This window comes from Burkholderia arboris (assembly GCF_902499125.1).
Taxonomy (GTDB): domain Bacteria; phylum Pseudomonadota; class Gammaproteobacteria; order Burkholderiales; family Burkholderiaceae; genus Burkholderia; species Burkholderia arboris.
Genome location: NZ_CABVPX010000028.1, coordinates 1 through 56,729, shown reverse-complemented (window position 1 = coordinate 56,729; position 56,729 = coordinate 1). Strand labels below are relative to the sequence as shown.

The window sequence follows — 56,729 nt, the reverse complement described above, 5'->3', positions numbered from 1 at the left end:
GCAGCGTTCGCCTGCCGCTTGCGCTGACCGAACAGCGTGCGCTGGGCGCTTGCGAAGGCGCGGTACTGGACGCGGCGTTCACGCTGCGGCAGCGGCTGCGCATCGAGCCGGGCGCGAAGGCGAGCATCGTCTATTGGACCATCGTCGCGGATTCGCGCGCGCAGCTGCTCGACCTGGTCGACAAGCATCGCGACGGCGAATCGTTCGCGCGGGCGGCGATGCTCGCGTGGACCCAGGCGCAGGTGCAGCTGCGGCATAGCGCGGTGAGCCTCGACGAGGCCGCGTTGTTCCAGCAACTGGCCGGATACATGCTCTACAGCGATGCGTCGATGCGGCCGGGGTCCGCCGCGCTGATACGCCATGCGGCGGCGGTGTCCGCGGCGGGCGGCGTGGGCGCGGCGCCGCTATGGACCCATGGCGTATCGGGCGATCTGCCGATCCTGCTGGTGCGGATCGACGACATCGAGCACATCGCGATGGTGCGGCAGCTGATCCGCGCGCACGAGTACTGGCGGATGAAGCGGCTCGAGGTCGATCTGGTCATCATCAACGAGCGCGCGGCGTCGTACGTGCAGGATTTGCAGGCGGCGCTCGAGGGGCTGGTGCGGACCCGGCAGCAGCCGGACGAAGCCGGGCGCGGCAGTATTTTCGTGCTGCGCGAGGATCTGATGGCGGCAGCGGCGCGCGCGCTGTTTCCGGCGGTCGCGCGCGCCGTGCTCGCCGCGCGCAACGGCCGGCTGGTGGACCAGTTGCGGCGCCTCGCGGGTTCACCGCTGCCCACGCGACCGGATCCCGCGCGCGCGCCGCTGCCGCCGCCCACGATTGCGCCGCCGAAGGGCGCGCAGGCCGGCGCCGGTCTCGAGTACTTCAACGGAATCGGCGGTTTCGCGCGTGGCGGCCGCGAATACGTCGTGATCCTGCAGCCCGGTCAATGCACGCCGATGCCGTGGGTCAACGTCGTCGCGAATCCCTCGTGCGGCTTCCTGACGTCGGCGGAGGGGGGCGGCTATACCTGGGTGACGAACAGCCGCGAGCATCCGCTGACGCCGTGGTCGAACGACCCGGTCACCGATCCGCCGAGCGAAGTGTTCTACATCCGCGACGACGAGACTGGCGTGCGCTGGGGGCCGCAAGCGGCCTCGATCGGCGACGACGCGCCGGGCGCGACCGCTTTCGTGGCGAGTCATGGCCAGGGCTACAGCCGGTTTGCGCATTCCGCCGCCGACGTCGCCGTCGAGTTGCTGCAGTTCGTGCCCCTGGCCGATCCTGTCAAGATTTCCCGCCTGACCTTGCGCAACCTGTCCGACCGGACTCGCCGGCTGTCCGTCGCAACCTATGCGGAGTGGGCGCTGGGTGCGTCGCGCACCGTCGCGGCGCCGCACACCGCGAGCGAGATCGATCAGCCGACCGGCGCGCTGTTTGCCCGAAACGACTGGAGTCAGGTGTATCGCGGCAGGGTGGCGTTCGCCGATTTATGCGGCCTGCAAACCTCGTGGAGCGCGGACCGGCGCGAGTTCATCGGCCGCAATGGCGTCCTGAGCGATCCCGCCGGTTTTCCGGGCAGGGCCGGCGCGTCGCCGTTGTCGGGCCGCGTCGGCGCCGGGCTCGACCCGTGTGCCGCGTTGCAGACCACGGTCGATCTCGAACCCGGCGGCAGCGTCGAAATCGTCTTGCTGCTCGGCGAAGGTGCCGATGCGGCAACGGCACGACAGTTGATCGCGCATTACCGTCAGGCGGATCTCGACACGATATTCGCCGCCGTGACGGCGTTCTGGGACGAGACGCTCGGCGCCGTTCAGGTCGAAACGCCTGATCGCGCGATGGACCTGATGCTGAACCGCTGGCTGTTGTACCAGACGCTGTCGTGCCGGATCTGGGCGCGTGCAGGCTTCTATCAGGCGAGCGGCGCGTACGGTTTTCGCGACCAGCTGCAGGACGGTATGGCGCTCGCGGCCGTCCGCCCGGCCCTGACGCGCGAGCATTTGCTGCGGGCGGCGGCGCGCCAGTTTCCGGAGGGCGACATGCAGCACTGGTGGCTGCCGGAAAGCGGCAGCGGCGTACGCACGCGAATCTCTGACGATCGCGTCTGGCTCGCCCATGCGGTCGCGCACTACGTCGACGTCAGCGGCGACCGCGCGATTCTCGATGTATCGATCCCGTTCATCGACGGACGACCGCTGGCCGCCGACGAGCAGGACGCGTTCTTCATCCCGCGCATCTCAGAGACGAGCGCGTCGCTGTTCGAGCATTGCGTGCGCGGGCTGGAGTCCTGTCTGGCGCATTTCGGCGAGCATGATCTGCCTCTGATCGGCACGGGCGACTGGAACGACGGCATGAACAGGGTCGGCGAGGCCGGACGGGGCGAAAGTGTCTGGCTCGGGTGGTTCCTGCATGCGACGCTCACGGCGTTCGTCCCGCTCGCCACGGCGCGCGGTTCGAGCCAACTGGCTGTGCGTTGGTCGACGCGCGCCGGCGCGTTGCGCGATGCGCTCGCCGATGCGGGATGGGACGGTGAGTGGTATCGGCGCGGCTACTTCGACGACGGTACGCCGCTCGGCTCGGCCGGCAACGCCGAATGCTCGATCGACGCGATCGCGCAGTCGTGGAGCGTGCTGTCGCGCGCGGCGGACCCGATGCGCGCCGCTCGGGCAATGGACGCGCTGGAAGCGCAGTTGATCCGCCGCGACGATGGCCTGGCCCTGCTGTTCGCTCCACCGTTCGATCATTCGCAGGTCGATCCCGGTTATATCAAGGGCTATCCGCCGGGCATTCGGGAGAACGGCGGCCAGTACACGCATGCGGCCACGTGGTCGGTGCTCGCGTTCGCGCAAATGGGCGACGGCGATCGCGCCGCGAATCTGTTCGCGCTGCTCAATCCGGTCAATCGCAGCCGCACGCGCAGCGGCGCGAATCGTTATCGGGTCGAGCCGTACGTGGTCGCGGCCGACGTCTATTCCGTCGCGCCGCATATCGGCCGGGGCGGATGGACCTGGTACACCGGCTCGGCGGGCTGGCTGTATCGTGCGGGCGTCGAAGGGCTGCTCGGCCTGCGCAGGCATGGCGACATGCTGTCGATTCAGCCGTGCATCCCGCGATCCTGGCCGGGTTTCAGGGCCACGCTGCGTCACGGCGCGTCGCACTACGACATCGTCGTCGAAAATCCGGGCGGCGCCAGCGGCGGCGTCGCCCGCCTCGTGGTCGATGGCGTGCGGCTCGCCGCCGGCGAAGCGGCGGTGCGGCTCGTGGACGACGGTCGGCGCCACAGCGTGGTCGTGACGCTGGGGGCAGCGCAAGCGGTGCTTCTGTGACGCGGCAGATCGGCATCCGCGCCGGTACGTTAGCGGACGGACTGTGCGCGATCGACCGGCCATCATGAACCGACGTCCCGAATTTCATCGAGATGTCAGCGCATGGGCCTCCGTACGCCGTGCCGGATCGGACGGCGCCGCGGCACCCCAAAGGAGATGATCATGAGAAAGCTAGATTCCGTGGCAGTCGAGATGGCGATAGTCACCATGACGATTGTCGTGCTGGCAGGTTGCGGTGGGATGTCTCACCGTGGAACGGACACCGTGATCGGGGCGGGTGTCGGCGGCGTCGCCGGCGCGGTACTGACGGGCGGCAGTGCCTTGGGCACGGTGGGCGGCGCGGCCGTCGGCGGGGTGGTCGGCAATCAGGTCGGGAAATAGATCGGGCGTGTTCGGAAGACCCGGTACATGGGCAATTGGGACAGCATGGACATCGACTGGCTGAGAAACGTGTTCGGCAGGCATCCGTGTCATGTCGATGGCGGGACGCAGCCCAGGCAGTACCTACTTTTGCGACAGCAGCCGGTCGCTTTCCTTCTTGACTACCATGTAGCATTCGCACACGCGCCGCTCGAGGGCGCTGCGATCGACGACTTCAATCAATCCGCGCGAATAACGGATGATGCCTTCTTCCTGAAGCCGTTTTGCGGTTTCCGTCACGCTGGCTCTGCGCACGCCGAGCATGTCGGCAATCAGTTCCTGCGTCATCCGCACGTTGCGCGAATCCAGCCGGTCGAGGCTCAGCAGCAGCCAACGGCAGAATTGCTGCGCGATCGAGTGATGGCGATTGCACACGGCCGTCTGCGCCATCTGGGTGATGAGCGCCTGCGTGTAGCGCAGAAACACGCGCTGCAATGCGCCGCCGCGCGCGAATTCCTCTTTCACGATCTGTCCGCTCAGGCGGAACGCTTCGCCCGCGCTCTGGACGATGGCCCGGTTCGGCATCGTTTCACCGCCCATGAACAGCGCGACGCCAAGCAGCCCGTCGCGTCCGACCACGGCAATTTCCGCGGACGAACCGTTTTCCATCACGTACAGCATCGAAATGATCGCAGTCGTCGGCAGGTAGACGTGGCTCAAGTGATCGCCCGGTTCATACACCACATGCCCGAGCGGCAGCGCGACCCACGACAGATGGGGCTCGATGCGCTTGCGCTCGTCCATGGGCAATTCGCCGAGAAGATTGTTCGCTACTACGGGCGAGTCGGCCGCGTCGTCCCGCTCTGCGGGCACGACGCCTGCTCCCGATCGGATTCGGTCGATGCGCGCAAGAAGCTTTGCATGCTGTGCGGCCTGTGTTTCCCGGTTTTTCTCGGGCAGCAAGCTCGACAGCGACGTACGCAACGTGTCGTGACCCAGTGCATCGAGGATCTTGATCTTGGTCAGGATGCCGAGATCGCTTTTGCCGGTGCGCCATGCCGAGATTTGCGCGCGCGTAAGCCCCAGGCTGTCGGCCAGTTGCGCATCGCTGCCGAACTGCCCCTCGCGCTTCAGTTCGTCGAACAGCTTGCTCCAATCAAATCGCATCGATCTATAGTGAAGTTTGGTGTCAAATTGATTTGACACCACGCCTGGTCGATGAAAGAATACGATGAGCGTTGGTACGTCAAATCCTAGAGACACTTATAGCATAGGCGCCTTCCGTCGTGAAACAGCGTCCGTGCTTCGGGCATTCACGCCGCGCTCGTGCGTTTCACGAGATCCGCATGAGTGATCGCCCGTCTTACATCCGTCTTCCTCCTTCGTTGTCCGACAGTGTTCTCGCCGTTGTGCCACCTTCCGTGGGCGATGACGAATTTGCCGCTCACCAGATCGAATTCATCCAGCGCGTTTTCAGTTATAGCGCTTATCTGCGCGAGCATGCGCGTGAGACGCCCGTCTCCGATTCCTTCCTCATTGCATTCGTTAGCCTGCTCGAGGCGATCGATGCAAATGCCCCCGAGGATGCTCGCCGATGCGCGCGGCAACTGCAGCAAATTCTCCGGATGCTCGTTGATGAGCCCGACGGCAGCCCACCTGAACCGGCTGCACCGCCCGCAATCTGTTGACCGGCTATTCCACGCCGCGCGGCCGCGTGCTGCGCTCGGCGGCAAATCCCGGGCACGGTAGCGGACAGAAGAATTGTTCGCACGATACTAGACTGCTCAAGCACTCAGACGGATCGATCGGCATACCGATTGATGATGATTAAGCCATCCATCGAAGGGTGGCTAAGCGATTGCTGGGGGAGCGGCGACATGAATATCGAAGCACTGGCTGCCCGACTGGCGCAGACGTTCGGTCCGCAGAGTCTGGCCGGACTGGCGCTCGCCGAATTGAAGCGCTGTCGGGCGAATGGCGAGCGTGCGGCCCTCATTCTGGAAAAGGGCACATTTGCCGTTGTGCACGACAGACTCAATCCCGACGATTTGCCCACTACCGTCAGGAAGCCAGCATTCGATTGCAGGGATCGCGTGGATGGCGGTAGCGGCAGACGCCTGCGATACCTCGCGCATTCGAACGGTTACGTCATCGTGTGCTGGACCGAGGGCACGCCTTTCGTTGTAAACGAACGGCACTGGCTTGTGATGAGGGTCTGCTCGCATCGCCATCGGATGTCGCCGGCGTGATCCCCGACCAGGCCGTGCTGCCGCTCGTCGCCACGAAAAGCCGCATCCTCGCCGGCGCGAGCCTCGCGACGTTCGACGCGGAAATCGTGGCGGGGCTTTCGATCGAGACCGTCCGCCTGTGGGCGTCGCTTCCCCGCATGCAGATCGCCGTCCGGAATGACTCCGGGGTTCCCTATCGCATGATCGCCGTCGAATCGATGCGCCAGTGGCACTGCTTGATCCAGTGGTTCCAGGATAACCGGTTCGCGGATGAACTTTCCGGCCGTTGCTTTTCCCGAAACAAATTCGACGCCATCTTCCGCAAGTTAGTGTGACCGGCGCGTCTAGCGGGCTGGGCATCCGTACGATGCCGCCTTCAATCGAACTTGAAAAGGCAATCTTTCTCGATCACTTTACCGCCCTTCATCAAGATGCTTCGCGGAAAATCGTGGAGGGCTTGAGGGCGATTGCGTAATCTGACGCCTGACCTTAAAGGGAGCGGGAAAGATAATTACTCGACCCTAGGCACTTCAGGCGCCGGGTTGCTGGGCGAGTTATTGGTTAAAGCGTGGGGAATGGCCGATCCGATTGGCCGGTGAGTGCTGTGGGTTGGGGGGGATGGATGGCTCGCGCGACACGTTTCGAACCTGCATCGAACAGTTGCCTGAAGGCATCGCCGCGCGCATCGAAACGGTCACCATCGACATGACTACGGCCTATGAGCTGGGGATCAAGGCACAGTGCCCGCAAGCAGAAATCATCATTGATCTGTATCGCGTCGCGGCAAAGTTCTACCGCAAGCCGGCCTGGGCGAAAAAGGCTTGGGAGGCAATGATTCGAACAGGCTCGGGAAAGCGGGATGGCCGCCCTGCAAAAGTTCGCCGGACGTTTGCAGGGCTACTGGCATGGAATCGTGACCCGAACGGAACAGCGCGGATCAAGGCCATTGCCGAATTCTTGATCCGCCTGTGCCAGTAGGCCCGATGCCGGAACGTCGGCGACGTAGCCTGCGGGACGCGCGCACGACAACGCGGAGCGCGAATGTCATGCTCCGCCTGTGTCGGGAGCAACGCCGTATCATGATCACAGTGCGTGCTCAATTCGGCGGATAGGCCATACCCCAGCGCTTTCTCGAATCGGCGATCCGTTGCTTCGCGGTCCGCAATCGTTCTTGCTCGGTCGGGCACGTATGCGTCGGCACTTCGGGCGCGGCGGGCATACCGTCGTCCGTTGCATTGTCCTGCTCGTATTTACGGCGTTGCTGCCCGACAGCGTCGTCTTTCTGCTTGCGGTCGTTCATCTGCCTGCTCCCGTGAATTCGCCTTGCGCGGGCGTATCGGCATCGACGACGCACGCGTGTCGAATACAGGATGACCGGGCCGGACGAAGAAGTCGGTACGATGCCGCGCAGTGTCGGCCAGCGCCGTTGCTGACGGATTCCTAGAGCCGCTTCAGGTCAGGAAGCAGGCGATCGAATTCGCGTTTGACCACGCTGTAGCATTCGCACACACGCTTTTCGAGCCCGGGTCGGTCCAGCACCTCGATATGGCCGTAGTTGTAGCGGATGAGGCCAGCGTCCTGCAGTTTCAATGCCGCTTCCGTCACGCCCGACCTGCGCACGCCCAGCATGTTGGCGATCAGCTCCTGCGTCATGCGCAACTGGTTCGATGGCAGACGGTCGAGGCTGAGCAGCAGCCAGCGACACAGCTGCTGATCGATCGAGTGATGACGGTTGCATACCGCGGTCTGCGCCATCTGCGTGATGAGCGCCTGCGTATAGCGCAACAACAGACGCTGCATCGAGTTGCCGCGCCGGAATTCTTCTTTCAGGACGCTCGCGTCGAGCCGGTAGGCCTGCCCAGCGCTTTGCACGACGGCGCGACTCGGCGTCGTTTCACCACCCATGAACAGCGACACGCCGATCATGCCCTCATGCCCGACGATCGCGATTTCCGCAGACGAGCCATCCTCCATCACGTACAGCAGCGACACGATCGTCGTGGTCGGAAAATAGACGTGATGAAGCTGGCCGCCCGATTCGTACAGCACTTTCCCGAGCGGCATGTCGACGATCGTCAGGTTCGGGATGATGCGTGCAAGCTCGTTCTCCGGCAGTGCGGCAAGCAGGTGATTTTCAGTGATGGGGGGGATGTCTGGCATGCGTGGTTCCTAGGCTCGCATCTGGCGCGATGGCGTTGTCTGGTCGCTTCGAGCGCAGCGGGGAGTGAGCGGGATTCACTATCGTATCTCGTCGTTCGCAGCTTGACGGTACGGTAGCTGAAAATAAGCCCGATTTCCTGACGAGCCAGGGACGGCCGTGATCGGCAAGGCTCAGGGAGCTGTTCGCCGCGCGATGTCGACTACAAGGAAGTCAGGTCAACGCCGGCTTTGGCGCCGGGCGCGGTGCAAGCGGCGCTTCCGTGAGACGGTCGGCCGGCATCCAGTCCGGTACGTTAGCGGACGGACTTCGCGCGATTTACCCCCCATCGTGATTCGACGTCTCGAATTTCATCGGGACGTCAGCCCAGGGGGTTCCGCGCGCCGTGCGGGATCGGACAGCGTAGCGGCGACCCGAGGAGATGATCATGAGAAAGCTACATTCCGTGCCGGTCGGGACGGCGATAGTCACCATAACGATGATCGTACTGGCGGGTTGCGGCGACATGTCCCACCGCGGAACGGATACCGTGATCGGGGCGGGTGTCGGCGGCGTCGCCGGTGCGGTCCTGACGGGCGGCAGTGCGTTGGGCACCGTTGGCGGTGCCGCCGTCGGAGGGGTTGTCGGCAATCAGGTCGGGAAATAGGAGGCTCGTCGAAGGGCAGGGAATCGGCACGCGCACGCGTCGTCACGGCGAAGCGTGCGCGGATACCAGTGTGGCGCGGAGTGCGAACGGAATGTCGGCATTTCTTCTGAACGGCGAACTGAGGCTGTCCTGGTTGCAGCTTGCGTGGGTCGTGTTCGTGCTCACGCATGTCACCATCATCAGCGTGACCGTGTACCTGCACCGCTGCCAGGCGCACCGGGCGCTGGATCTGCACCCGTGCATCAGTCACTTCTTCCGGTTCTGGCTGTGGTTGACGACCGGCATGCTGACCTCGCAATGGGTCGCGGTGCATCGCAAGCATCACGCGCGGAGCGAGACCCCGGACGATCCGCATAGCCCGCGAACCCGCGGCCTCGCGACCGTGCTGCTGCGCGGCGCGGAACTGTACCGTGCGGAAGTGCGGAACGAGGAAACGGCGCGCAGATACGGATCGGGGACGCCGGACGACTGGCTCGAACGCCACGTCTATGCCCGCTATCCGAATCTCGGCGTCGGGCTGCTGGTCGTGATCGACGTCGGGCTGTTCGGGTTGCCCGGCGTGGCGGCGTGGGCGATCCAGATGATATGGATTCCGTTCTGGGCCGGTGGCGTGATCAATGGCTTAGGCCATTTCAGCGGCTATCGGAATTTCGCGACACCCGATGCGAGTACCAACCTTTTCCCGCTGGGCATCCTGATCGGCGGCGAAGAGCTGCACAACAATCATCACGCGTACGTGACGTCCGCCAGGCTGTCGAATCGCTGGTTCGAGTTCGATATCGGCTGGGCGTACATCCGCCTGCTGGCGGCATTGCGGCTGGCGACCGTTCGGCGAGTCGCAACGCAGCCGCGCCTGCTCCCGGTCAAGGCAGTCGCCGACGACGCGACGCTGCAAGCGGTCATCCGCAACCTGCATGCGGTGATGGCCGCCTTTGCGCGCACGCTCGAGTCCGCCTGCCGGCGGGAACTGCGCCGCGTCGAGGACATGAGTCGAGACGACAAACGCGCGTTCGCGCTCGGCATGAAACGCTGGCTGCGCCAGGCCTGGGGCCATCGGAACAAGCCCGACCTGCGCGTGCTGACGAGCCCCAATGCCAACCGGCGAATACGCGTGTATGCGGATATGTACGACGCGTTGCTCGAGCTATGGACGTGGCCACACGCGTCGCACGAGCAATTGCTGGCTCAGTTACAGGATTGGTGCCGCTGCGCGGAGCAGAGCGGCATCGACGCGATCGCCGAATTCTCGATACACCTGCGCCGGTATGCGTGATCCCGGCCCGCCCGCGACCTGCGGTGCGGGACCGGTGTGCCACGGCGCGTGGCGCATCCGTCGCTCATCTCGCCCGATTGTCGGGGCGCAAATAACGCCACTTGCTCGCATTGGAGTTGATGCCGGCATCCTGACGGATGCGCTTTTCGGCGCGTTCGACGTCGGCACGCGCGAGATCGTCCCGCTGTTTTTGCCGGGTTGCGTCATCGCGCCGGTCGATCGAGGTGCTTGAGTAATATTTCATGGATCGCTCCTGAGTGAGATGTGCTCGCGTCGCGAGACGCCGCATCGAGTCCGATGCGGCGGATGGATCAGATCGCCGTAGGGGCGATTCTGCCGTCGACGATGTCCTTGCCGAATTGCATCGCCAGATCGAGGGCGAGCGCCGCCGTTTGCGGAGCGCCATGCTCGAAAATGGTCGAGTAACGCGGCGCCGTTGCCGAGGTCGACGGAATCGTGTCGATGCGTACGATTGAACCGAAGCGTTTCGGACCGGGGGCGTGGGGATCGCCGAACGGCGGGAAAAGCATTTGTGAATAGACGCGGAGTTCACGGCCGCGATATTCGAGAGTGGGAATGGTCATGATGTGCTCCTGACAGAGCAACCGTTGGCGCCGAAGGATTCGAGGGCGCCGATGCCTTGACAACGAACCGGCAGGTCTCTGTAGTGTGCGCGTTCGAAACCGGTTGCGCAATACAAAATATCGGATACCGAATCATATTGTCGATTCAGGTTGATCATCGGGCGTCAGCGAGGTGCCGCAAAACCTGCGTCCAAATAGTCGATACCGTACAGACCCGCGCGTGTCGTTCGGTTCAACATGAAGTCAATACCGAGGAGGCCGCCATGTGCATCCCACTTTCACCCGAGGTCGTCGAGACCCTCAAATCGCTTGATCGGATTCCCGATTCACAAGCCGATATTCCACGCGTCATAGCCGATGAACTGTTGACTCACGGGCTTGCATACGAGTCGCGCACCGGCGGTTCGATCAACATGACCGCCGCAGGCCGGCTGTGGCTGAATCGGTGCGCCGATTAGCGCGCACGCGTCGACCGGGTTTGTCCTGTACAACGATCCATGGACCCATGAGGCAACGATGAAAATCCCATCTACACGATGGTTTACGCTGGACCAATATGCGCCTGTGCGCGACGGATGGTATGAGGTTCGACTGGTGAGCGGAGACACGGCGTTTGCGAAGTTCGGCGACGGCGAATGGACGGAAAAGCCGATGCTCACCTTTATGCGCTGGCGAGGCTTGTGTTCCGATCCGGCCAAGTCGAGCGACCAGGAGACGCTTGCAGTGGATGCGACCTCGGCGAAAGGTGTCCGGGACGCGTTCTTTCCCGGCGTGGGAGACGCGCAGCACAAGCCGCTTGCCGACGTGCACAGCGACCACCCTCGACGCATTGCGGTATCGTGAAGGTCGGTCGGGAGGCGGGTAGTGCCGGATGTTGCCTGCACGCGCCGTCAACATCCGGTGAATTCGCGTCACGTTGCCCGATCGCGCGGTGCGACAGAACCGAACCGTTCGCGTGAGCATCCTACGACCGCTTCCTGAGTTGCTCTTTCGCGTCACCGAATGACGCTTGCGTCTTTCCGACGACCTGTTCGACCTTGCCCTGCATCCTGGTCGATCGATTCCCCATGATTCTGCCGACCATTTCCTTCAGTTTGCCCTTCGCTTCCGCGATGCGGCCTCTCATCTGGTCCCTGTTCATCATCTTGTTCCTTGACATGGATCGCTTGTTTCACCGGTGCGAAATCCTGAACCATCGAAGCGTCGTACCGGGTGCTTTGGCGCGCGACAATCAGGATGCCGGAATACAGGTTGAGCGCATTCGTGATGGAAGTCGGTACGATGCCGTACGTGAACCGGCACCGCCACGCGAGCAGGTGTATGCGGGCGGCTCCCGGGTCGATCGCTACGAAGGGTGGTTGTCTGTTTTTACATGCTTGGTACGCTTTCGTACCGCATTCACGTTCGCCAGTGTGTAGCGTCGGGGATATCCACGCACAGCCTGAGGCGAATCATACAGCGACGAACACTTACATGAGGTACGCCGGGATCGCGTCTTGCTATCCGCGTCGTGGTGCAGGGATGCACGACGACCGGCACATCCGACGCGAGCGGCCGCCAGATCGACGAATGCCACATCACCGCCGCCGGCGTCGGCTCGCTCCTTGCGCGCTCTTGCACGACCGCCAAGAGCCCGCGTGTCACGTGGCTCAAGTCGCTGTAACGAGCATCGGAGGCAGCGCGGATTCGTATCCATCTGTCGTTGTCAATCTTGCGGAGGGCATATGCACATCCTCACGAGCGCGGGCCCACTGGTTTCGCTGATCGCCGGCATTCTGATTCTCGTCGTGCCACGGCTGTTGAATTACATCGTTGCGATCTACCTGATCGTCATCGGGTTGCTCGGTTTGTTCGGAGGGCATCTCCACTGAACCGGGCCCCGCCACCCGAAAAAGCAGGTGACGAACCTCGCAGGCGGTACCCACGATCGTCGGCTCGTCGGTGTCGACAGGTCGATCGGTCGCGCGGTGCCGTGCGTCCGGTACGTTGCCGGACAGACTCCACGCCCGCGTCCGCCTACCTTGATATCGAAAGAGCCGATGCACGTCCCGAACCGGGTGCATCGCGCACGAGCCCTGCATGAAGAAGCGGGACGACTTCCGTCCGGGGAACTCCGGCATCCGAGATGCGGCGCCGCGAATTTCGACGCGACCGGCGACGAACGGCGCGTGTGCGCGTCGACGTGGAATCGCACGGGAGCGTATCGACGGAAACATCGTTTCGATTGCATTCGGCGAGGCCATCGATGCGGACGCATCGCGGCATGACCGGCCGGATTGATTGAGGAGAGACGACATGTCGCTGGGACTGCTTCTACTGATCGTTGTCGTGCTGCCGATGGTCGGGGTGATCCCGACCTGGCGCTACAGCAACGGCTGGGGTTATGGTCCAAGCGGATTGCTGGGCCTGGTATTGGTCGTGTTACTCATCCTGATGCTGCCGGGCAGGCTGTGACGCGGGACATCATCGACGCTGCAAGTTCATGGAAGGACTGTCGCCCGGCACCTTGAGTGTCGGGTGTGGCATCGCTCCAAACCGTTGGACCCGCCCACGCACCGCGTCACTATGCCCGTCCTGGGTCTCGCGCATAACGACGCATCAGCGGCGCGGCTGAAATGCCGTGCAGCACGATCGACATGGCGATGATGGCCAGTACCCACGGAACCAGCGGCAACAGTTGCGCACGCGGCCCTTGCTCGATGGCCAGCGTCAGGTAATACAGGGAACCCACGCCGCGAATGCCGAACCAGCTGATCAGCCGGCGCTGGTGGTGCGATGCCCGGGAGCCGATCAGCGCGAGCTGGATGGCGGCCGGCCGGATGACGAACAGCAGTGTCGCGACAACGGCCGCGACAGTCCAGGTGAGCATGTCGAGCCAATACCGTGAGACGAGCGCGCCGATCAGCAGGATCAGGACGGCTTCGACGATGTGTTCAAGCTCGATCGTGAATCCCATGACCGATTCCGCGACGAAGGCATGGGCTTTGTCGGGATCGGTGGCGGTGGCTTCGACATCCTCGCTGTTCACGACGCCGACCGTCTCCTTCGACGTCTTCTGGCCGCTCGTTCGATGTTCGACGCGCCGCATCGCGACGCCCGCCGCGAACACGGCCAGGAACCCGTAGCCATGAATGGCGAGCGCCACACCGTACGACAGCATGATCAGGCCGAGCGCGAAGAACCCTTCGAGGCCGAGCGCCTGGCCGTGACGGCTGCGCAGGAATGCGACGAGCCGGGCCGTGACGAAGCCGAGCAGCCAGCCTGCGCCCGCACCGGACGTGATGCCCCATGCAATATTGCCAACCATGCTCCAGTGAAGCGCCGACGTCGTGCCGGAACCGCACAAAAGCAGGCCGAGTACCGCGCACGGGTAGGCCGTGCCGTCGTTGATTCCGCCTTCGCCGGACAACGAAAAACGCACCTGCTCGACGTCACCCGCGTCGCGCACGCCGACGTCATGAGCGAGCACGGGGTCGGTCGGCGCGATCATCGCACCCAGCAGTACCGCGACGCCGAGACTCAAATGCAGCACCAACACGCCGAGAGCGGCAATCGACGCGACGGTGAAGATCATCGCGACGACGCCGAGCCGCAGCGGCAGCATCCAGCGGGGATCGGCGGGCGGGACACGCAGCCTCAGGCCGATCGCGAACAACGAGATCAGCAAGCCGATTTCGGCAGCAATGCGCAAGTTCGTGACGTCGTCCGGCAATGTCAGCGACAGGAAGCCGGTGCCGGCCGGTCCGACCAGAAAGCCGATCCCGAGATACACCATGGCCGCACTCAGCGGCAGGCGCTTGAGCGACGATCCGATGAGTCCCATGAAAATCAGCAGGGCTCCGAAGATGAGGCATCCGATCGTTTCGGTCACTTTGCATACCTCGCATGGATCACATTGCGCTCGCCGCGTGTCGGCCGCAGGTCGCCATGCGGCGTCGTGGAGGTGGTGCGCGGCACGCACGGGACGGCTCGCGCCGGACGGGGCGCCGATGCCCCCGCGCCCGTCGCACCGTATCGCGCCGGGTGCCTGCATTGCGGCCGTCGCTGCAGGGAAGTGGCCCGCGCGCGCGCGATGTACGGTAGCGGGCAGAGCGGCGCGGTGCTTCGTCATAGACTGTTCGCCGTTCCTCACGACAATCGGAGCATGGCCATGGCCCACCCAGCAATCGAGGGAGACCTGCGTTCACTCGAACGACTCATTGCACGCGTCGCGCCTGGTGAGCCTGCGCCATGGGCACTCTGGCGAATTAGGCTGGAATCGATTCTGGAACACGGCAGTCTGACGCCATCTGAACGCATGCATTTCGTCAGCATCATCGCCCTTATTCTCATGCTCGAGCGCCGAGCTGGCAAGCCGGCCACCGCTTGAGCATGGCGGGTGGCGGAATGGGCGGCGCTTCGAGCGTTCGGTTGGTTGTGGAAGGTCCCGGCGCCCGCCGTCCGCCACGCGCATGCCGGCAGTCACGGCCCGTGCGCGAACGAGAATGCGACAGTGCCTCATACAGGAGAGCGGAGCGGATCACGTGGCGCATCATGACCGATGTCCAATCGATGGTCGACGCGGTATTCGAAGCCGGTATGTGCCATGCCAGCGGCGGCCCGAACGGTTGATACGCGTACGGGCCGTCCACGGATCAGGCGAGCAGTTTCAGTGCGTGGTCGCAGACGTTCTCGACCGTGAAGCCGAAATCTCGCATCAGCTCGGCGCCCGGCGCCGACGCGCCGAAACCCGCGATGCCGAGTACGTCGCCACGATCGCCGACATAGCGGTGCCAGCCTTGTGACACACCCGCTTCGATCGCCAGCCGCGCGCCGACCGACTTCGGCAGCACGGCGTCCTGATACGGCTGGGGCTGAGCGTCGAACAATCTCCAACAGGGCAGCGACACCACCCGAACCGCGACGCCGCGCGCGAGCAATTCGACTTGTGCCGCCAGCGCGAGCGTGACTTCCGAGCCCGTCGCGATCAGGATCAGCGTGGGGTGGCCATCGGGGGCATCGGCCAAGATGTAGCCGCCACGCCGCAAGCCCTCGGCCGGCGCGAACCGGAGGCGATCGATGGTCGGCACGTCCTGGCGGGTCAGTACCAGCGCAGTCGGTCGCTCCCGCGCTTCGAGCGCCACACGCCACGCAACGGCAGTTTCATTGGCATCGGCCGGTCGAATCACCAGCAGGCCCGGGACCGCACGCAGTCCGGCAAGCTGCTCCATCGGCTGATGTGTCGCACCGTCCTCGCCGACGGCGAGACTGTCGTGCGTGAACACGTAGATCACCTGCAGACGCATCAATGCGGCGAGCCGGATCGGCGGACGCATGTAGTCGGAAAAGATCAGAAAGGTCGCGCCGAATGGCCGGATGCCACCGTGGGCCGCCAAGCCGTTCAGGATCGCGCCCATCGCATGCTCGCGCACGCCGAAATGCAGATTGCGGCCGCTACGGCTCCAGCCGCCGCCGTCGGAGCCTTGCCGGTCGAGCGCGTTCACGCCAGCGGCCTCGAAATCGCCGAGCCCGGTTAGCGCGGTGAAGGTGGAGGGGTTCAGGTCGGCGGAGCCGCCGACCAGCGACGGGACGCGGGAGGCGAGGGCGTTCAGCACCTTGCCGGATGCGACCCGTGTCGCAATGCCTTTCGGATCGGCCGGAAAGACCGGGATATCGCGGTCCCAACCGTCGGGCAGCGTGCCGTGCACAGTGTTCAGCAGCATCTGAGCCAGCTCGGGGAACGCGCGCGTATAGGCCTCGAACCGCGCGTTCCACTGCTCTTCCCGTACTCGCCCCTCCGCCAGCGCCCGGCGAAAATGCGCGAGCGCCGGTGGGGGAATATGAAACGCGGGATCGGGCGGCCAGCCGAGGTTGTGCTTGGTCAGGCGCACCTCGGCATCGCCGAGTGGCGATCCGTGAGCCTGGTACGTGTCTTGCCGGTTGGGCGAGCCGTAGCCGAGATGCGTGCGCACGAGGATCAACGACGGACGCCGCTGCTCGGCGCGTGCGTTGACCAGCGCCGCATCGATGGCGGCCAGGTCGTTGCCGTCTTCGACCATTTCGGTATGCCAGCCGTAGGCGTCGAACCGTTGTGCGCGATCTTCGGTGAAGGTGATCGCGGTGCCGGCGGACAGCGTGACGCGATTGTCGTCGTACAGGCAGATCAGCTTGCCGAGCCGGAGATGGCCGGCAAGCGATGCGGCTTCCGCCGCGACGCCTTCCATCAGGTCGCCGTCGCTGACGAGTGCGTAGGTGTGGTGATCCACGATCTCGAAGCCGGGACGGTTGTAGCACGCGGCGAGCTGCGTTTCCGCCATCGCCATGCCGACGGCGTTGGCGAAACCCTGGCCGAGCGGGCCGGTCGTCGTCTCGACACCCGGCGTGAGGCCGCGCTCCGGATGGCCGGGCGTGAGGCTGCCCGATTGCCGGAAGCGGCCGATCTGATCGAGCGGCAGGTCGTAGCCGGTGAGGTGGAGCAGGCTGTACAACAGCATCGATCCATGTCCGGCCGACAGGATGAAGCGATCGCGATCGAACCATGCCGGATTGGCCGGGTGATGCTTGAGATGGCGCATCCATAGCGCATAGGCCATCGGCGCGGCGCCGAGCGGCAGGCCTGGATGGCCGCTCGCCGCTTTCTGCACGGCATCGATCGACAGGAAGCGCAGCGTATTGATGCAGAGCGCATCGAGTGCCGCCCCTTGGATTGACGGGAAATCGGTTGAGGTCATGCAACTGCTCCTTGGCGTTCGGTCACGCAACATCCCGCACGGGATGGTGGTTGCGTTGACGGCCCGTCGTCCGCGTTATCGGTCTCGGGGCCAGTAGCCGTGCTTGCCGTAGAATTCGTGCAACTCGATTTCGTAGCTTCGATGCACGAGCTGCGAGTCGTCGTAGGGAGGGCTGCGGCGGATCGCGTCGCGCGTGAGCGTGGCCGACACCGTTTCCGTAGGCCATTCCACCTGGTCAAGCCAGTGCGTCGCGATCAGGACTTCCTTGCCGGTCGACCACCAGCTCGACGTGTCGATCGCCAGATAGCGGATCACCCAGGCTTCATCGTCGTAAATGAAGTCGGACACGTGACCGATATGTCCGTCCGTGGCTTCGAGCCGATATCCGTCGACCTCGCCGGTGCTGCGCAAATGCGTATCCGCCGGCGCGCTGGCCGGCGCGCCGTGCGAGAACAGCGGGTCGCCGGCATCGAGATCCTGCGACGGTCCGGCCGGATCGAAAGCCGGGTAAGCTCCCATCCCCCAAAGGTTCGGGCCGCCCCAGTAAGTCGGGTAGTTGTAGTAACGCAGGTACTCGATCTCGTGCTGGCGCGATACCGGCTTGTGCGTGTCCAGATTCGGGCTGTCTCTCACTTGCTGTTGCGTGAGGCTGACGTAGAGCGTGCGGGTTTCGGGATCGGCATGCGTGACGGAATACGGCGAGACCAGCACCTGCCTGTCGTGCAGCCAATCGCCGGTCTCGACGACGAGGTAGCGGATGCACCAGTTGTCGTCGTCGAAGTAGGCCTGGTGGATATGCCCGATATCGCCGTCCTTCGCTCGAACCGTGTCTCCGTGCAACCTTCGGATGCTTCGCAACATGATGTCCTCGTCAGAGCGATGCCCGGCACTTCGGTGATCCGGCTGACCTGCCTGCCGTGCAGTGGTATCCAGCCGTTCGCCCGCCGATGCGGAGCGATGCCTGCCGAGCGCGTCCCCTCGGGTGGCCGGCATGATTGAGACGCTACACGCGACGAATGCCCGATGCGGTACGAAACCGTACAAAGCGCGCACGGGCGCGAACCGCCCCTCCCGGCATGTCGCAACACCTCCTCGCCAGCTTCGTCATCAGGATCACGAAGCAGTGAGGATCGCCGCGCCGACGTGCCGACGGGCGTACCCGGCGACAGGATTCGGTGCGTGCGTCAACGCAGCCGCAGCGGGATGAACAGCGAGACGCCGGGCGCCGGTGCCGGCGCGTAAACCAACGGCGGCGCGGCATAGGCATCATCCTCGCCGCCGTAGTAGCCGTCGCCGCCATACCGGTGATGGTCGTAGTGGCGGCCGCCTTGATGCTTCATGTGTTCGTGATTGCCCTGATCTCCGCCGTGATTCATTCTTTCCGCATGCAATTGCGGTGCGACGACAAGGCAGCCGATCGCAACGATCATGCCGGCAAGTCGCATGCCCGATCTCGGCGCCATCGTGGTTCGACGTGCGTGTCCGATAGAAACGTCCATCATGTTCTCCCGTGTACGATCCGCAATCTGCCGGTCAGCGGCTGTCATCGACAGTCGGTATCGGCGGAAGGTCCGGAACTATTGCTTCTTGATCAGGTGGCGACCGTTGCCACGGAAAATCGCATCCGCGTTCTGCTTTTGCGTATCGGACATCTTGTCGTAAAGCGGCTGAAACGCCGTGGTCAGCTTTTTGACGCCATCTGCGTGCACGTTGGCGACTTCGCCATAGGAATGAAGATCGTCCATCGCGCTCATGTCGTTCGCGTGATCGCTACGTGCCTTCCTGAGCGATTCCATCGCGTTCGCGTTGTCGCGCATCACCTGCGCCACCGGCTGCCACAGCGATTCCTGGCCAGGCGTGATGCCAAGCCGCTGGTGCAGGCTGCTGATGCGCCCGTCGATCGACCTTTGCGCCGCTACGGTCATGATGTGGGGCGGTGCTTGATCCGGTGCGGAGCCGCCGGCATTCGAGAGTGAGGGGAAGACGGCCGCGCCGAGGGCGACTGTCGCCGCCACGGAGAACGCGCCGGCAATCTGTCGGGGGAGGGCGAGAAGAACGAGTGTCGTGGCGGATCCTGGTGAAAAATTGGGGAGAAGTCGACGTACCGCAACGCATCCGGTCGGCGGCGAATTTCGGCCCGGTAGCCCAGCTATACGCGGGATGCGCGGGCTCAGTCTGTCCGATGCCGGACGGTTTGCCGGTGTACGTGGCCGTTTCGCGATGTCCGGCGGATCACGCTAGCACCGGGCGGAATATTCCAATCGGGCCTATGCTGGCATCGTGACCGGGGGCGTTTCACGCTGGTGGGCCAGATGAATCCGGCCCGATCCGACCATCAACTCCACGGAGGCGGTTATGCGCAGCAGGTATCGAGAGCAGCATACGAACGGTGGCAAGAGCGAGCGCAATGTCGACGAGGCGGTGGAGGGAACGTTCCCCGCCAGCGATCCGCCGTCGATCGGTGGTGTCACGAGGATGATCTCCCGCCCGGCCCATCGAAAGCATCACCGGAAGTCGTTGCACATCAAGCACCGCTAGCGCAGGGGCAGCGCCCCGCGAGACTACGAAGGATCGAGTCGTCGCCGGTATTCGGCGAAATCGATAAGCGTGGCGGAATCGGTCGGAGCGCCGGCGAGCCAACATTCCCGAGGTGCCCGGGTACGGAACCGTACCGACTTCCAATGCCGGTGCGCGCAGCGTTTCCTCGTACGTCGAGTGCCGCTTTCGATGTCGAGGCCGTGCACGAGACGGATATTCCCGGAACTTGTCCAAGGAGGACATCATGAGGATGCTCCACACCCCCGACCGATCCGGGGATGACGGCAACGGGGGCAAGCTCGTCGAACGCGATGCTGGCGATGAACCCGGTCATATGGTGACGACCGCCGATGTCCTGAGGGGCAGCAAGATCATCGCGTCGGACGGTGAGGATATCGGCAACGTGTTCGACATCGTGCTCGATTTGCACCACGGCAAAATTGCCTACGCGGTAGCGTCCAGCGGCGGCATGGGCGAGATGCTTTGTGCCATTCCGTGGAGTGCGATGAAATACGATGTCGGTGACAAATGTTTCCACCTGGACGTGACCGCCGCGCATGTCAAAAGTACCCCTGGCTTCGACGACGAGCATTGGCCGGTGATGACGCAATCGCAGTGGGGATTGTCGCTTCACCAGTACTACAACCGGGCGCCGTACTGGGTCGCCGGATGAGGCGAGGTTGGCGGCAAGGTGTCGATCGGCCGCTTCCGGGCCTTCTCGGACATCGAGGGCAGTTGCGGGAAAGGCCGGCACGATGCGGCTCAGTGGCGGCTAGAGTCGCTTCAGATCGGGAAGCAGGCGGTCGAATTCGCGTTTGACCACCGCATAGCATTCGCACACGCGCTTTTCGAGCCCGGGTCGGTCCAGCACTTGGATATGGCCGTAGTTGTAGCGGATGAGGCCCGCGTCCTGCAGCTTCAAAGCAGCCTCCGTCACGCCCGACCGCCGCACGCCCAGCATGTTGGCGATCAGTTCCTGCGTCATGCGCAACTGGTTCGAAGGCAGGCGGTCGAGGCTGAGCAGCAGCCAGCGGCACAGCTGCTGATCGATGGAATGATGGCGGTTGCACACCGCAGTCTGCGCCATCTGCGTGATGAGCGCCTGGGTATAGCGCAACAACAGGCGTTGCATCGCATTGCCACGCCTGAATTCTTCTTTCAGGACGCTCGCGTCGAGCCGGTAGGCCTGCCCAGCGCTTTGCACGACGGCGCGACTCGGCGTCGTTTCGCCGCCCATGAACAGCGACACACCGATCATTCCCTCATGCCCGACGATCGCGATTTCCGCAGACGAGCCGTCCTCCATCACGTACAGCAGCGACACGATCGACGTGGTCGGAAAATAGACGTGATGAAGCTGGCCGCCCGATTCGTACAGCACTTTTCCCAACGGCATGTCGATGAGCGTCAGGTTCGGGATGATGTGTGCAAGCTCGTTTTCCGGCAGCGCGGCAAGCAGGTGATTTTCGGTGATGGGCGGGTTGTCCTGCATGCGTGGCTCCTGCGCTCGCGCTCGGGCGACGATGAAGAATCCAGCCATTAGGGGGCGCAGTGGGAATCGGCGGGAGAGGCCAATCCTCACACTTTACCGATCCGACGACCGGACGGGATGGCGGCAGCAATATGTCCCTTTTCTCGATGAGTTCGGGAGACCGTTCGAGCGCGAATCCTGCATCAAAAATTATAGTGCCGGCACATGTCTCATCAAGGTGGGCGCAATCACGCGCACTCGATACGGAACCGATATTTCACGGCGCGGTTGACGGGAAATCGATCGCAGTCGGCAGGCTGCGTGGCGTCGGTCGCGGAAGAGTGGGCCGTGACGATTCGCGTGCGGCCGGTACGTTGCAGGACAGGCGCCACGCGCGGGCGCGGTTGCGTGCGGATCAGGCGAGTCGGGTTCAGATCCGCCGCCGCGTCCTCAGGACGCGGCGTCTGCCGGCTCGCGCTGAGCACTACAGTGTCTTCAGCTTCGAGATCTTCGTTCCTTCAAGCGTCACCCCCGCCATCAACCCGCTGTTCGTCAGCACGAATGCTTCGATCGGCGCGGTCGCGGTGCTGGTGTCGACATCGCCGTTCGCACCAACTTTCAGGACTGCCACCGATGCGTCGCCGCCTGCCGACCAGCCTTCGCTGCTACGGAACCGGTTAAGCGCGTCCTCGGTCATGAACAGGAAAATGATGGCTTTCGATTGTGCGCCGATCTGCAGCCCGATCGAGCCGGTCGTGGTGCTGTAGTACCCGACGGTGCTGCCGGCCACGCGCAGCGAGCCTTCACCGTACTGACCGCCGATCCAGAAGCCGGCCGTGATGACCGACGGGAACACCAGCACGCCACGCGCCTTGCCGACAAGTTCATGCGAGCCGTTGGCGCTGGAGTAAAGACGTGCGAGGGTCGAGTCGACACCCGCATCGATGGTGTGGCGTTTGTCGGTCTGGTGGCCGCTGGCGTCGGATGTTCCGGTCATCGTGCAACCTGAAACCGCGAGGGAAACAGCCAGGATCGATCCCGGCGTACCCCATAGAAACGTTCGTCGTAGCATCATCGTCTCCTGATTGCTGCTCGAGCTTCCGAGGCTATGCCAGGACGGCCACGGATGCGGTACGACAGCGTACAAAAATGCGACATCCGCGTTGTCCCGCGTCGCGTTCGCGGCACGTGCATCGTGTGTGGGGTGAATGGCGGTCGATGCCGCGCAACCGGTACGTCTCTGCAAGCGTCCTTCACCGTACAGACACGCAATCTCGTTGACGGGAAGATGTCCCCTGCAACCATCCGTTCGTTCGTGCGTGACTTGTTCACGCACATCGGCATGGTTCACGTCAGCGGTGAATGATTCCGTCATTCGTCTCCGGTCGATCAAACGAAGCAACGTGCCTGGATGCGACCGGCAAGGAGAGCAACATGCGTGCGTCTGTCTATGTCTGTCTTGCGGCTATTGCGACCGTGCTTGCCGGATGCTTTTGGGTACCTGGTGACGGCTATCGCGGCGATCGAAACGGGGGGTATGGCGGTGCGTATGGCGGCAATCACGAAAGCGGATGGAATCGAGGCGCCACTTCGCGCGACCACGTGAATCATTCCGGGCGTTCCGATGACCAGGGGCCGCATGGGGCAGGGCAACGGGAGGGATGGTAGGTCAGGGCTGCGAGCATCACATGAAAACAGCGTCCTTCCGGTGCGCTTCATCATGACCGATGCGGCGGTTTGGCAACGCACACGTCGCCGTGTCGAAGTTCGCCTTTCATATCCCGTTGTACGGCGATTCTCCCAAACAGATCGATCGGAAGAAACGACCGGCAGTCGCCATGGATGGCCGGGCCGCGTCGTTCGCCATTCGATCGCGTCGTTTAGCGAAGCTGGCGACCCGGATACCCCATTGCTCACGTCCTGCCAGACTCGAGCAGGTTCTTCAGCGCCGCCATCTGTTCCTTCTGCATGTTCAGCAATTCAGTCCATTGCTCCTCGCGCAACCCGTCCAATTTTTCATGGAGCAACATGATCTCGAGTTCGGCCTTCAGATTGATTTCGTAATCGTGTTCGGCAGAGACCCGGTCCTTGTATGACTGCCGGTTCTGCGCCATCAGGATAATGGGTGCCTGGATAGCTGCCAGCATCGAGAGAAACAGGTTGAGCAGGATATACGGGTAAGGATCGAAGGCCTTGCTGTACGTTGCCAGAATCAGCGAATTCAGACTGACCCAGGCGACCATGATGACGACAAAGCACGTGATGAATATCCACGACCCGCCGAAGGCGGCAACGGCATCCGCTGCGCGCTGGCCGCGCGTTGCCGCTGCATCCAGTTCTTTCGTGGGGTCTCTCGCGATGTGCTTTCGCTCCGAGATGAGATGTGCAACATTCTTCGTGCGCTCGTCCAGTGATTCATAGGGGACGCCAAAGAATTTTTCGGCAAGCTCCGCAGGTTTACGCATGTTGCTCTCCGCGCGCGGTCGCACAATCAGAACAGAATAGAACCGCAGTCAGGTCATTGCAAAAGGCTGGTTGCTCGGCAACCGCGAAGCAACGAAACCGAAACGGCCCGAACAGCGGCCTCTCCCGGTTTCGTTGCCATCCGACCCAATGGACAAAGTCCCGCGCGATCCCGCACCCTACCGGAACCGGAGCGGTATGAACAGGCTGACGCCTGGCGCCGACTGCGGCGCATAAACCACGGGTGAGAGCGAAGTCCGAGCGTGGCCGACAGCCAGGAACAAATTGCGATAGAAACGGGAACAGCTTTACGGAAAAGAGCGGCAGCGGCTCGCGGATTCCATTTGAATAATTTTAATTTGACATAAGCTAAACTAGCAATTTTTTAGGGTCGCAAGAAAAATACGTCTACGAGCCCGATTCAGGCGAACGCGCTCAGCGCGGCCGGAACAATCGCGGCTCACCCGTTTTGTTAACCGACTCGATGTCGTTCCGACACCATTCTTAGGCGTTCAACGGCTGCAGCCGCCATCCTGACTTTCCCCGTAGCACCTCAATTTTTGCCTCGCTACGCTGAGCCGCTCTCATCATTGATGCGGAGCCGCCGATGGATCACTGGCGATTGGCTTATCTCGGAATCCGGCAGGTACCGCGCGAACTGAGCGAATTCGAGCTCGCCACATTCTTCACGTTCTCCAAGCGGGAGCGTGCTTCCATTGATTCACGCCGCACGGATCTCTTTCGGCTCGCGGTCGCACTGCACATCGGCTTTCTACGTATGACCGGCCGGCCGCTCGGCTCGTACAAGCAGATCCCCACGGTTCTCTGGCGACATCTTGGCCGACAGCTGAATGTGAAGCCACCAGACCTCGGCACGCTGCGTTCACTTTACGATGGCAACCTCAAGACGTTATCCGACCACCAGCGCTTTGCTCGGGACACCATTAATTTTCGAGCAATCGCGGAACATCAGCGTCGGTATGTCATCCGTTGGCTCAAGGAGCAACTCACGGGCCGGCCAGAGCGTGCGCAGTTGACGAATGATCTCAAGCATTGGTTCTACGAGCATCGCATCGTGATACCTCCGGAGCGCATGCTCAGGCAGTTTGTCGTCCAAGCCGTACGCGACATCGAGGACCAACTACACGACGCGCTTGAGCGTGCCGTCGGCGTCGAAAAACTCGAGAGTTGGGCGCGAATTCTCCCTCAACCACACGGTGAACATTCAAGTCTCCAGCGATGGCTGTGGGCTGTTCCGCTTCGCAACTCAACCCATCAGATGAGCGAGATTCTAGACAAGATCAACTTGCTCACGATGCACGATGCGGCAACGCGTTGGCCAATTGAATGCAACGATGCCATGGTGCGCCACTATGCCCGCCGCTGCGCGAGCCGCCCGCCTTCGATTAGTAAACGGATCGAACCGCTGGGTCGACGGATCGAGGCGGCGTGTTTCATTCGGTATTCACTTTGTACCGCGACTGACCACTTACTCGAGATGTTTCGGCGATGGGTGCTGAAAGTCGTCAACGACACGTCGCGCGAAGTGGATGCCATGCGGACGAAGGCGGCGGATCAACTCCGTGAGTTTGCACTCGCCGTCAAAGCACTGGCCGATGATGAAACGCTCTCGCGGGAACAGCTTGGCGAGAACCTACGTTTGCTCGCTGACGATGTTTTGCAACCGCACCCCATCAGCCGCCGGAGCCAGATCCGGCAGTGCCTGGTCCGAAAACGGTATTACGCCCGGAATGTTCTGATCCGAATCGTGCAACTGCCATTCCAGGCCGAAGACGCGCATCCTGTAATCGATGCAATCACGTTATTGCTTGGGCTGTATCGACGTCGTGCTCATCTACTACCCGACGGGGTCAATATCAGGCTTGGACGAGCATGGCGCGAGGCGATCGACGGCTATGACCGGCTCCGAGCGATGGTGGCTTTCGAGTGGGCTACCCTCTTTGCGCTCCGCGTCGCATTGCGCAACGGCTCGGTGTTTATCAATCACAGCTTCTCGTTCCGAAGCCAATCACATATGCTGATTTCTACCGAGCAGTGGCTGGCAAAGCGTAACCATCACTACGGACACCTAGGCCTACCACAGGACCCGAACGAATTTCTCGAACCGATCCTTCAACAGCTCGATCAGCGCCTTGCCCTTCTCGACGAAGCTGTGGCGAATGGTTCGATTCGTGTAGATGCGGCTGTTCACCTTGAGCCGACGGCTGCCCAGAATCCAGACACACAAGCCGATCAACTTCGACGCCAGATCTTCGAAGCGCATCCACCAGGTCAATTTCCCGAGATCATCCTCGAGATCGACAGCGCGACACGGTTCAGTTGGATCCTGCTCGGTCGCGAGCCGCGGTCACGCACCGAGTTGCTGATGGTCTATTCAGCAATTTTGGCTCACGGCACCTCACTGACGGCTGCTGAAATTTCTCGGATGGTCCCGGAAGTGTCGACTGAGGCGATTCGTCAAATGATGAAGCGTCTCGCGGACGAACGGATGCTGCGTTCGGCTGCCGATGCCGTCCTCGAATTCATGCATGAGCACCCCATCGCGGCAAACTGGGGGCGAGCGGATCTAGCATCGTCTGACATGATGTCGCTGGAAACAACCCGGACAGTCTGGCGAGCGCGTGCGGACCCTCGTCGCCGTACGGCTTCCATTGGGATGTACACCCATGTGCTCGATCGTTGGGGCATTTTCTACGACCAGCCTATCATCCTGAACGAGCGGCAGGCAGGCGCAGCAATTGAGGGCGTCGTCCGGCAAAGCGCGACGAAGGATATCGCACAGCTTGCAGTCGACACCCATGGCTATACCGACTTCGCAATGGGCATTTCCCGCGCGCTTGGCTTCGATTTGTGCCCTCGCCTGTCACACCTTCGCAATCGCCGCCTCCACGTACCTCGCAGTCAGACAATACCGGCGCGGCTTGCAGGAATCACGGATCGAGACGTCCGACTTGGGCTCATCGTTGACGTGTGGGACGAGTTCGTGAGGGTCGCGGCCTCTATCCGCTCTGGCCAATGTACAGCTGTCGAAGCGATTGCCAGATTCGGCTCGGCTGCCCGAGGGCAGGCTGTGTACGATGGCGGTGTTCAGATCGGCCGCTTGTTCAGAAGCATCTTTTTGATCGACTACTTCACCAATGCTGCATTCCGATCAGAGTTGCAACACGCGCTGAATCGAGGGGAAGCGGTGCATACCGTTCAGCGCGCAATCCATATCGGTCGTATTCCCGTGGAGCTTGCGCGGCGCGAAGAATCGCTCGCCGCGGTGTCGTCAGCGCTGACCCTGCTCTCGAACATCTTGATGGCGTGGAACACCACCCACATGCAACGCGCCCTCGAGAATATCGAAGCTAGTCGAGATCAACCGATCGAAGCAGACCAACTGCGGCGAATCGCTCCCACTCATATGGAAGGTATCAACTTGCGCGGCACCTTCAATTTCCCAGTGGCACTCTATGCGAAGCGGATCTTGCCGAGTACCGCGGCCGACGACACCATCGCATCAACCAGTCAGCGAGCCTAACAAGGAGGCCTTTCGAGCTGGCGGTGATGAAATATCGGGCCGACACAACGTCTGACCATGACCAACGCCCCTCAAGCGAGGGGTAGACAGTATCACTTTGATTTATATAGATATTTATTTGGGGCCGCAAGGCAAAGCCTTACTGGACCTAAAGGCGGCTGACCGGAAAAATGCGTGAAAATCAAGGGCAGCCCTTGTAGCGCACATCGAACCCGCTCCGGCATCGCTCGACGTTTTGCCCTGCGAAATGCACGCATGGGTCCGTGTCCACGCGTCGCACTCTCAAGCCAACGCAGCTTCGTGCGCTACGTGCGCGGCTGGAACGTCGTTAACAAGATTGGGCCCGCCAAACGCGACGGCACGCTCACGGCCGTCCTGGCCCGCTTGAATACCTCGTCGCTCGAACTACCGCGCTTGTGGCGGACCGGTCCGCGATGGTCCGGAATCGTACCTCCCGCCTATTTCCAAAAAATAAGCGCATCGAAGTGCTTGTTATCTCAATTTAACGATGACAACTTTACTCCGCCACCTTTTGTAATAGGATGTAATCGACTCCGGTGCGAATGCCCCATATATTGAAATTGCTCTTTCACAACCTCTTGGCCATTCGTGGCGCAGTTTTTCAGCCGAAAGAGATTGAGATGCAAAAGATATGTTTGTTTACATGAAACCCGGAGAACAATTATGAATGATCAGAGTGTTTCAACGGCTCGGCGGCGCAAAGCTATCACACCATCACCGCAAGACCTCGAGCGCGGCTATTACGTAACCGAGGATGACAACGGGAGCTGGATTTATCCCGTGAAAGACTTATTTATCTTCGCATATGAGTCGAATCAATTGAGCAGTGACGACAAGAAAACTCTTCGCGCAGCCTTCAAGGCTGCGCTGGATGTTCCAAATCAAATCAAGCAATCCATTGAGAATACCGGAAATCAAGTGGCACTAAATTCGGCATATTTTCTCGATCCGGATATTGTCATCAAAGCGATAAACGACGTAGACGGCATGGCCGAAACCGGGGGCGAGAGTGACGGAGATAGCGGCACCAAAGTCACACTCGAGATCATGGACACATTCTTCCAAGACGTTCTGTCCTCGCTGGGAGGTGATGTAAAGGTAATCCAGGTCTGGCTCCAGGACAAGATGAATGACTTTCAGGTTCAAATTGGATTTGAGAGCAATTACAAGAACTTTGGCAATCTTATTGGCACTGTGGCAATGGCTGGCGATCTTGGCATTCCAACAACTGCGTTTCAGTACATTTACTCGGACTACAGCACTTCTCAATGGATGGAGAAATTGAGCTGTAGCGATACCGTTGCCCAGTCTTACAGCTACAACTACAAGGTGGTTTATTTCGAGTACGATCCTTCTTGAAATATCAAATCCGCCACAATTTCACTTGTCGTTACGATGGTTTTCGGGATGCCTCGTCTATGGAGATGAGGCATCCCCACTTTTCTCATTCGAATGGTAATGCGCTCGCACGGCTCGATAGGCTTCGCGCTCCGCAATGTGATATCGATACTGCCTGACGCGTATCCGGTCGGCGGCACCAAGCCGATCGTGCGTACCGATGCGCTTTTCCATCACATCGTCACCGGCGGCCAGCCGCGGCGCTGCCGCGACTACGACGACGTGCGGCGAGCGTTCTTCGACCACGCGCTGATTCGCTCGCTCGGCTGCGAAAGCGCGATCAACTATCCGGTGCGATGGGCGGGACAGGCGATCGGCTCGCTGAGTCTGCCGCATCAGCAGGCGTGGTGCGACGCTGACGATTTCGCGACGATCGCGCTGTTTGCGTCGCGCGCGGTCGCACCGGTGCTGAAGGCGATCGGGCGCGTGTGAACGGCGGACCGCGTGGATAGGGGCCGGGGAGCCGCGACTCCCCTGCTGCCTGAGCGAAACGGCCCGCATGGACCGTTTTCGTTACGCGATCGTCTGGCTCGCCAGATCCTTCGGCGCCTTCGTCAGCATTTCGGGCCGCTCGCCGACGAGCACCGTATCGTCGAACCGGAAGCCGCCCAGCCCCCATTCGTACAGCCCCGGTTCCGCAGAATAAACCTCGCCCGCGAGCAGCGGCCGGGTATTGAACGCCATGTCCTCCGGGAACTCGTGGCCGATCAATCCCATCCCGTGTCCGGTGCGATGGCGGATCAGATCGGCGACACCGTGCTTCTCGAACACCGCCTGTGCGGCCGCGTCGATCCCGCAGACCGGCTGGCCCGCGATCGCCGCTTCGCACGCCCCTTCGTTCGCCGCGCGTGCGATGTCGAACAATTGCGCCTGCCGCGCAGACGGCTTGCCGCAGAACCATGTGCGCTCGTTCTCGATCACGAGGCCGTTGATGCGCGGAATCACGATGTTTACGAGCCCGTGACCGTTCTCGATCGTCGCGCCGGCCGAGCGCCCGTCGCCATGCGGCGCGCAGCTCGCGGGGCCGGACAGCGTCCAGCAGCGCAGCACCTCGAATTGCTCGCCCGGAAAGCGCCGCGCGGCCTCGGTGACGAACAGCGCGGCCATCGCCATGTCGAGCTCCTGCACGAGGCGGCCCGGGCGGATGTTCTCGCGATAGCGGTCCTGCAGCCAGTCCGACAGCGCGCTCGCGTCGCGCATCAACTGGATCTCTTCCGCATGCTTGACGACGCGAAGCCGGCGCGTTTCGCCGGCCGCCGCTTCGATCCTGAGGCCTGGCAGCAATGCGGCCGCGCGCGACAGCGGGCCGGTGATCGCATCGCATCCGATGCGTGCGCGATGCAGGCCGGCCGCGCGCAACCAGTCCGCGACGCATTCGCTCCACTGGCTCACGAGCGGCAGCCGCTGCTGCACGCGCGGATGCTCGGCATAGTAGTGTGCGTTGTCGACCCACAGATGCCCGGCTTCGCGCGTGAAGCGCCAATGATGTGTCGACAACTCGTTCAACACGGCGAACGGCTCGCCGTTGCGCGGCACGACGCAGAGGATCGGGCGCTCCCACGGGAGCACATCGGTGTGGAAATTAGTGACGAACTGGAAGAAATCGCCTTGCGTGAAGGCGAGTGCGTCGTAGCCTTCGCGATCCATCAGCTCGCGCATCAGGCGAAGGCGGTAGTCGCGAACGTCGCGGCCGAGATGTGCCATGAGTTGCTCCGTTTGTCTGTGACGCCCATATTTCTGCAGTGAATGATGCGCGGCGACGTTTGCCGAATCGGATTCGCCGCCATCATTGACCCACGGCGGACACGAAGAATCGGCCCGCCCGCCATCGCCGCACGCGAGAGACCATGTTCGACACGAACGCCGCAAGCGTCCAACGGATTTCCGTGATAGGGTCATCACTGACATCCATAACGGTTGTCGGTTCGTTCCGCTACGTCGCAGGCAAGGCGATCACGGAGATTCGAAATTGAAAGACGTCTTTCGCCAGCTGGATCTGAATTTGTTGCGCGTGTTCGCGACGCTGATGGACGAACGTAACGTGACGCGTGCGGCCGCGCGGCTGTCGCTTTCGCAGTCGGCGGTCAGCAACGCGCTGAGCCGGCTGCGTCGCTCGCTCGACGACACTCTGTTCGAAAAGACGACAACCGGTATCCGCCCGACAGCGCGCGCACAGGAGCTGTGGGCCGCGATGCAGCCGCATTTCGACGCGCTGAGGCAGGCAATCTCACCGGATACGTTCGATCCGGCGCGCTTCTCCGGCACGTTCACCCTCGCGATGTCGGACTACACGGTCGAGCGTGTGATGCCGCGGCTCGCCGCGTACATGGGCCGATACGCGCCATCCATGCGGATCAGCGTGGTGCCGTACGATCTTGCCAACCTGCCGAACCTGTTCGATCGCGGCGGCGTGGATTTCGCGATCGGCGGCTATCTGAACGACGCGAACCGGAGCAGCGGTATTCGTACGCATGCGCTGTGGCCAATCCAGTGGAGTTGCCTGATGCGCAAAGGGCACCCGCTCGAGAAAGGTGCGTTGACGCTCCCGCGCTTTCTGGGCGCTCAGCACCTCGATGTCCTGTTTCCGGGAACCTCGACTCCGCTCTATGACAGCATCCTCGCCGCGCATTCGCACCGGCGCAACCTGCTACTCACGCTGCCCAACTATTCGCCCGCGCTCGCGATCATCGCGCAATCCGACTTCATCGGCGTGCTGCCAACCTCGCTGCTCGATCTCAGCCCGTACAAGGACTCACTGATTTCGCGCCGATTGCCGGTTCAGATGCCGGTGCGGCCTTACTGCATGATCTGGCATCAGCGCTGGGACAGTCACGCCGCGCACCAATGGCTGCGGCAGAGCATCGCGTCACTTTTCACACAAGCTTCGCCGCGCGCTTGACGCTGAAGCGCTGTCAGTTACGCGCTCGGGTGTGACTATCATCCGGCCCGATCAGCGGGAACCGACCCGTCAAACCATCACCCCTTTCCCATCACGGCGAGATAGTCGTAACGATCCCCGCGGTAGAACGAGCGCGTCAGTTCGAGCGGCCGCCCCTCGGCCGAAAACGAGCGGCGCTCGATGTGCAGCACCGGATCGCCGCTGCGGATGCCGAGCAACGCCGCGTCGAGTTCGGACGCCAGTTCCGCGCGCAGCCGCTGAAGCGCCCTGACCGGGCAAATGCCCGCGGCATTCAGCGCGCCGTACAGCGAATCGCCGAACTCCAGGTTGCCGCCCAGCAGTTCGGCGGCCAGCACCGCACGCTCGAGCGCCATCGGCACGGAATCCGCCGTTCTGACACGCTCCAGGTGCATGACGACCGAATCCGGCGCAAGACCCAGCGCGAGCGACTCCTCCGGCGTCGGGCGACGCAGTTCGCGTTTGACCCAGTGCGATCCCGGGCTGAAGCCGCGGCGGCGCATGTCGTCCGAGAAACTCGTGATCTCGGTCAACGGCTGCTCGACGCGCGCAGACACAAACGTCCCGGCACCCTGCCGCGCTTCGACGAGCCCCTGGCGGATCAGTTCCTCGATCGCGCGTCGCACGGTGTCGCGCGACACCTGCAGTTGCGCGGCCAGTTCCCGCTCGGGCGGAAAGCTCTCCCCGGTCTGCATCGTGCCGTCGACGATGAGCGCGCGCAGCATCCGGGCGAGCCGCGATGCAATCGGCATTCGCGCGCCGCCCGGCGATGGCGCATGCAGCTCGGCCACCTGCGATGGACTGAACAAGTGCGCGCCCGGTTGCGGGTCGGGCGAAAGAAGGTCATCCAGGCTGCGTTCCGTCATCGATACACTAGAAATGGTCAGGATTGAACAGGCGACACGGTGCGATGCACGGCATCAGGACGGCTTGCGCGACTGCAGCGCATGATGAATCGATCCGCCGTGCTCGACGGACAGCGCCTCGGCTTCGCCGCAGCTCAACCCGGCCAGCAGCATCAGGATCGCGATCCGCGGGCGGTTGCCCGCTTCGGTGAGCGTTCGCGCCGCGACCTCCGGCGAGACGCCGGCGGCCTGCGCGACGATCGATTGCGCGCGGAGTTGCAGCTTGTGATTGTGCACCTGCAGGTCGACCATCAGATTGCCATAGGTCTTGCCGAGCGCAACCATCGACAGCGTCGAGAGCATGTTACAGACCATCTTCTGCACGGTCCCGGCCTTCAGGCGTGTCGACCCGGCCAGGATCTCGGGGCCGCAGTCCACTTCGATCGCGACCTCGGCAACCGCGCCGACCTCGCTCCCGCTGTTGCAGGCCACCGATACGGTCGGACAGCCGATCTGGCGTGCATGACGAAGCGCACCGATCACATAGGGCGTGCGACCGCTCGCGGTCAGTCCGACGACCACGTCCTCGCGCCGCAGGTCGATGCCTTCCAGATCCGCCCGCCCTCTTTCGGCGGAATCCTCGATGCCCTCGGACACCCCGACGAAACCGCCCGCGACGATGCCCACGACTTCCCGCGGCGACATGCTGAAGGTCGGCTGGCACTCCAGCGCGTCGAGATAGCCGATCCGCCCACTGTTGCCCGCCCCGATGTACACGAGCCGCCCGCCCGCGCGGAGCGCCTGCGCGACCATCCGCACGCCCGCCGCGATGGACGGCAACGCACGCGCCACGCATGGCGCGATGAACGCATCCTCGCGATTCATCAACGCCACGCCTTCCTCGATACTCAGTTGGTCGAGGTTGGCGCTGAAGACGTTCGGCTGCTCGGTGATCAAACGGTCCAGCGGCATGGTTGCGCTCCACAGGTTGGGTGACGGATGGCCTTGATCATAATTGGTATGGCATTGGTTGTAAATCGTCGATTCAGCGACAGCCATCTCCCGGAAACCGTCGACGTCGGCTCGGCTCACCCCATAATGCCACTAAACTACTGATAATAAATATATTAAAGGCGCTCGACACGATCCCGCCCCTGTTATCTCCAGGACGGAAAAGCTATCCATTCAACCTCTGGACAGCTTCTCAAAAACTACCTATTGCCAACCAATATATGAATTGGTACGTTCCAATATATCGACGGTTCAATGTATCCGCCCCCCCGGACCGGGGCGGTTCGGTATTCGACAGGAGCAAGCATGGCGGCAGAGACGGCAGAACGGTTCAGGGCACTGGCCCACGCGATTCTCGATGCGATCGGCGGCGCACGGAACGTGCGAAATCACACGCATTGCATGACGCGATTGCGCGTCAACCTCGCCGATCCCGTGCTCGCCGATCCGGCCGCGCTGCGGCAACTGCCCGGCGTGCTGGGCGTGGTGACCGGCGATCCGCTGCAGGTCGTGATCGGCCCGGGCGCGGTCAAACAGGTCTGGGGCGCGTTCGCGCAGGCATTGAGCGAACACGAGGCAAGCGGCACGCGCCCGCAAGACGACGCCCCCGCCGCGAAGCCGGCTGCGCCCGCCCGGCGCGGCAATCACGCCGTGCGCGGATTCCTGCGCCGCATCGCCGCGATCTTCACACCGCTGATTCCCGCGCTGGTCGGCGCGGGGCTGATCAACGCGCTGGGTGGCCTGCTGCTGCTCTGGGCCCGGCACTCGCCGCCCGACAGCGCAAGCGACCTGACTTTCCTCGCCACCGTCGCGTCGACGATCGGCACCGCGTTCTTCGCGTTCCTGGTCATCCAGGTCGGCATGAATGCGGCGCGCGAATTCGACGGCACGCCGAGCCTCGGCGGCGCGGCCGCGAGCGTGATGATCGTGCCGGCGCTGACCAAGCTCCCCGCGTTCACGCTGCCGCTGCTCGGCGAGATCGCGCTGCGGCCTGGCCAGGGCGGACTGATGGGCGCGCTGCTGGCCGGCGTGCTGGTCGCGCTGGTCGAGCGCAAGCTGCGCACGCGGGTCCCGCCGGCCATCGAGACGCTGGTGACGCCGACGGTGTCGCTGCTCGTCGCGGGCGTCGCGACGCTGTTCGTGTTGATGCCGGTGGCCGACGTGCTGACGAACGGCGTCAGCAAGCTCACCACGCTGCTGTTGAATGTCGGCGGCATGCCGGCCGCGTTCATCCTCGCCGCATCGTTCGTGGGCCTGCTGATGTTCGGCCTGCATCAGGCGCTGATCCCGATTCATGCGCAACTCATCGCGCAGTACGGCTTCACCGCGTTGTTCCCGATTCTCGCGATGTCCGGCTGCGGGCAAGCCGGCGCCGCCTTCGCACTCTATTTCCGCGTCAAGGATGCGGGCCTGAAACAGCGGATCCGCGACACGCTGCCGACCTGCATGCTGGGCGTATCCGAGCCGCTGCTTTACAGCGTCACGCTGCCGCTCGGGCGCCCGCTCGTCACGTCGTCGATCGGCGGCGGCATCGGCGCGCTCGTGCTCGGGTACTTCGCCAGTCACGGCGATTTTGTCGGCGCGACCACGATCGGCCCGGCCAACCTGATGCTGATTCCGCTCGTCACCGGGCCGATGGGGCTGGGCAGCAGCGTCGCGGTCTACTGCCTCGCAACGGCGACAGCCTATGCATCGGCTTTCGTGCTCACGTGGTTCTTCGGGCTGACGCAGGATCAGCGGCGACAGTTCATCCGGCCCGCCCCGCAGCGCGCCGAACCGCTCGCCGACGGGCCGCTGCCGGTACGGCAGCCGCACTGAGCGCGCCGCGCGGCATCGAGACAAGGCGGTCGCACCGGAGTCGGTCGTCTCTTTATCGCCCCATTCAATATGGATAGCTAAATACATGAAAAGCGGAATGGCTTTCGCGCTTGCATGCTTCGTAACGACCTTCGCACATGCGCAATCGAACGTCCTGCTATGGGGGCGCCTGGGCGGCGACGTCCAGTACACGAGCGGCGTGCAGACGCCGCTCGGGGCCGCGTCGCGCTGGTCGCAAGGCAGCGACTGGGGCGTCAACATCATCGGCCTGAAGGGCACGGAAGATCTGGGGAACGGCAATCACGCGCTGTTCTGGCTCGAGTCGGCGTTCACGCCGACCGGTTCGCTGGTCGCCGGGCTGATCTTCCAGCGCGCGGCCTGGGTCGGGTTGAAGAACGACACCTTCGGCACGATCCGCTTCGGCCAGGGGCCCATGCTCAACAATTACGTGTGGGAATACGACCCGCTGCTCGAAGAGAATTTCGGCGCCCAGTCGTTCGTCGCCTACCGGAACGGCTCCCGCCTCTCCAACGGCATCCGCTACCTGTCGCCCGACCTGCACGGCTTCTCGTTCGACGCCGAGCTGAACCTGGGCAACAGCCCGACGAGCTTCAATGCGGGCGATCCGGCCAACGCGGGCAAGGCCGGGCGCGCGGACGGCTTCAGCGGCGCCTACACGCACGGCGACTTCCAGGTGCGGGTGGTGTGGGACGAGATCCGCAACGCGCAGGGTATCGAGAACAACCTGTTCAGCTACTCGCGCGAGCTGTTCGTCGGCGTGCGCGACCGGTTCGGCCCGTTTCGCGTGCAGGCCGCCTACACGCACTACTCCGCGCCCGACACGCCGGCAGGACTGTCCGATCGCGCCGACCTCTGGTGGGCCGGCCTCACATATGACGTGAACCCGTTTTTCCATCTGCAGGGCGCGGCCTACACGATGAAGGTCGGCCCCGGCAAGTGGACCGCCGATCACGACGGCGAGTCGCGCGTGACGATGGTCGGCGTCGGCTGCATGTACGACCTGTCGAAGCGGACCTTCCTGTACAGCATGGCCGCGCACGTGTTCAACAGCGCCAACGCCAATTTCGGCGTCAATCCACAAAGCCCGGGGCTCGGGCCGATGAACGCCGGCTGGGGCACGAACCCCGCGCCGGGCCATGGACAAACCGGCGTTTATGCCGGCATCGAGACGGTGTTCTAGCCGGCGTGGCCGGTCGGCGCAGTCCCTGCGCATCGCGCCACGTTCTTCCACCTCGCCAACCTGGAGTCGAACCATGCATTCCCGATCCATCCGCCCGCGCTCGTTGGTCGCAGCCGGCGTCGGCACGGCAGCACTGATCGCGCTTGCGGTCACCCATCCACGCGACGTCGATGCCGCATCGTCGTTTACCGTGCTGGACAACACCGCCTATGCCGATGTCTCGCTCGGACACGGCGCGGTCAAGACCAACTTCATCCCGGCCCGTTACTGCCAGCCGCTCACGTACGATGCATCGACGGGCAAGGTGAAGCTGCCGTCGCAGAGCGACTGGGAGGCACTGGTCAACACGTACGATCCGACGCCGGCCGACTCGGCCGGCTATCTCGTGCTCGACTGCGAAAAGCTGTACCTGACCGGCAGCACGGCGACGATTGCCAACCGGTTCGCGATCCTCAACCAACTCCAGCAATGGACCCAGGCGATTCGCCCCAATCGCGTACTCGGGTGGTACGGGCTCGCGAATGCGGCCAACATCAGCACGGTGGATTCAGCCAGTGCCTATCGCGACATCGCGCAATTGATGGATCTCAACAACGGCCGGACCGCGTATTTCCCGAGCGAATACGTGAAGGCCAACGGGACATCGCCGTATACGGGCGCGGCATGGGCCCCGCAGCTCAACGCCGACCTCGCCACCACCGGGACGATCGATCGCCAGAGCAGCACGGGCACGCATCCGGTGTTTCCGTACGTCTGGCCGCAGTACTACGACCAGAACACGACCTTGATTCCCGCGTCGACCTGGCAAAGCATGCTGAACACGATCCGAAGCACCAGCGCGGCCGGCCTGATCATCTGGGGCGGCCAGAATCCTGCTGTCGAATACGATGCGAACAATGACGGGAACGGGCCGTGGGTTGCGGTCACGCAGGCGTTTCTGGACAGCCTCTGAGCGACGCGTGAGCGTGTCGGGCTACCGTACGGCCGCGCTACGGAGCGAAACGGGCAGCCCGAGGACGATCAGGTGCAGGACGATCGGCACCAGGACGGCATCGTCGACGAGACCGAGCAGCGGTATCGCGATATTGAACGGCTCAAGCGCATAGACGGCGACGAGCCCGAGCACGGGAATCAGCCAACCCGGACGATCAGGGTGGCTCAGGGCGGTCCAAAGGACGCGCAGGTCGCGTCGGGCGGTTTTCCAGAGCAGGAGCAAGCGTCTCATTTGGCGATTCTCCGGTGAGGACAATCGAGCATAGCAGCTTGCCGATTCCCGTGCCGCCCGACCTCGACGCCGGCCATGACTCGACTTTGCAGGTTCGCCGGCCGATGCACGCCTGCGCGACGTCACCGGACTGCGCGCGACGGCTTCCGGAAGCGCGGCATCCGGGCACGCCGTACCGCCACCGCCTTGGCACCGCCGAGCCGCGCGCCGTCATCGCCGGCGCGCGGCCTCGTCGATTACGACTGCGAGAGCCTGCGCAAGCGCTCGACCGCCGACTCCGAACCCGCGGCCGCTCCGCCTGCCGCGATGCGACGCGCTTCTTCGACCGCCGCCTGTTGATCGAGCGGTTTCTGCCCGATGGCCGCCACCGTTTGCGCGGCATCCGCGGCGACGCGCGCCTGGGAGGCCGCCGCCTGCAACGCGCCGAGCCCGGTCGACGCGCCACCGGTGCCCGCACGCAGCCGGCTCAGTTCATCCTGCTGTTGCTGCATCAACTGCGCCCGCTCGCGGTCGGCCTGTGCCTGCGCGAGGTCGGCCATCGCCGCACGCGCTTTCGCGTCGAACTCGTTCACCTGGGTTTCGACGGTCGTCAGAATTTCCTGCAGCGTATCGACGAGTTGCTGGGCGCCGTCCGCTTCGGCCTGACGCCGCGGCAGATCCTGCTTGCGACGCTCGAGATCGTTGGTGAACTGCGTCAGGGTCAGCTCGTTGATCTCCTGCTTTTCGAACTTGTCGATCAGCACGACCGCCGCCTTCATGTCGCCGTCGATGCTCGCCTTCAGATCCGCGGCCGCCTTCTGCGCAGCGCCGTTCTTCTGCCTGGCCTCGGCCAGCTTGACCGCCACTTCGTGCAGCTTCGCCTGAAGGTTGTCGCGGTCGACTTGCGTCGCCGTTTCCGGATCGAATGCGGCGATCTGCTGCGCGAGGCGGTCGCCTACGGTACCAACGTGTTTCGCGAGAAGCGACGAAACGAGTTTCCAGCCAGACATGGTGTGCTCCTTGGTCAATCTTGAGTTGCGGGTTGCGGGTTGCGAACGGATCGAGGCGGCTTCGCGCCTCAGAAAACCTTGACGCGCAGCGGATCGATGGCAAGACCGGCGAAATAGTCGACCCAGACGGCCTCGTCCGGACGCCCGTCCATCGTCTCGACATGCTCGAAATCGATCCACAGGCGCTCGATCGGGCCACTTTCCTGCGCCGGGCCGGCCGGCAGGCGCCGCACGTATTGCATGAACGAATGCGTCTTCTCGACGCCCTTCTGGCCGACGCCGTCGTCCAGCCGGCGCTCCCTGGCCGTCCACGGCCGGACGTAGTCGCCGCCCGGCGCATCGCGCTCGAAGCCGATCGCGTCGTTGCCGCCGAGCAGCGCATCGACGCGTGCCGGCTGCGTGGCGAGGTGTGCGATCTGGGCAAGCTCGTCGCGATCCATGTCGTAGCGGTCCTGCCCGAGGCCGTAGCCGTGGCCGCGGAAGGCGTCCTGTTCCTCGGCCGTCAGCGGATATTCGCGATACAGGAACTGGTAGTACGCGGTTTCGCGCACATCCCGGGGATCGTCGTTGCCGGTCATGACCTGAAGGAACGCACCCTGCCCGTTCCTGTCCGTGCCCGTATCCGTGTACAGCCGGAAGATCGACAGATCCGCATCGGCGTCGACATGCAGGCGGCTGACCGCGACGATCGGCATCTGCACAGCCGGCGGCACAACCAGCAGCGACCCTTCGAGCAGCGCGAAATCGGCCAGCACCAGCTCGATCATGCCGCCGATACGCGCGCCGAACGGCAGCCCGGTGTCGACCCGCTCCGGTTGATCGACCTGCGCGCGCGCAAGATCGTCGAGGCGCTTTCCGCCGATACGGCGAGCGAGTTCAAGAATTCCCATGTGCGTCGTTTCTCAGAGGCGGTAGTTGGTGTGGGACATGTAGCGTGCCTTCCGCTCCAACCACGCGCGGCGCGCACGTCTGAACAGCGCGACGACAAGCCACACGGCGAGAAAAAGGCCGCCCAACACCACGACTGCACCCAGCCACACGTTCTTGCGTTCCTTTGCCGGCGGCTTCGCCGCCTGGGCATGCTGGACATCGGATGTGGCGACCTCGGCATCCGGCGTCGCATCGTCGTCGGGCACGTGCCGATACACCGACGCATTGCCCGAATCTGACGCGCGCCTCTCCGGCTGCTGCACGACGACCGTTTCGCGCGGCGCGCTGCTGCGCCCGAGCATATAGCCGAGCAGGAGCCCGTTGCTGCCATTGGATGGCTGTGCCGCGACCGGCGGTGGCGGTGCGCTGTACGACGGCGGCGGCGGCGCGTCGTTTCGCGCCCCGTACGAATGCGGATTGCTGGACGTGCCGTGGTCGGGCGAGTTGCTGTTGCTGGCGTTGCTGCCATCACTGCCGCTGTGCGACGACTCGCTCGAATTCAGCGTCGCAGCCGCGTCACGGCTCGACTGGGCGGCATACAGCGCCCCACCCAGCGCAGTCGCGGCAATGACCTTCTTCGAGCCCGAACTGCTGAACCCCGACTTCCCGGACGTGCCGGACCCATCGGACGGACTGGCCGACGAACGGGCCGGTGCGTCATAAGCGGAAGCGCTCTTGTAGTTCGACGCACTGTATGAGCTGCTGGAGCCGGGGGTCGCACTGTAAGAGGAACGGCTGGAGCTTGAGCCGGGACTCGAACTGTAAGTCGAGCGACTGGAGCTTGAGCCGGGACTCGAACTGTAATCGGAGCGGCTGGAGCTTGAGCTGGGACTCGAACTGTAAGTCGAGCGACTGGAGCTCGAGCTGGGACTCGAACTGTAATCGGAGCGACTGGAGCTTGAGCTGGGACTCGAACTGTAAGTCGAGCGACTGGAGCTCGAGCCGGGACTCGAACTGTAATCGGAGCGGCTGGAGCTGGAGCTGGGACTCGAACTGTAAGTCGAGCGACTGGAGCTCGAGCCGGGACTCGAACTGTAATCGGAGCGGCTGGAACTTGAGCTAGGACTCGAACTGTAAGTCGAGCGGCTGGAGCTCGACCCGTAACTGGAACTGTAAGAGGAGCGGCTGGAGTTGGAGCTGGAGCTGGAGCCGTAACTCGAACCGTAGGAGGACCGGCTGGAACTCGAGCTGGAACTGGAACTGGAACTGTACGACGAACGGCTGGACCCGGAGCTCGATCCGGACGACGAGCGGCTCGAGCTGAAACCGGAACTCTTGGCAAAGGCGATCGGCGCCGGGCATCCCGTAGCGAGCGCGAAAGCGACCAGTGTCGCAGCGACCTGGAGGCGTGTGGCCTTCATGTTGTTGACGTCCTTGTGGTTCAAAATTGAGTCTGCTCGGGCCAGTCGCCGGTCTCTCAGTTGCCATTCCGGCCCGTTGTCATGCGCGGGTTTTCGTACCGCCCCGGCGCCATCCGGTTGCGCATGCCGTGCGATACGCGAGCCGAGCCCCCTTTCGCCGCGCCTACAATCCTAACAAGTCTGAAGGAAGCTTGCGCGACCATTTGACCCCGAATGCATCATTCCGGCGGATTATTTCCCTGGACGATCCGTTTTATCGAACCCGGAGGCATTGCCTTCGGATGGGGCTGGCTGGCTGGCAAGCGCAGGCGCGTTGATTGAAGCGGCAGCCAGGAAGGAAGATCGCCGAACGTTGGCCAAGACCCGCTTTCTGCTGCATCGGCCGCCGGCCGCGTCACGCAGCGCGGCTGGCGACCCGGGATAGTTGCCGCGATGAAATCGTCAGGATGCGCGACAGGCCGAATCGCCTCTTCGTCGGGCGACGGACCAATCCATGGAAACGATGACGCCGGATACCGCGTGGGATTTCCGGCTGAGCGCGGAAGGGGTGGCGAAATACAGGCCGGCAATCAAAATCGTGTCGTCCGAACCGGAAATCGACAAACGCATCGCGAATCGCTGACGGCGCCGCAACGGGCGCATTTCCGATTGTTCACGAATGGCGCGTCCGTCGAAAACCAGGCGCGGCGGCCCGGCCGGACCGCTATCGGTCGATGATCGAAAGGCGACCGCCGCCGGCCGCCCTTCCCCGCGTTACGCCGCGGCCGCTTCCGCCCAGGGCGGCCGGAAATCCAGCCCGAGATGCTGGCTGATCGCCGCGTCGAGCCGCTCGACCGCGTCCCGCTCGATACGCGTGATTCCCGGATGCCAGATATCGACCAGCAGGCAAACCCGCGGCTCGTCGCTGTCGTTCCAGCTCTCATGCTCGAACGTGTCGTCGAATATGATCGCGCGGCGGTCCGGCCACTCGCGGGTCTCGTCGCCGACGCGCAGCCGCGAGCCCTGCGGCACGATCAGCGGAAGCTGGCAGGTCAGCTTGAGATTCGTCGTGTCCGAATGCGGCGGAATCCGCGTACCGCCCTGGATCACCGAAAAGATGAAGGCGCCGCTCGGGCTGAGGAAATCCTGCACCTGCCGCATCAGCGCCGCGGTGCGCGGGCAGCGGCGGCAATTCTCCTCGACCTCGGGCTCGCCCTTGCGCCGGAAATAGAACGACCCCCAGTCGTTGCGCCGGATCGACTCGAACCGTCCCGCCACCTGCTCTTCGTACGGCAGCAGCATCGGCGTGGTCACCTGCGCGAGAAACTCCTCGCGCAGCACGTCGACCGACGCCTCGATCGTCGACGTGAACGCCTCGAGCTCCGGATAATCGGACGCCTCGTACCACGGCTTCCCGTCCAGCCCCGGGAAATAGAACAGCAACGGCCGCTGATGTTTCGGCAACTCGGGCAGCGGAACCCGCCCCGTGTTGATGTTGACGAACTCGATCACGCGTTCGAGCTCCGCTATCCCGTACTGCGACACGAGCGCATCCAGCGTCTCGTGAATCGCGTTGTGCATCTCCTGTTTCAAAGTCGCTCTCCTTGGCTATCGTGGGGTGACAAAACGAAAAAGATTGCCGCTACCGCATGACGCATCGCACCTGAATCGAACCGGCGCGCCCGGCCCTACACGCGCGCCGTCGCCTTCGCCTCTTCCACCGGGCCGGCAGCCCAGCCGCCGATCGACGCGCCGTACCCGGACGCCGCCGCGACCAGCACGCCGACGCCGCACCACACCGCCTGCACGCCCCACTGGCTGACCAGGTAGCCGAGCAGGATCGACGCGATCATGCTGCCGAGCTGGAACACCAGCGAAAAGAACGAGACGGCGCGCGATCGCAACGCATCGGGCGTCCGGTGATGCAGCACCGCGTTGACCACCGCGCCGGCAATGCCGAGGAACAGCGCGACCCCGCTCAGCACGACGCCGAATGCGACCACGTGGTTCGCCCAAAGCGTCAGCACGAGGCTCACGGAAAGCCCGGCGAACGGCAGCGTCACGGCGAGCGCCGGCCGTGCGGCGCAATGCTTCATCACGCGATACGACGCCCAGCCGCCCGCGCCCTTCACGACCAGCATCAGCGTGAGGAACAGGCCGAACGCCCAGGTCGCGCCATGCGTCGGCACGAGCGTCTTCAACACCACCGGCCAGTAGCTCTCCAGCACCGACACGACGCCGCCGAGCAGCATGCAGAGCAGGATCAGCGGCCGCACCGCGCCGCCGTGCCACGCAAACCGGACCAGTTCGCGAAGATCGTCGAGCATCCTGCCGGCCGGCGCCGCCTCGTGCGGCGCCTGCTCGGCCTCGGCGAAAAACCACGACGTCAGGCCCAGCAGCACGATGAACAGACCGCACGCGAGCGCCAGGCCGATCTTGTACGGGTTGTCGAACAGGCGGCTGCCGATCAGGTCCGGGAGCACGCCGCCGACCAGCGACATGCTCGCCAGCCCGAGCGCGGAGGCCAGCTCCGCGCGGCCGAGAAAATACGGAATCCGCTTCGTCTCGCCGTGCTCGCGCAGCAGGCCGACGTACCACGCGTCGACGGTGCCGGAACTCATCGCACGCGCGACGCCGAAGCTCGCCGCGGCGAGGTACAGCATCGGCTTCTGGCTGAAACACAGCATCAGCGCGCAGCCGACGCTGTTCATCAGCAGCGAGATGCGATAGGTCCGGATGCGGCCCACGCGGTCGGCCATCGCACCGAACGGCAGTTCCAGCGCAATGGTCGACAGGCTGAACAGCGCCGCGTAAAGCCCGATCTCGAACAGCGTGAAATGGTTGTGCAGCAGGAACAGCGTGACGACCGGCAGCACGAGGCCGAAGGTGCCCCACAACGCCGCCTGCTGCAGGCAGTACCGCAGGTGGACGGTCATCGGCCGTCCTTGCCGCCGGACTCGAGCAGCAGGTACTCGCCGTCTTCCGCGCTGCCGGCGCCGATCTCGACGAAGCCGCACGCGGCATAGAACGCCAGCGCCGGCGCGTTGGCGCGCAGGCACTTGAGCCGGTAGCGCGTGGCCGGCCAGCCCGGCAGCGCGCGCAGCAGCGCCCGGCCGACGCCGCTGCGGTGGCGCGGCCGGTACACGTGCAGGTGATGGATGAAATGGTCGGGCTCCCAGACCGACACGAAGCCGGCAAGCCGCCCGCCGTCGTCCTCGGCGATCCTCAGCCGCTCGCCCTCCGTCTGGACCTCGAAGTCGGCCAGCTGGAACGCACCCGCCGGCTGCCACACGAAAGTCTCGCGGCGCGAGTGCAGGAACAGTTCGCGCAGGGCCGGCATATCGGCGGCCACCGCGTCACGTACGATGATCGTCATGATTCGCTTACCTCGCAGCAGTCGTGGTTGCCGGGGCCGTGCAGCCTGGCAGGCTCGCCATCACGTCGGCAACGAAGCGTTCGGTGTCCCAGCTGCGGTCCACCGTCGCGCCCAGCCGGGTGATGACCGCGCGGCACGACGGCACGATCACCACCAGCTGGTGATTGAAGCCGTCCATCATCGTCACGTCCTCCGGCAGCGACGGAAACCGCCGCGCGCCGCCGACGCCGGCGTTCAGCCACAGATGCGCGCCGAGCCGGCCGTCGTGCCGCGCCGCCTGGGGCGTCGCCATGAACCGCACCCAGTCGGGATCGACGATGCGCGTGCCATGCCACACGCCGTGCTGGAGGATCAACTGGCCGAGCTTCGACCAGTCCCGCGCCGACGCCAGCATGTAGCTGCCGCCGACCAGCGTGCCCGACGCGTCGGGCTCCATCATCGCGGTGCGGATGCCGAGCGGCTCGAACAGCCGCGCCCGCGCGAACGGCACGATGTCGAGCGGCTGCGGCGAGACCGCCCGCGCGACGATCTTCGCGACCAGCACGCTGCCGCCGCTCTGGTAGTCCACCTCGCGGCCGGGCGCGACCTTCAGCGGCCGGCTCGCGACGAAGCGCGCCATGTCGGTCGACTGGTACAGCATCTTCGTCGTGTCCGAGCCGGGCAGATAGCCTTCCTGGTAGTCCAGCCCGCTCGTCCATTGCAGCAGGTTCCGCAACTGGATCGCCTGGCGCGGATCGCCGGGCGATGCCCAGTCGTCCAGCAGGCGATCCTGCGCGAGCGTCAGCTTGCCGTCGCGGGCCAGTACGCCCGCCAGCAATGCGGTAACCGTCTTCGTCATCGACCAGCCGAGCAACGGGGTGTCGGCCGTGACGCCCGGCGCGTACCGCTCGCCGACGAGCTTGCCGTCCTGTCGCACGACCACGGCCAGCGTGTTGCGCAGCGACCCGGGCGACGGCTCCGCCACCGCGCGCTCCAGCACACTGCGCAGCGCCGGCGGAACATCGGACGGCGCAGCATCGCCGGCGGTGTCGACGTCGTCGGCATCGGCCGCGGCGGGCGGCAGCGCAAGGCCGCGGCCCTGTATGCGCAACGCGTCGAGCGCGTCGGCCGGCGCGATCGTGCAGCCGAGGCCCGGCCGGTACAGCGCGACCGTCGCGCGCAGCACGCCGAGCCCGGCGGCCTCGACGGTCTGTCGCGCACGGTCGATCCGGTACGTGACGAAGTTGAACAACGGATTGATCGGCTTCACTTCGCGCGCGAACACGGCGCGCGCATTGCCGTCGCCGCCGGCGAGCACGCGCACGCACAGGTAATGCGACGCATAGCCGGTCGCGGCGGGCAGCGCCCAATACAGCACGCCCGCGGCAATCACCAGCAGCAGCACGGCGGTGGCGGCGAGCATCTTGAAGACGGTAGCGACACGGGACGGATGACGATCCGGCATGGGGAATGTTTTCCTGGTTCGACGATTCGACGAGACGGTGCAGGCGGCCGCGCGGCCGCCCGCGCTCAGAGGATGATTTCCTTCTTCAGGTACAGCCGCTCGGACTGGATGTCGTGCGCGTGGCAGCGCGCGATCAGCTTGTCCGATTCGACGATCGGCAGCGAGGTCGGCGCGTATTCGATGCTGGAGATGAACTTGAGCCACGGCTCCGCGCCCATCGCATAGACGAACACCTGGCGCGGTGCGAAGCACTCGACCAGCGGCCACGCACGCTCGCAGTCGGAGCCGTTCAGCCGGCGGTTCTGGTCGAACTGCCGCCCGAGCGGCTCGTTCAGGAGCGCGCCGTACAGCCAGGACATCGGCGCGCCTTCGCACTCCATGCCGATGAACAGCGTGCCGATCCGGCCGATGCGCTGCGCGATGCGCTGGTACAGCTCCGGCTGCAGGTTGTTCGAGTCGGCCGCGAACAGCATGCTCTTGCCGTCCACCTTCAGCGCGAAGGCCATCTTCGCGGCGATATGCAGATCGCCGTGCTCGCCGAGGAACGGCAGCGCCACGATCTCGCCGCCCGGCACGGGCACGCTGTCCAGCTCGCCGACCTCGACGACTCGTTCGAACCCGCACGCCTCGAGCGCGAGCCGGATCGACGGGTCCTGCAGGAACCCGCCGTGGCTGCGCGGCACCACCAGCGTGCCGATCCGGTGCCGTAGCTGCAGCAGGCTCTCGAGCACGATGTGATCCTGGTGATTGTGAGTCAGCAGCACGTAGTCGATGCGCTCGGGCAGATCCGCGAACGTGAACGGATCCTCGCCCTGCCCGAGCGGATAACCGACGATCGGATCCGTCAGCAGCGAAAATTCCGCGGTTTCGACCAGCACCGTCGCATGGTTGAAGTAGCGCACCCGCACCGGCTGCTGCCCCGCGCGCGCCGGTGCCGACGGCGGGCGCGGCGGCGGCGCGTCGGTGAACCAGGTTTCGAGCGCCGCGCGCCGGGCGGCACCGCCCTCCGCATGCGCGAGCAGACGGTCGATCAGGTCCGGCGCGGCGCCCGCGTGGCGGGCCGCGAACAGCTCGTCGTACAGCGCGTCACGGAACGGCAGGCGGATCTCCACCATGTGCTCGTCGGGAAAGCGCGGCGTGCTGAGCATGAAGCTCCGGTCGTCGCTGGTCGCGAGGAAGCCGTTCACGCTCTGCAGCGCGTCGAGATAGCCTGCGCTGTCGTACAGCAACCGCTCGAACAGCCGGTACGACGCGTGGCCGCGCAGGTCGTAGCCCAGCTCGACGAACCCCTTCAACGGCTCGGGCACCCGCGCATACAGCGGCGACAGCGTATCGCCGCCCCCTTCCCGTGCAAGCAGCTCGTCGAGCTCGCGCAGCGCGTCCGCCAGCACCAGCAGCGGCGCGGCGCGCGTGCGGGTGTCGCGGATCAGCGCATCGACCGCCGGCACGAGCTCCCGGCCGCCGTTGAGGAACGGCCCGCCGGCCATCTTCGCGGCGGAACGCCGGTGCAACTCCGGCGCGCGGATGAAGGACTCCATGATGCGCAGGTGTACCTGCTTCATCACCAGCGCGCAGGTCGCCGGCTGCAGCAGGAACGTCCACGCATACCATTGATTGATCAGCGGTTCGAAGACGACGTTCGGTTTCAGGTAGATCTGGGTCATGTCAGGAATGATCGTGTTCGACTACGGGAACGGCTGCGTCGGCGACAAGCGCGAGCGCGGCCTCGATGTGCTCGCGCCACCGGCGCAGCAGTTGTTCGGCGGTGGCGCGCGTATGCACGGCGTCGCTGTAACGGCACTCGAACGCGAGTTCGCCGTCGCCCGCGACGCAAACGAGGTTCAGCAGGTGCGAACGTTCGTCGGTCGCCGCGCGGTCCGCGCCCACCGCCTCGGTGGCGGCGGAGAACCATGCGGACGGGCGCGCAGCGGCCGCCGACACGAAATCGACGCTGACCTGCGGCTGCACGCAGCGCCGCCACGCGTCGGGATCGACGCCGGCGGGCGGCGGTTCGTCCGCGCCGCCCAGCGCGGCCGGCGGCAGCGCGGCGAGCGTCGCCTCCCATTCGCGCAGCGCCGCGACGCTCGGCACGCCGGCGTGATGCGGCAACAGCAGCGGCACGTCACAGACGAAGCAGCCGACCGCGCGCTCGACCGCCGGCCCGTCGTCGAGCCAGTCGCGGCCGTGCCGGCCGAGATCGGCGACCACCGCGCCCCCCGCCCAATCGGTCAGTGCGCGCGCGGCCGCCGCGATCGCGACGGTGGCGGCTTTCACGCGCAGGCGCTGCGGCACGACGGCCAGCAACCGTTGCGCGGCCTCGCCCGTCAGCCGGTCGCGCACGACCTGCTGGCTGGCCTCGGCGTTCTCGCCGCGTGCCGCGTGCCGATCCCGCGGCAGCGCGACGTTGCCCGCCATCGGCGCGAGGTACGCGGCGGTTGCGCCGGCCTGCCGCGCGGCGGCAATGCGGGCGTCCAGCGCGCGAAGATAGGCCGGGTACGCCAGCGTCGGCGCGGCCAGTGCCGGCGTCCGGCCGTTCGCATGCGCCGCATACGCGTTGGCGAGGTCGTCCAGCAGCACCGCCCAGCCATGGCTGTCCGCCACCAGCCCGTGCACGACGAGCAGCAGCCGGTCGCCGGCCGCACCGCACCGGTAGTGCGCGATCCGGATCAGCGGCCCGTGGGCCAGATCGAAGCCCTGCTGCAGCGTCGTGCTGTGCGCGGCGATGAAGCGCGCCGCATCGTCTGCCGAGCCGAGGTCGTGGCTGCTGAAGCAGCGCTGCGCGGCGTCCGCGTCCGCAGGCGCGACGCGGCCCGGCAGCGTGTCGTGGTCGAATACGCAGCGCAGCCCCGGGTGCGCGTCGAGCAGCGAACGGAACGCAGCCAGCAGCGCGTCGGCGTCGAGCGGCTGCGCGGCCTGAACGAGCAGCGAGCGGTTCCAGTGGTGTGCGTGCGGGCGCTGCAACACGCGCCGTTGATACGGCGTCAACGGGAACCCGGACACCTCGTCCGCCTCCGGTCGCGCCGCCAGCGGCCGCAGGCAATCGGCCAGGTCCGCGAGGGTCGGACTGGCGAAGAAATCCTGCGGATCGACCGCCCAGCCCGCCCGGTTCAGTTGCGCGACGGCCCGCAGCACCAGGATGGAATCGCCGCCCAGCCCGAAGTAGTTGTCGTCCCGGCCGATCCGCTCCAGCCGCAGCACGTCGCGCAGCACCGTCAGCAGCGCGCGCAGCGGCGGCGTTTCGTCGCCGCCCGCGGCCTCGTCGGGCAGCACCGCCGTCGACACCCACTGGCGGTCGATCTTGTCGCCGGACGTCTTGGGCAGCGACGGCACGATGGCCAGCGCATGCGGCACCAGATGCGCCGGCGCGACGCGGCGCAGCGCGCGCAGCCGCTCGCGCGCCGCCTCGCGTGGCATGTCCGGCGCGCCCGACGCGCCAGGGCCGACGACGATGAACGCCTCCAGGCGCGGCGCCAGCGCGTCGTGCCCGCTCGACAGCCGCACCGCCGCCTCGCGCACGCCGTGCTGTTCGAGCAGCAGCGCCTCCACTTCGGCCAGGTCGACGCGCACCCCGCGCACCTTGATCTGGCGATCGCCGCGGCCGAGGTAGACCAGCGCGCCCGCCGCGTCGCGCCGCACGAGGTCGCCGGTGCGATACATGCGCGCGCCCGGCTGTCCGGAGAACGGATCCGGCAGGAACGCCGCGGCCGTCTGCCCGGGGCGGCCCGGGTAACCGCTCGCGAGCGCGCTGCCGCCCAGGTAAAGCTCGCCGCGACACAGCGGCGGCACCGGTTGCAGGTGCGCGTCGAGCACATAGGCCGTGGTGCCCGGCAGCGGCGCGCCGATCGGCACGTCGCGTTCGTCCGGGCGCGCATCGGCCGGCACGTCGTGCACGACGGACGTGATCACGCTTTCCGTCAGCCCGTATGCGTTCATCAGCGCCACGCGGCCGCCCGTCACGGCGCGCCATGCCTGCACCGCCGCGAGCGGCACCGTCTCGCTGCCCGTCACGACCAGACGCAACTGCGCCGGCAGCGCGGCCTCGCCGAGCCGGATCCCCCGCACCCATTCGCGCCAGAACGACGCGGGCAGGTTGAGCACGGTCGCGCGTTGCGCGTCGAGCAGGCCGCTGAACGCACCGAGCGTCGGCCACGCCGCGCGGTCGAGCAGCAGCAGGCAGGCGCCGGTGGACAGCGCCGTGAAGATCTCCTCGATCGACACGTCGAACACGAGCGACGAGAACTGCACGACCCGGTCGTCGGCCGTCATGCGATACGCGGCGCACAGCGCCTGGATCTTGTGCGCGACCGCCCGATGACTGACGTCGACGCCCTTCGGCACGCCGGTCGAGCCGGACGTGAACAGCGTATAGGCGGCCTGTTGCGGATCGATACCTGCGGGCAGCGCGCCGGCGGGCGTGTCGCCAAGCGCGGCGAACGTGAGCGCCGCGCAGCCGGGCCACGCCGGCGGCGCCGCTGCGGCGTCGTGCACGAGCAGCACCGGCGCCGCCTGCGACAGGATCGCGTGCTGCCGCACAGCCGGCGCGGCGGGATCGAGCGGCAGGTAGGTCGCCCCGGCGCGCAGCACGCCGAGCAGCGCCACCAGTGCGTCGAGCCCCGTCGGCAAGCACAGCGCGACGCGGTCGCCGGCGCGAACGCCGTGTGTGTGCAGTGCGCCCGCGACCTGCTCCACCCGCGCCCGCAGCGCCCCGTAACTGAGCGTCTCGTGCGCCGTGGCAACCGCGGGCGCAGCGTTGCCGGCCGTCAGCGTGCCCGCCAGCAGCGACATGAGGTCGGACGCGGCCCACGCGGACGCGTCGGCCGTCCCGGACGCCGCTTGCCATGCCTGCCGCTGCGCAGCCGACAGCACGCCCGCGTCGCCCAGCGGCGCATCGTCCGGCAGCGTCAGCAGGAGATCCAGCGCCGCCTGGAACTGTTCGACCACCTCGCCCGCCTCGCCCCGCTCCAGTGCGCCGTCGCGCGTCAGCAGCACGCCGCCGTAGCCCGCGCCGTCGCGATGCAGGTTCATCGTCAGGTCGTATTCGGTTTCCGTTTCCGGCGTGTCCTCGAACGCGACCTCCAGCGCGCCGGTCTGCACGGTGCGAACCGGCGCCTCCTGCATCGAGAACACCACCTGGAACAGCGGCGTCAGCGACGTGTCGCGCGGGCCCGCGAAGCGCTCGACCAGCTTCTCGAACGGATAGTCCTGGTGCGCGTGCGCGGCCATCACGCAGTCGCGCACCAGTTCGATCCATGCCCGCGTGCTGCTGGCTGCCGGGAATGCCACGCGCAGCGCAAGCAGGTTCACGAAGAAGCCGACGAGTCCTTCGGTGCGGCTCGATGCACGGTTGGCGACCGGCGAGCCGACCACCAGGTCGCGCTGCCCGGTGCGCCGCGACAGCATCAGCAGGAACGCGGACAGGAACACGACGTATGGCGTCGTCCGCAAGCGCCGCGCCAGCGCGTCGACCTGCGCTGCGCGTCCGGCGTCCACCGCGACGCGGCCGCTGTGCGCGAGGCGCCCGGGCGTGCGTGCGCGGCGCCGGTCGCCGCCGAGGTCGAGCACCGGTGCGCCGTCCAGATGCGCCCAGAACGTCTCGTGCGCCGCGTAGTGCCCGGCGGCGAACCGCGCCGCCTGCTCCTCGCTGTAGTCCGCGTAATCCCACGCGGGCGGCGCGGCGTCCGGCGCGCGCCCCTGGCTCGCCGCGGCGTACAGCGACGCGAGATCCTGCGCGATCAGCCGGAACGACCAGCCATCGACGACGATGTGATGGAACGACATCAGCAGGCACGCGCGGCGCGGCCCGAGATCGAGCAGCCGCGCGCGAAACAGCGGCGGCCGAGCGAGATCGAACGGCTCCGCCCGCAGCGCGTCGCGATGCTGCGCGATGAACGCGCGCCGTGCGTCGTCCGTATCGCCTGCGTACGCATGGATCGACAGCGCGACCGCCGCGTCGGCATGCACGTGCTGCTCGCCACTGCCGTCCGGCCCCTCGTGAAACGACGTGCGCAGCACCGGATGGCGCGCAACCAGCCCGGCGAGCGCCGCGTGCAGCGCGGCACGATCGACATCGCCGTGCAGGTGCAGACATTGCGGCAGATGAAAGACCGAACCGCCCATGCCGAGCCGTTCGAGCGTCCACAGCCGGCGCTGCTGGAACGACATCGGTGCACGACGCGGCCCGGCGGCCGGCAGGCCGTGCTGCGTCGTTGCCACCCGCCCGGCGGGCTGCGCCGGTTCGGCCTGCACGCGAATCGCGCGGGCCAGCCCGTCGATCGTCGGCGCACTGAAGAACGCCTCGAGCGTCAGCTCCGCATTCAGCCGCTCGTGAATCCGCGTGAGAACGCGCCCGGCCAGCAGCGAATCGCCGCCCAGTTCGAAGAAATCGTCGGCCGGCGTGATCCGCTCATGGCCGAGGCACTCCGTCCAGATGCGCGTCAATGCGTGCCGCACGTCATCGGTTTCGACCGGTGCGGCGGGCGGCGTGTCGGTCACTGCCGGTGCAGCCACCAGCGCAACGGCCGGCGCCTCCGGCTGCACGCGCTCGATGGGGCCGCGTTGCTGGGCGGACAGCCAGTGACGCGTCCGCTCGAACGGATAGCCCGGCAACGGCAGGCGCTTGCGGCGCTCGCCCGCGTACGCGTCGCGGCGTGTCAGGCGCGCGCCCGTCGCCCACAGCCGGCCGTAGCCGGTGAGCAAGGTCGCCATCGTGCGCGGCGTGCGCTCCGTGAAGCTTGCCAGCACTGCGTCGGCCGGCGCGCAGCGATGCCCGCGCACCAGCGCCGCCAGCACGTCGCGCGGGCCGATCTCGACCCACAACGCGTCGCCCAGCGCCGCCAGCGTCCGCACGCCCGCCGAGAAGCGCACGGTGCCGAGCACGTGCGCGGCCCAGTACGCCGGATCGGTGGCGCGCTGCGCGTCCAGCAGCGTGCCGTCGAGGTTGGAGATCAACGGGATGCGCGGCGCGCGCAGCGTCATCGTCGCGGCATGCGCCTGCACGCGCACGGCCGCGTCCGCCATCATCGGCGAATGGAACGCATGCGACGACGCGAGCCGCGCATGCGCGATACCCGTGTTGCGCAGGTGCGCCGCGAACACGTCGACCGCATCCACCGGGCCGGACACCACGCACTGCAGCGGCCCGTTGACCGCCGCGACGGCGAGCGCCGGCGGCAGTTGCGCGGCCAGCTCGTCTTCCGCAATCGATACGGACAGCATCGCGCCGGCCGGCTGCGCCTGCATCGCCGCGGCACGCGCCGCCACGAGGCCGACCGCCTCGTCGAGCGAGAACACGCCCGCGCAGCACGCGGCGACCAGTTCGCCGACGCTGTGGCCGATCAGGTAGTCCGGCGTCACGCCCAGCGCAGCCCATGCCTGATACAGCGCGTACTCGTACGCGAACAGCAGCGGCTGGACCAGCGCCGTATCGGTGGTGCTCGCGTCGCCCAGCAGATAGGGTTCGAGCGCCAGCCCGGCCGCGCCCGCGAACCGCCCGCACACCTCGTCGAGCGCGGCGCGGAACACCGGGTTCTCGCGATGCAGGTCGCGCGCCATGCCGGCGGCCTGCACGCCCTGCCCGGTGAACAGGAAAATCACCGGGCGCGCGTGCGGCGCGTCGTCGGTGGCCGGCGACACACCCGCCGCCAGCGCATCGAGCGCCGTGTCGCGCGACTCGGCGACCACGAACGCCCGGCACGCGTGGTCCTGCCGGGCGGCCTGCAGCGTATGCGCAACGTCGGCCAGCGCCCATTCCGGGTGGCGGCGCAGCGCGGCGGCGAGGCCGTCCGCCGCGCGCCGCAGCCCGTCCGGCGTGGCGGCCGACAACCGCAGGCAATGCGCGGCAGCGGCCGACGGCGCGTCCGCCTCGGGCGGCGCGGCTTCCAGGATCACGTGCGCATTGGTGCCGCCGATGCCGAACGAACTGACGGCCGCGCGGCGCGGCGCAGCGCCGCCGTCCGGCCAGTCGGCCGCTTGCGCCGTGATGCGGAAGGCCGCGTCGTCGAGTTCGAGCAGCGGATTGGGCGTGTCGAAGTGCAGCGTGCCCGGCACCTTGCCGCGTTCGAGCGCGAGCGCCGCCTTGATCACGCCCGCGAGCCCCGCCGCGCTGTCCAGGTGCCCGACGCTCGTCTTGACCGCGCCGAGCATGCGCGGCGCACGCACGGGGTGCTGTCCGTAGGTCGCCTTCAGCGCAGCCATTTCGATCGGATCGCCGAGCAGCGTGCCGGTGCCGTGCGTCTCGACATAGCCGACCGACGCGGCGTCCACGCCGGCGTCCGCCAGTGCGGCGCGGATCACCCGTGCCTGGCCCGCAGGGCTCGGCGCGGTGTAGCCGGCCTTGTCGTGGCCGTCGTTGTTGATCGCGGAGCCCTTGAGGACCGCATACACGTGATCGCCGTCGCGGCGTGCGAGATCGAGCCGCTTCAGCACCACCGCACCCGCGCCGCTGCCTTCGACGGTGCCGCTCGCAGCCGCGTCGAACGCGCGGCAATAGCCGTCCGCGGAAAAGATCCCGCCGGTGCGGTGCAGGTAGCCCGGCACACCGTCGACGCCGATCGACGCCGCACCCGCGAGCGCGAGTTCGCAATCGCCCTGCGCGACCGCGCGTGCGGCCATGTGCAACGCGACCAGCGACGTCGAGCACGCGGTGTTCAGCGTGACCGCGGGGCCGGTGAGGTTCAGCCGGTACGCAATCTGCGTCGCGGGCTGGTTGAGCACGTTGATCTGGTACAGCCCGAGCGCCTCGACCGCGTCGCGGTTGCCGAGCACGTGGTTCGCGAGGTACTGGCTCGCGCCCACGCCGACGTAGACGCCCACGTCGCGCGCGGGCCCGGGCCCGGCGTAACCGGCGTCCTCGAGCGCGCGATAGCTTTCCTCCATCAGCTTGCGCTGCTGCGGATCCATGATCTCTGCCTCGCGCGGCGTGTAGCCGAAGAACGCGGCATCGAAACAGTCAGGATCGCGTATCAACCCGCGCGCGGCGACGAAGCGCGGATTGCCGAGCAGGTCGTCCGGCACGCCGAGCGCGCGCAGCCGCGCGTCGTCGAGCCGGGTGATGCCGTCCTCGCCCGCGAGCAGCATGTGCCAGAACTGCTCGACGTCGTCCGCGCCCGAAACGGCCGCGCTCATCCCGATGATCGCGACGTCGCGGCTGTCGACCGGCGACGCGCTTGCGGCCGCAGCCGCGCCGCCGGCGCCGGTTGACGGCTCGCCAGGCGCGGACAGCCAGCCGGCCAGCGTGCGAATGGTCGTGTAGCGGAACAGGTGATCGATGTCCACGTCGCGGCCGAACTCGCGACGAAGCCGCGCCTGGCACTGGATCAACGCGAGCGAGTGGCCGCCCGCGTCGAAGAAGTTGGTGTCCGGATCGATCTCGGCGAGGCCGAGCACGTCGCGCCAGATCGCCGCGACCGCGGCCTCGGCATCGCCAGGCGTGCGGCGTGCGGCGCTGGCGGGGCCGGCCTGGCCGGGCGTGCCGGCCGCGTCGAGCGGCCAGTCGGCCAGCCTGAGGCGATCGATCTTGCCGCTGCCGGTCATCGGCATCGCGTCGAGCATGACGATCCGGTCGGGCACCATGTACGGCGGCAGCGCCTGTTGCGCATGCGCCTTCAGCGCGCCGTCCGGCAGCGCGCCTGCCGCCTGCACGAACGCGCAGAGCACAGCGCCCGCGCTGCCCGAACGCGCCAGCACCGCGACTTTGGCGACGCCCGGATGGCGGCCCAGCACCGACTCGACTTCACCCGTCTCGATGCGGAAGCCGCGCACCTTGACCTGCTGGTCGTCGCGACCCACGAATTCGATGTCACCGTGCCGGTCGAAGCGGGCCAGGTCGCCGGTGCGATACAGCACGCGATCCGCGTCGCCCGTCGCATACGGGTTCGGCACGAAGCGCTCCGCGCTCAGCTCGGGCCGGTTCAGGTAGCCCGACGCCAGCGCCCGGCCGGAGAGGTACAGCTCGCCGGTCGCGCCGATCGGCAGCCGCGCGAGATCGGGCGCGAGGATATGCGTGCCGACGTCGCCCACCGCGCGGCCGATCAACACGGGGCCGCTCGCGCAGCGCCACACGGTTGCGTAGATGCTGGCCTCGGTCGGGCCGTATGCGTTGAACAGCGGCGTGTGCGGCAGCACGCGCGCCGCCAGCTCGACGGTCGCGGGCAGCAGCGGCTCGCCGGCAGCGAACACGGCGCGCAGCGGGCTCGCCGCGCCGGCGTCGAGCGACTGCAGGAACAGGTGCAGCATCGACGGCACGAAATTGACCACCGTCACGCGATGCCGTTCGATCGCGCGCTGCAGGTAGCGCGGATCGTACTGGCCGTCCGGCCGCGCGATCACGATCGCGGCGCCCTTCATCAACGGCCATAGCATTTCGGTAAGCGAAACATCGAACGATTGCGCGGTCTTCCACAGCACGCGATCGCCCGCCGCCAGCGGATAGGTGTGCGCGAGCGCGTCGAACAGCGCGAGGATGCCTTCCTGGCGGCACAGCACACCCTTCGGCGTGCCGGTCGAGCCGGACGTATAGAGAATGTAGGCCGGGTCACCGGGGCTCACGCGCGGCGCGGCGGCCAACGCGGCCTGCCCCGCTTCCGCCAGCGCCGCCTGCTCGACGAATTGCACGCCGCACGCGCGCAGGCAGGCGGGCGCGGCGGCATCGCCGACGATCGCCACCGGGCGCGCGTCATCCACCATGAAGCGATGGCGCGCTTCCGGCAACGCGGGATCGAGCGGCAGATACACGGCGCCGATCCGGAACAGCGCGAGCACGGTCTGCAGCGTCGCCGCCGTGCGGCCCGCGCACACCGCCACGACGTCGCCCTGCCGCACGCCCAGCGCGGTGAGCGCCGCCGCGCGCCGGTCGCACTGGTCGAGCAGCGCCGCATAGGTCGTCTCGCCCGCGTCGTCGATCAGCGCGACGGCGTCCGGCGCGGCGGCCGCGC

At 65.5% G+C, this 56,729-nt stretch carries 52 protein-coding genes and 1 pseudogene (1 of these 53 running past the window's edge); 26 read left to right on the top strand and 27 right to left on the bottom strand.

Annotation, left to right across the window (positions count from 1 at the left end):
* Both BLA15945_RS28140 and BLA15945_RS28135 read left to right on the top strand, forming a co-directional pair.
* On the top strand, positions 1-3,308 hold the final stretch of the coding sequence (locus BLA15945_RS28140; protein WP_174993890.1) for a GH36-type glycosyl hydrolase domain-containing protein. It extends 5,338 nt beyond the left edge of the window; only the last 3,308 of its 8,646 coding nucleotides appear in the window; its start codon lies beyond the left edge, outside the window; it ends in the stop codon at positions 3,306-3,308.
* A 162-nt stretch (positions 3,309-3,470) separates the two neighbouring features.
* Positions 3,471-3,689 (top strand): glycine zipper 2TM domain-containing protein, encoded by a 219-nt coding sequence (locus BLA15945_RS28135; RefSeq protein WP_233464311.1) that lies wholly within the window; start codon positions 3,471-3,473, stop codon positions 3,687-3,689.
* Positions 3,690-3,812: 123 nt separating this feature from the next.
* On the opposite strand, the gene BLA15945_RS28130 is transcribed toward BLA15945_RS28135, so the two are convergent.
* On the bottom strand, positions 3,813-4,874 hold the full coding sequence (locus BLA15945_RS28130; RefSeq protein ID WP_233464310.1) for a helix-turn-helix domain-containing protein: 1,062 nt from the start codon (positions 4,872-4,874) through the stop codon (positions 3,813-3,815).
* A gap of 140 nt (positions 4,875-5,014) precedes the next feature.
* On the opposite strand from BLA15945_RS28130, the gene BLA15945_RS28125 reads away from it, so the two are divergent.
* The 4 genes and pseudogenes from BLA15945_RS28125 to BLA15945_RS28110 all read left to right on the top strand — a co-directional run.
* Complete coding sequence (locus tag BLA15945_RS28125) at positions 5,015-5,356, top strand: hypothetical protein (protein ID WP_153259979.1); 342 nt, start codon at positions 5,015-5,017, stop codon at positions 5,354-5,356.
* A gap of 189 nt (positions 5,357-5,545) precedes the next feature.
* Positions 5,546-5,917: a hypothetical protein gene (locus BLA15945_RS28120; protein WP_127479540.1), complete on the top strand. Its 372-nt coding sequence runs from the start codon at positions 5,546-5,548 to the stop codon at positions 5,915-5,917.
* Positions 5,914-6,231, top strand: coding sequence for a hypothetical protein (locus tag BLA15945_RS28115; RefSeq protein ID WP_226153369.1), 318 nt, complete (start codon positions 5,914-5,916; stop codon positions 6,229-6,231). The genes BLA15945_RS28120 and BLA15945_RS28115 overlap by 4 nt, the downstream gene beginning before the upstream one ends.
* A 240-nt stretch (positions 6,232-6,471) precedes the next feature.
* Positions 6,472-6,818: pseudogene (locus BLA15945_RS28110) on the top strand (transposase); the annotation flags it as partial.
* A 174-nt stretch (positions 6,819-6,992) separates the two neighbouring features.
* On the opposite strand, the gene BLA15945_RS28105 reads toward BLA15945_RS28110, so the two are convergent.
* Together BLA15945_RS28105 and BLA15945_RS28100 are read right to left on the bottom strand one after the other, a co-directional pair.
* A complete protein-coding gene (locus BLA15945_RS28105) occupies positions 6,993-7,196 on the bottom strand; it encodes a hypothetical protein (protein ID WP_006413539.1) in 204 nt (67 codons plus the stop codon).
* A gap of 140 nt (positions 7,197-7,336) precedes the next feature.
* Positions 7,337-8,056, bottom strand: coding sequence for a Crp/Fnr family transcriptional regulator (locus tag BLA15945_RS28100; RefSeq protein ID WP_011548853.1), 720 nt, complete (start codon positions 8,054-8,056; stop codon positions 7,337-7,339).
* A 425-nt stretch (positions 8,057-8,481) separates the two neighbouring features.
* Here BLA15945_RS28100 and BLA15945_RS28095 point away from each other — a divergent pair, with 425 nt between their 5' ends.
* A complete protein-coding gene (locus BLA15945_RS28095; RefSeq protein WP_059236745.1) occupies positions 8,482-8,700 on the top strand; it encodes a glycine zipper 2TM domain-containing protein in 219 nt (72 codons plus the stop codon).
* A gap of 91 nt (positions 8,701-8,791) precedes the next feature.
* Positions 8,792-9,973 carry a DesA family fatty acid desaturase gene (locus BLA15945_RS28090; protein ID WP_174993917.1) on the top strand — a complete coding sequence of 394 codons (1,182 nt, stop codon included), beginning with the start codon at positions 8,792-8,794 and terminating at the stop codon, positions 9,971-9,973.
* 64 nt (positions 9,974-10,037) lie between these two features.
* On the opposite strand, the gene BLA15945_RS28085 is transcribed toward BLA15945_RS28090, so the two are convergent.
* Positions 10,038-10,217, bottom strand: coding sequence for a hypothetical protein (locus BLA15945_RS28085; protein WP_059234129.1), 180 nt, complete (start codon positions 10,215-10,217; stop codon positions 10,038-10,040).
* A 67-nt stretch (positions 10,218-10,284) separates the two neighbouring features.
* Positions 10,285-10,557 carry a hypothetical protein gene (locus BLA15945_RS28080; RefSeq protein WP_006413577.1) on the bottom strand — a complete coding sequence of 91 codons (273 nt, stop codon included), beginning with the start codon at positions 10,555-10,557 and terminating at the stop codon, positions 10,285-10,287.
* 263 nt (positions 10,558-10,820) lie between these two features.
* Here BLA15945_RS28080 and BLA15945_RS28075 point away from each other — a divergent pair, with 263 nt between their 5' ends.
* Entirely contained in the window at positions 10,821-11,015 is a 195-nt protein-coding gene (locus BLA15945_RS28075; protein WP_034196223.1) for a hypothetical protein, read from the top strand.
* 58 nt (positions 11,016-11,073) lie between these two features.
* Entirely contained in the window at positions 11,074-11,400 is a 327-nt protein-coding gene (locus BLA15945_RS28070) for a hypothetical protein (protein ID WP_059234128.1), read from the top strand.
* Between the two features lie 121 nt (positions 11,401-11,521).
* Here the strand turns inward: BLA15945_RS28070 and BLA15945_RS28065 are convergent, their stop codons facing one another.
* Positions 11,522-11,698 carry a CsbD family protein gene (locus BLA15945_RS28065; RefSeq protein WP_059236743.1) on the bottom strand — a complete coding sequence of 59 codons (177 nt, stop codon included), beginning with the start codon at positions 11,696-11,698 and terminating at the stop codon, positions 11,522-11,524.
* Here BLA15945_RS28065 and BLA15945_RS28060 point away from each other — a divergent pair.
* The 4 genes from BLA15945_RS28060 to BLA15945_RS28045 all read left to right on the top strand — a co-directional run bounded on the left by BLA15945_RS28060 (position 11,625) and on the right by BLA15945_RS28045 (position 13,011).
* A complete protein-coding gene (locus BLA15945_RS28060; RefSeq protein ID WP_174993880.1) occupies positions 11,625-11,975 on the top strand; it encodes a hypothetical protein in 351 nt (116 codons plus the stop codon). The genes BLA15945_RS28065 and BLA15945_RS28060 overlap by 74 nt on opposite strands.
* 306 nt (positions 11,976-12,281) lie before the next feature.
* Entirely contained in the window at positions 12,282-12,428 is a 147-nt protein-coding gene (locus tag BLA15945_RS28055; RefSeq protein WP_006413561.1) for a DUF3096 domain-containing protein, read from the top strand.
* A gap of 208 nt (positions 12,429-12,636) precedes the next feature.
* Positions 12,637-12,837, top strand: a complete 201-nt coding sequence (locus tag BLA15945_RS28050; RefSeq protein WP_059234127.1) for a hypothetical protein — start codon at positions 12,637-12,639, stop codon at positions 12,835-12,837.
* Between the two features lie 15 nt (positions 12,838-12,852).
* Positions 12,853-13,011: a DUF3309 family protein gene (locus tag BLA15945_RS28045; protein ID WP_081051902.1), complete on the top strand. Its 159-nt coding sequence runs from the start codon at positions 12,853-12,855 to the stop codon at positions 13,009-13,011.
* Between the two features lie 109 nt (positions 13,012-13,120).
* Here BLA15945_RS28045 and BLA15945_RS28040 read toward each other — a convergent pair whose 3' ends face one another.
* Positions 13,121-14,428: a cation:proton antiporter gene (locus tag BLA15945_RS28040; protein ID WP_059234126.1), complete on the bottom strand. Its 1,308-nt coding sequence runs from the start codon at positions 14,426-14,428 to the stop codon at positions 13,121-13,123.
* Between the two features lie 279 nt (positions 14,429-14,707).
* On the opposite strand from BLA15945_RS28040, the gene BLA15945_RS28035 reads away from it, so the two are divergent.
* Positions 14,708-14,926, top strand: coding sequence for a hypothetical protein (locus tag BLA15945_RS28035; RefSeq protein WP_081051901.1), 219 nt, complete (start codon positions 14,708-14,710; stop codon positions 14,924-14,926).
* A gap of 265 nt (positions 14,927-15,191) precedes the next feature.
* Here BLA15945_RS28035 and tkt read toward each other — a convergent pair whose 3' ends face one another.
* The 4 genes from tkt to BLA15945_RS28015 all read right to left on the bottom strand — a co-directional run bounded on the left by tkt (position 15,192) and on the right by BLA15945_RS28015 (position 19,282).
* The gene (gene tkt, locus BLA15945_RS28030; RefSeq protein WP_059234125.1) at positions 15,192-17,267 is read right to left on the bottom strand and encodes a transketolase; all 2,076 of its coding nucleotides are present in this window, start codon (positions 17,265-17,267) and stop codon (positions 15,192-15,194) included.
* A gap of 75 nt (positions 17,268-17,342) precedes the next feature.
* Positions 17,343-18,128, bottom strand: a complete 786-nt coding sequence (locus BLA15945_RS28025; RefSeq protein WP_059234124.1) for a PRC-barrel domain-containing protein — start codon at positions 18,126-18,128, stop codon at positions 17,343-17,345.
* Between the two features lie 323 nt (positions 18,129-18,451).
* On the bottom strand, positions 18,452-18,712 hold the full coding sequence (locus tag BLA15945_RS28020; protein ID WP_230950356.1) for a hypothetical protein: 261 nt from the start codon (positions 18,710-18,712) through the stop codon (positions 18,452-18,454).
* A 132-nt stretch (positions 18,713-18,844) separates the two neighbouring features.
* On the bottom strand, positions 18,845-19,282 hold the full coding sequence (locus BLA15945_RS28015) for a Spy/CpxP family protein refolding chaperone (RefSeq protein ID WP_081051825.1): 438 nt from the start codon (positions 19,280-19,282) through the stop codon (positions 18,845-18,847).
* Between the two features lie 340 nt (positions 19,283-19,622).
* On the opposite strand from BLA15945_RS28015, the gene BLA15945_RS37965 reads away from it, so the two are divergent.
* Together BLA15945_RS37965 and BLA15945_RS28010 are read left to right on the top strand one after the other, a co-directional pair.
* A complete protein-coding gene (locus BLA15945_RS37965; RefSeq protein WP_011548865.1) occupies positions 19,623-19,805 on the top strand; it encodes a hypothetical protein in 183 nt (60 codons plus the stop codon).
* A gap of 244 nt (positions 19,806-20,049) precedes the next feature.
* Positions 20,050-20,478, top strand: a complete 429-nt coding sequence (locus BLA15945_RS28010) for a PRC-barrel domain-containing protein (RefSeq protein WP_011548866.1) — start codon at positions 20,050-20,052, stop codon at positions 20,476-20,478.
* A 99-nt stretch (positions 20,479-20,577) separates the two neighbouring features.
* On the opposite strand, the gene BLA15945_RS28005 is transcribed toward BLA15945_RS28010, so the two are convergent.
* The 3 genes from BLA15945_RS28005 to BLA15945_RS27995 all read right to left on the bottom strand — a co-directional run bounded on the left by BLA15945_RS28005 (position 20,578) and on the right by BLA15945_RS27995 (position 23,741).
* Positions 20,578-21,297 (bottom strand): Crp/Fnr family transcriptional regulator, encoded by a 720-nt coding sequence (locus BLA15945_RS28005; RefSeq protein ID WP_059234121.1) that lies wholly within the window; start codon positions 21,295-21,297, stop codon positions 20,578-20,580.
* A gap of 463 nt (positions 21,298-21,760) precedes the next feature.
* Positions 21,761-22,348 carry a BPSL1445 family SYLF domain-containing lipoprotein gene (locus BLA15945_RS28000; protein WP_174993916.1) on the bottom strand — a complete coding sequence of 196 codons (588 nt, stop codon included), beginning with the start codon at positions 22,346-22,348 and terminating at the stop codon, positions 21,761-21,763.
* A gap of 841 nt (positions 22,349-23,189) precedes the next feature.
* A complete protein-coding gene (locus BLA15945_RS27995; protein ID WP_059234120.1) occupies positions 23,190-23,741 on the bottom strand; it encodes a DUF1003 domain-containing protein in 552 nt (183 codons plus the stop codon).
* Between the two features lie 605 nt (positions 23,742-24,346).
* On the opposite strand from BLA15945_RS27995, the gene BLA15945_RS27990 reads away from it, so the two are divergent.
* The 3 genes from BLA15945_RS27990 (at position 24,347) to BLA15945_RS27980 (ending at position 29,134) form a co-directional block, all read left to right on the top strand.
* Positions 24,347-27,283, top strand: a complete 2,937-nt coding sequence (locus BLA15945_RS27990; RefSeq protein ID WP_174993889.1) for a Tn3 family transposase — start codon at positions 24,347-24,349, stop codon at positions 27,281-27,283.
* Positions 27,284-27,967: 684 nt separating this feature from the next.
* A complete protein-coding gene (locus tag BLA15945_RS27985) occupies positions 27,968-28,663 on the top strand; it encodes a hypothetical protein (protein ID WP_155627346.1) in 696 nt (231 codons plus the stop codon).
* A 138-nt stretch (positions 28,664-28,801) separates the two neighbouring features.
* A complete protein-coding gene (locus BLA15945_RS27980; RefSeq protein ID WP_174993888.1) occupies positions 28,802-29,134 on the top strand; it encodes a GAF domain-containing protein in 333 nt (110 codons plus the stop codon).
* Between the two features lie 81 nt (positions 29,135-29,215).
* On the opposite strand, the gene BLA15945_RS27975 is transcribed toward BLA15945_RS27980, so the two are convergent.
* On the bottom strand, positions 29,216-30,406 hold the full coding sequence (locus BLA15945_RS27975; RefSeq protein WP_059241775.1) for a M24 family metallopeptidase: 1,191 nt from the start codon (positions 30,404-30,406) through the stop codon (positions 29,216-29,218).
* 265 nt (positions 30,407-30,671) lie between these two features.
* Here BLA15945_RS27975 and BLA15945_RS27970 point away from each other — a divergent pair, with 265 nt between their 5' ends.
* Complete coding sequence (locus tag BLA15945_RS27970) at positions 30,672-31,601, top strand: LysR family transcriptional regulator (protein ID WP_059241778.1); 930 nt, start codon at positions 30,672-30,674, stop codon at positions 31,599-31,601.
* A gap of 77 nt (positions 31,602-31,678) precedes the next feature.
* Here the strand turns inward: BLA15945_RS27970 and BLA15945_RS27965 are convergent, their stop codons facing one another.
* Positions 31,679-32,371, bottom strand: coding sequence for a GntR family transcriptional regulator (locus BLA15945_RS27965; RefSeq protein ID WP_233464309.1), 693 nt, complete (start codon positions 32,369-32,371; stop codon positions 31,679-31,681).
* Between the two features lie 168 nt (positions 32,372-32,539).
* Complete coding sequence (gene murQ / locus BLA15945_RS27960) at positions 32,540-33,436, bottom strand: N-acetylmuramic acid 6-phosphate etherase (RefSeq protein WP_059241780.1); 897 nt, start codon at positions 33,434-33,436, stop codon at positions 32,540-32,542.
* A 294-nt stretch (positions 33,437-33,730) separates the two neighbouring features.
* Here murQ and BLA15945_RS27955 point away from each other — a divergent pair, with 294 nt between their 5' ends.
* From BLA15945_RS27955 to BLA15945_RS27945, 3 genes are all read left to right on the top strand, one after another.
* Complete coding sequence (locus BLA15945_RS27955) at positions 33,731-35,293, top strand: PTS transporter subunit EIIC (RefSeq protein ID WP_320205753.1); 1,563 nt, start codon at positions 33,731-33,733, stop codon at positions 35,291-35,293.
* Between the two features lie 97 nt (positions 35,294-35,390).
* Positions 35,391-36,494, top strand: a complete 1,104-nt coding sequence (locus BLA15945_RS27950; protein ID WP_059241784.1) for a porin — start codon at positions 35,391-35,393, stop codon at positions 36,492-36,494.
* 73 nt (positions 36,495-36,567) lie between these two features.
* Positions 36,568-37,446, top strand: coding sequence for a hypothetical protein (locus tag BLA15945_RS27945; protein ID WP_174993885.1), 879 nt, complete (start codon positions 36,568-36,570; stop codon positions 37,444-37,446).
* Positions 37,447-37,467: 21 nt separating this feature from the next.
* Here BLA15945_RS27945 and BLA15945_RS27940 read toward each other — a convergent pair whose 3' ends face one another.
* The 4 genes from BLA15945_RS27940 to BLA15945_RS27925 form a co-directional block, all read right to left on the bottom strand.
* Positions 37,468-37,719, bottom strand: coding sequence for a YkvA family protein (locus tag BLA15945_RS27940; RefSeq protein WP_059241788.1), 252 nt, complete (start codon positions 37,717-37,719; stop codon positions 37,468-37,470).
* Positions 37,720-37,955: 236 nt separating this feature from the next.
* Complete coding sequence (locus BLA15945_RS27935; protein ID WP_226196792.1) at positions 37,956-38,726, bottom strand: hypothetical protein; 771 nt, start codon at positions 38,724-38,726, stop codon at positions 37,956-37,958.
* 50 nt (positions 38,727-38,776) lie between these two features.
* Positions 38,777-39,598 (bottom strand): DUF2491 family protein, encoded by an 822-nt coding sequence (locus BLA15945_RS27930; RefSeq protein ID WP_059241792.1) that lies wholly within the window; start codon positions 39,596-39,598, stop codon positions 38,777-38,779.
* 12 nt (positions 39,599-39,610) lie between these two features.
* Positions 39,611-39,940 (bottom strand): hypothetical protein, encoded by a 330-nt coding sequence (locus BLA15945_RS27925; protein WP_174993884.1) that lies wholly within the window; start codon positions 39,938-39,940, stop codon positions 39,611-39,613.
* Between the two features lie 19 nt (positions 39,941-39,959).
* Between BLA15945_RS27925 and BLA15945_RS27920 the strand changes: the two genes are divergently transcribed.
* Positions 39,960-40,301, top strand: a complete 342-nt coding sequence (locus BLA15945_RS27920; RefSeq protein WP_155627348.1) for a hypothetical protein — start codon at positions 39,960-39,962, stop codon at positions 40,299-40,301.
* A gap of 969 nt (positions 40,302-41,270) precedes the next feature.
* Positions 41,271-41,423, top strand: coding sequence for an ATP-dependent Clp protease proteolytic subunit (locus BLA15945_RS37895; protein WP_265095827.1), 153 nt, complete (start codon positions 41,271-41,273; stop codon positions 41,421-41,423).
* Positions 41,424-41,752: 329 nt separating this feature from the next.
* On the opposite strand, the gene BLA15945_RS27910 is transcribed toward BLA15945_RS37895, so the two are convergent.
* From BLA15945_RS27910 to BLA15945_RS27885, 6 genes are all read right to left on the bottom strand, one after another.
* Entirely contained in the window at positions 41,753-42,571 is an 819-nt protein-coding gene (locus BLA15945_RS27910; RefSeq protein WP_081052122.1) for an aspartyl/asparaginyl beta-hydroxylase domain-containing protein, read from the bottom strand.
* A 95-nt stretch (positions 42,572-42,666) separates the two neighbouring features.
* Complete coding sequence (locus tag BLA15945_RS27905; protein ID WP_059241800.1) at positions 42,667-43,914, bottom strand: MFS transporter; 1,248 nt, start codon at positions 43,912-43,914, stop codon at positions 42,667-42,669.
* Entirely contained in the window at positions 43,911-44,354 is a 444-nt protein-coding gene (locus BLA15945_RS27900) for a GNAT family N-acetyltransferase (protein ID WP_174993883.1), read from the bottom strand. The genes BLA15945_RS27905 and BLA15945_RS27900 overlap by 4 nt, the downstream gene beginning before the upstream one ends.
* Before the next feature lie 7 nt (positions 44,355-44,361).
* Positions 44,362-45,798, bottom strand: coding sequence for a serine hydrolase domain-containing protein (locus BLA15945_RS27895; RefSeq protein WP_174993882.1), 1,437 nt, complete (start codon positions 45,796-45,798; stop codon positions 44,362-44,364).
* Between the two features lie 65 nt (positions 45,799-45,863).
* Positions 45,864-47,462, bottom strand: a complete 1,599-nt coding sequence (locus BLA15945_RS27890) for an MBL fold metallo-hydrolase (RefSeq protein WP_233464305.1) — start codon at positions 47,460-47,462, stop codon at positions 45,864-45,866.
* Between the two features lies 1 nt (position 47,463).
* The coding region (locus tag BLA15945_RS27885) for a non-ribosomal peptide synthetase/type I polyketide synthase (protein WP_174993881.1) at positions 47,464-56,729 on the bottom strand (9,266 nt) is incomplete at its 5' end.

What these genes read in the sequence shown, in the direction of transcription:
- BLA15945_RS28025 (WP_059234124.1), bottom strand. Translation starts at nt 18,128, where the DNA reads ATGTTGCGAAGCATCCGAAGGTTGCACGGAGACACGGTTCGAGCGAAG.
- BLA15945_RS27990 (WP_174993889.1), top strand. Translation starts at nt 24,347, where the DNA reads ATGGATCACTGGCGATTGGCTTATCTCGGAATCCGGCAGGTACCGCGC.
- BLA15945_RS28105 (WP_006413539.1), bottom strand. Translation starts at nt 7,196, where the DNA reads ATGAACGACCGCAAGCAGAAAGACGACGCTGTCGGGCAGCAACGCCGT.
- BLA15945_RS27900 (WP_174993883.1), bottom strand. Translation starts at nt 44,354, where the DNA reads ATGACGATCATCGTACGTGACGCGGTGGCCGCCGATATGCCGGCCCTG.
- BLA15945_RS28100 (WP_011548853.1), bottom strand. Translation starts at nt 8,056, where the DNA reads ATGCCAGACATCCCCCCCATCACTGAAAATCACCTGCTTGCCGCACTG.
- BLA15945_RS27975 (WP_059241775.1), bottom strand. Translation starts at nt 30,406, where the DNA reads ATGGCACATCTCGGCCGCGACGTTCGCGACTACCGCCTTCGCCTGATG.
- BLA15945_RS27930 (WP_059241792.1), bottom strand. Translation starts at nt 39,598, where the DNA reads ATGGGAATTCTTGAACTCGCTCGCCGTATCGGCGGAAAGCGCCTCGAC.
- BLA15945_RS27950 (WP_059241784.1), top strand. Translation starts at nt 35,391, where the DNA reads ATGGCTTTCGCGCTTGCATGCTTCGTAACGACCTTCGCACATGCGCAA.
- BLA15945_RS28000 (WP_174993916.1), bottom strand. Translation starts at nt 22,348, where the DNA reads ATGCTACGACGAACGTTTCTATGGGGTACGCCGGGATCGATCCTGGCT.
- BLA15945_RS28065 (WP_059236743.1), bottom strand. Translation starts at nt 11,698, where the DNA reads ATGAACAGGGACCAGATGAGAGGCCGCATCGCGGAAGCGAAGGGCAAA.
- BLA15945_RS28075 (WP_034196223.1), top strand. Translation starts at nt 10,821, where the DNA reads ATGTGCATCCCACTTTCACCCGAGGTCGTCGAGACCCTCAAATCGCTT.
- BLA15945_RS28020 (WP_230950356.1), bottom strand. Translation starts at nt 18,712, where the DNA reads ATGCGACTTGCCGGCATGATCGTTGCGATCGGCTGCCTTGTCGTCGCA.
- BLA15945_RS28085 (WP_059234129.1), bottom strand. Translation starts at nt 10,217, where the DNA reads ATGAAATATTACTCAAGCACCTCGATCGACCGGCGCGATGACGCAACC.
- BLA15945_RS28010 (WP_011548866.1), top strand. Translation starts at nt 20,050, where the DNA reads ATGAGGATGCTCCACACCCCCGACCGATCCGGGGATGACGGCAACGGG.
- BLA15945_RS28050 (WP_059234127.1), top strand. Translation starts at nt 12,637, where the DNA reads ATGAAGAAGCGGGACGACTTCCGTCCGGGGAACTCCGGCATCCGAGAT.
- BLA15945_RS28005 (WP_059234121.1), bottom strand. Translation starts at nt 21,297, where the DNA reads ATGCAGGACAACCCGCCCATCACCGAAAATCACCTGCTTGCCGCGCTG.
- BLA15945_RS28135 (WP_233464311.1), top strand. Translation starts at nt 3,471, where the DNA reads ATGAGAAAGCTAGATTCCGTGGCAGTCGAGATGGCGATAGTCACCATG.
- BLA15945_RS28060 (WP_174993880.1), top strand. Translation starts at nt 11,625, where the DNA reads ATGATTCTGCCGACCATTTCCTTCAGTTTGCCCTTCGCTTCCGCGATG.
- BLA15945_RS27945 (WP_174993885.1), top strand. Translation starts at nt 36,568, where the DNA reads ATGCATTCCCGATCCATCCGCCCGCGCTCGTTGGTCGCAGCCGGCGTC.
- BLA15945_RS27890 (WP_233464305.1), bottom strand. Translation starts at nt 47,462, where the DNA reads ATGACCCAGATCTACCTGAAACCGAACGTCGTCTTCGAACCGCTGATC.
- BLA15945_RS28055 (WP_006413561.1), top strand. Translation starts at nt 12,282, where the DNA reads ATGCACATCCTCACGAGCGCGGGCCCACTGGTTTCGCTGATCGCCGGC.
- BLA15945_RS27925 (WP_174993884.1), bottom strand. Translation starts at nt 39,940, where the DNA reads ATGCTCGGGCGCAGCAGCGCGCCGCGCGAAACGGTCGTCGTGCAGCAG.
- BLA15945_RS27985 (WP_155627346.1), top strand. Translation starts at nt 27,968, where the DNA reads ATGAATGATCAGAGTGTTTCAACGGCTCGGCGGCGCAAAGCTATCACA.
- BLA15945_RS28095 (WP_059236745.1), top strand. Translation starts at nt 8,482, where the DNA reads ATGAGAAAGCTACATTCCGTGCCGGTCGGGACGGCGATAGTCACCATA.
- BLA15945_RS28090 (WP_174993917.1), top strand. Translation starts at nt 8,792, where the DNA reads ATGTCGGCATTTCTTCTGAACGGCGAACTGAGGCTGTCCTGGTTGCAG.
- BLA15945_RS27955 (WP_320205753.1), top strand. Translation starts at nt 33,731, where the DNA reads ATGTATCCGCCCCCCCGGACCGGGGCGGTTCGGTATTCGACAGGAGCA.
- BLA15945_RS27965 (WP_233464309.1), bottom strand. Translation starts at nt 32,371, where the DNA reads ATGCCGATTGCATCGCGGCTCGCCCGGATGCTGCGCGCGCTCATCGTC.
- BLA15945_RS28125 (WP_153259979.1), top strand. Translation starts at nt 5,015, where the DNA reads ATGAGTGATCGCCCGTCTTACATCCGTCTTCCTCCTTCGTTGTCCGAC.
- BLA15945_RS27905 (WP_059241800.1), bottom strand. Translation starts at nt 43,914, where the DNA reads ATGACCGTCCACCTGCGGTACTGCCTGCAGCAGGCGGCGTTGTGGGGC.
- BLA15945_RS27995 (WP_059234120.1), bottom strand. Translation starts at nt 23,741, where the DNA reads ATGCGTAAACCTGCGGAGCTTGCCGAAAAATTCTTTGGCGTCCCCTAT.
- tkt (WP_059234125.1), bottom strand. Translation starts at nt 17,267, where the DNA reads ATGACCTCAACCGATTTCCCGTCAATCCAAGGGGCGGCACTCGATGCG.
- BLA15945_RS28035 (WP_081051901.1), top strand. Translation starts at nt 14,708, where the DNA reads ATGGCCCACCCAGCAATCGAGGGAGACCTGCGTTCACTCGAACGACTC.
- murQ (WP_059241780.1), bottom strand. Translation starts at nt 33,436, where the DNA reads ATGCCGCTGGACCGTTTGATCACCGAGCAGCCGAACGTCTTCAGCGCC.
- BLA15945_RS28045 (WP_081051902.1), top strand. Translation starts at nt 12,853, where the DNA reads ATGTCGCTGGGACTGCTTCTACTGATCGTTGTCGTGCTGCCGATGGTC.
- BLA15945_RS37965 (WP_011548865.1), top strand. Translation starts at nt 19,623, where the DNA reads ATGCGCAGCAGGTATCGAGAGCAGCATACGAACGGTGGCAAGAGCGAG.
- BLA15945_RS27895 (WP_174993882.1), bottom strand. Translation starts at nt 45,798, where the DNA reads ATGCCGGATCGTCATCCGTCCCGTGTCGCTACCGTCTTCAAGATGCTC.
- BLA15945_RS27940 (WP_059241788.1), bottom strand. Translation starts at nt 37,719, where the DNA reads ATGAGACGCTTGCTCCTGCTCTGGAAAACCGCCCGACGCGACCTGCGC.
- BLA15945_RS28120 (WP_127479540.1), top strand. Translation starts at nt 5,546, where the DNA reads ATGAATATCGAAGCACTGGCTGCCCGACTGGCGCAGACGTTCGGTCCG.
- BLA15945_RS28080 (WP_006413577.1), bottom strand. Translation starts at nt 10,557, where the DNA reads ATGACCATTCCCACTCTCGAATATCGCGGCCGTGAACTCCGCGTCTAT.
- BLA15945_RS28070 (WP_059234128.1), top strand. Translation starts at nt 11,074, where the DNA reads ATGAAAATCCCATCTACACGATGGTTTACGCTGGACCAATATGCGCCT.